This is a genomic window from Anaerolineales bacterium, assembly GCA_003105035.1.
Classification (GTDB): Bacteria; Chloroflexota; Anaerolineae; order Anaerolineales; family UBA4823; genus FEB-25.
Map to the genome: position 1 here is coordinate 115,344 of PQAL01000024.1, position 57,671 is coordinate 173,014.

Below are 57,671 nucleotides of genomic sequence, written 5' to 3' on the forward strand. Positions count from 1 at the left end.
GGACTGGTTCCAATCCATAATCTCGTCCTGGAGAATAGACTGGGCAGCCTGTTGCAAGCGGGTATCGATGGTGAGTACGACGCTGGAACCTGGGGTTGCAGGTTGAGGTGGGACGAGGTCATCGAGGATCTGGCCAGCGATATCCCACTCAACCACTCTGTGGCCATTCACACCGGCCAGCAAATTTTGAAAATACAGCTCAACACCGGCGTAACCTACCTTATCGCGGTTGGGTACGAAGCCTTGCGAACGATAGTACTCTTCTTCGGTGGCCGGTATTGGTCCTAGGAAACCGATGACAGAAGCAGTCAGCGAGCCGGTCGGATAATCACGCACCGGGACCACATCAACGCCTACGCCAGGCCAGTTTCCAGTATTCTCCTGGATCACCAGGGCAACTTCCTCTTTTACATCACAAGCAATTTTCACCGGTTCATACGGAGCAGTAGTTTCACCATATGTCACGATTTGGGTAATCCCATGGTCAGAAATGCATGGGACAAATGGATCATTTGGTGAAACCTCTCCACGATTTACCGGAACACTTGTGAGGTTGGATATTTCGCGGAAGATATTCTGGATCTCGCCGTCATCATCGGGTAAATTTGCTGGAGTGATCACCACGTTATAAGAGGGGATATTTCGGGCCAGGATGAACCCCTGGCGGTCATACACCATGCCGCGCGTTGCAGGCAAATTGATCTCGTGTGTGCGGTTCTCATTGGATTTAGCCAGCCAGGTTGAATACTCTACTACCTGTAAGCTGAATAAACGACCAACATAAATGAGGAAAAGGGCGATCAATATTGCACCAAAGAGGATGATGCGCCAGGGGGCAACCATATTTTGAAGGGCAGCAGAACTTTTCATACCTTTAACTCTTCCGGGTATAACCATCCGGCCAAATCATGGGTTATCGAAAAGATGGGCACGGACAGGATTAGATTTAATATCAAGCTAGGTAGGATGATCAAATTTAATACACTGATCAGCGGGAGATTCACACCGCTTACCAGTCGTGCAGCAAATGAAATAAACATTACCAACAAGGTGCTGATGAATGTAGCCGCCAGCATGGCTAATACGGGGGCTTTCCATACGCGCTGTTTTAAAAGGCGACCAATTCCCGCACAGATAAAGTAGGTGATTAGGTAGACTCCGAAGGGTAAAGCAGAATACAGGCTGGCGAAGATCCCCCCGATCAGGCACCACTGCCAAACGGATGTGACCCGATCCTGCAGAGCCCAGGCCAGGATAAAAAGCAGGATCAAGTCAGCCGTGCCATTCAACAAAGGCATGGCGCTGACAATTGTACTCTGGATAATAGCCAGTATGCCGAAAAGAATTAAGCCAGCAAGATTCGCCATTTTCGATAATCAGGGGTTGGTGGAAGACGGAACCAGAGGAGTAATATCAACGGGTTGGAAATTTGTGATAACCAAGACGATCGACAACTGTGAAAAATCGACCGCAGGTTGCACGCTGGCAGTTTGAAACAATGCGGAAGCTTCAGATTTAACCGTCAATACCTGGCCGATAAGCAAGTTGGCCGGGTAATTTCCTCCCAAACCAGACGTCATCACCAGCTCACCAGGGAGAACGGTGGCATTTTGGCTGATCATATTCAGCTCAATCTCACCTGTGATCTGCCCGTTGAGGACTGCCTCTTCACCGGATTCCTGCAGGATGACATTGACACTTGAGCCCGGATCATTGATCAGCTGGACACGTGCAGCTCCGGCCGTTACTGCGGCGATGTTGCCAATCAATCCTTGAGCGGTGATGACCGGCATACCTTTTCGCAGCCCGTCATCTGAGCCACGGTCAATAATCACATAATGCATGAAAGGGCTGATATCCCGGGCAATCACCGAAGCTGCCATATACTGGTTTTCAACATGCCGCCGTTCATAATCAACGAGTGTCGAGAGCAGCTGCGCTTCAGTAACCTGCTGCTGAAGTTCGACGATCTGGACCTGTAACTTGGAATTTTCCGCCTCAAGCTGGGCATTTTTTTGGCGGAGTGAGGTGACATCCTCGGGCTGGGCGATCAAGCTCTGAATTGCCTGGTAACGCTGAGCCAACCAACTTTGTGCTGATACAAATGGAGACAACACGATTCTGGATAACGGGGTCAGATATCCACCCAATGCCAGGCCGATGACGCCCAAGGCGACTAAAATGAGGATGATAAATTGCGTGCTACGCGGAGAATTAATTTTCATCATATGAGGCTCATTAATCTTTGGGACACACAACTAAAAATGACGAAGTTCCGCCTCGCCCCTTATGAGCCAAATTGAGCATGCCGACCATCACTCGAACGTTCCAGGCTGGTCAGCAGGTGATTTAAAATATCATAGTTCTCGAGCACTGAGCCTGCACCTCGTGCAACACAGCTCATTGGATCTTCAGCGACCCACACCCGGATTTTGAGCTCCTCACTCAACCGGCGGTCCAAACCCTGCAGCAACCCACCGCCGCCCGAAAGGCAGACCCCGGTCTCCATCAGGTCGGCGATGATCTCAGGAGGGGTCTCATCCATGGCGTCCTTGACGGTATCGATGATGGTGTTCACTGAGACTGATATCGCTTCACGGATTTCCACTGATGACACTTCCACGCTTTCCGGCAAGCCAGTCACCAGGTTCCTGCCGCGTAGGATGATGGTTTTTTCCTCTGGTAAATGGGTGGCAGATCCGATATTGATTTTAGCCTGTTCGGCAATCCGCTCACCGATCAGCAGGTTATATTTATTACGCATATACTGGACGATATCCTGATCCAACTCGTCACCGGCTACACGCAAAGAGCGCGAGACGACAATCCCGCCCATGGAAATCACCGCTACCTCGGAGGTCCCGCCACCGATATCGACGATCATGCTGCCGCGAATCTCATTGACCGGTAATCCGGCTCCCAGGGCAGCTGCCATGGGCTCTTCAATCAAACCAGCTTCACGCGCCCCAGCCGACATGGCCGCATCATACACGGCGCGTTTCTCGACTTCGGTAGCACCAGAAGGAATACCCACCACCACGCGTGGGCGTGGTACAGGAACGATGCTCTGGCGGTGAGCTTTTTCTATAAAATATTCAAGCATGGCCTGGGTGATCTCGAATTCTGAGATGACCCCGTCACGCAATGGTCGGATGGCAATCACATTGGGTGGGGTGCGTCCCATCATTTCCTTGGCTTCGGCACCGATCGCCAGGGGAATGCGCGTGCGTTTATCAATCGCGACCCATGAAGGCTCATTGATCACGATGCCTTTTCCACGAACATTGACCAAGGTGTTTGCGGTTCCCAGATCAATCCCAATATCAAGGGAGAAAAAGCCCAACAACCAATTAAGGGGGTTAAAAGCCAATCTCAGCTCCTGGTAATTATTGCCAAGGGGCACATGGCACTGCCATTATCGACTAAAAACATTATACCATCACGCATCTAGGTAATATGTATGGGAGGCATTGGCACAAGGGTTACCCCAGGCTATGTGCATGGCCCGCGCTGTCAGGTCGATGACCATGGAGTTGACTGTCTTCTCCCGATCGAGGAGATCCATATCATCCAAAGCATGGTTGCAAATGGAATTGGGAAAATTTATGTGGTCCCGCTGGATGGTCTGGAGTGTTTTTATCGTGTGCTGGTCTGATTCGCGCAGAAGCCGATTGGCTCGCAGGTACCGGACCCGGGTTGAAATGAGCTCATCGGGCTCGTATTCAATCACCTGCATATTGGGATCGAGATAGTGATTTGTGTGAACCATATAGCCATCATCAGCGTAAAGAATGGCAAACTTGCGAGCGGAAACTTCAACGCTGTAGATTTCACCACTTTCATGCGCTAACAGGTGGTTATAACCAGCCGCGCGGCGAGGAATTAAGCATTGACGGATAGCTTCGCTGGGAGTCTTGGCTGCCAGGATGGCTCGTGAGACTACCAAGCGGGGGATACCGATCCGACTATCATTGGGATAGACTGAATCACAGCATTGGGCAATGCCATAAGCATTGAAGCCGATGTTCGGCAGCAAGGCTCCGTACGTCATGGCCAGGAAGGGCGGGTCATCATCCGGTTCTGCATGGATCAGAAAGACATCCGGCTCATCTTCAGGTATCCAATCTTCATTATGGCCGATCAGAACATGTCCATCAGCTGTATTCGTCTCACTGATAGCCATGCTGGTGCACTTGCTTAGATGCAGGGCATCCATGGTGACTGCTTCAAGCGCATTCACCACGCCAACATCATCAAAATCCACATTAGCCCCCTCAGATAAGCCAAATAACTCATCTACATATTCGGGGTATCTCTCCTGGGCAAACGGCAGGTATTTACGTCCCTGCATGCGGGCACCGTCCCAATCCAGCTCAAGCGTTTCGTAGGTGCAGCGGATCAGATCACGCGTGTTCTCCAGGTGATGACGAATTTGCTCACGAAATGCCTCACCGACCTGCCTGCCGATCTCCTTATGCGTCCCCTTTACTTTAATGATGGGAATGGGATCGGGGTGAATAAAATTGTTGGGAATATTAATCTCTAAATTCATAGGAAAATAAATCCGCTCATAAATAGCTGCTATTTAATTACACGTCGACACGAGCAGCAGATATACTGTCTTTGATCCCGGACAATAAGATGGAAATCCCTTATACCCGGCCTGTTTGACGATATATTCGAGAATGTGAAAAGTATAGCATATAAATCCATGATTTTCTCGCATGGCATACGGGCATCACCATCATTAATCAGATACTTATATAACGATATGCTAGTTAACCGGCCTTATCGGAAGCGTCACCTGAATCGCACTATTCACGTACGCCAGGACGAAAGCACAACTTATCGAGCGAAGTGAAAAGTAATTGGGAATGATTACGGAGTGGAAAAATATTGCAAGGCTATGCGTAGACGTGTCTCCACGTCCTGAGGGGTATCGCGTGGGATATACTGCAAGGCTGCCTGAGCTTCAACCAGGCTATATCCAAGGGAGGTGAGAGCTGCCAGTACCTCGGTGTCCACCTCGCTGATTCTTGACAGGGGAGCCAATCCTTCCGTGGATGGCAGGCGGTCCTGCAAATGCAGCACGATCTTTTGGGCAGTCTTATTCCCGATGCCAGGCACTCGGCTAAAAACCTCCGCCTGGTCATTAAACACTGCCCGGCGGATTGTATCTGGTGTCAGGGTTGAGAGGATGCTCATTGCGAGGCGCGGTCCTACGCCATTAACGCTGAGTACCAGGTCAAACACTTCACGGCCCTCTTTGGTTTCAAAACCGCATAAAATCCAGGCGTCCTCCCGGACGATCATACGGGTAAATAAGTAAATATTCTCTCCCGGTTGAAGGCGATCACGCAAGGGCACAGGTACCAGTACATGGAAGCCAACCCCATTGACATCCACAATGATCCCATCGGATTCTTGAGAAATAACATTACCGTGCAAGATGGAAATCATGATCGCCTCCTTAAGTACTAGTTCCGCTTAATCCGCTGACCATCGTGAAGTTATCGCCATCGATAAGATTCGCCCAGCGCTGGTTTCATGGGTTACCAGCTCGCCTGTCGACAAGCTCCCCCGATAGGATTGCATCAATTCCTGGACAGCAAAATGCAGGGATAATGCAGATGCCCGAATGGCATAAGCGGTGATCACCAGGAAAAGTGGCTGGGGCGGGAACAAGGGCTTGATCTGTTGCAACAAGTAGGGCAGCATCTTGAAGAACTCCCACACCTCACCTTTTGGACCTCGGCCAAACTTAGGCGGATCCATGATAATGCCATCATAATGCACACCCCTGCGGGCCTCGCGTTGGACGAACTTCACTGCATCATCAATGATCCAACGAATTGGTTTATCTTGCAAGCCTGATAGCAGCTGATTTTCACGGGCGTACGAAATGGCCTTCTTAGAAGCATCCAGGTGGGTGACATGCGCTCCTGCCTGGGCGGCAGCCAGTGTAGCCAGACCGGTATAACCAAATAAGTTTAAAACATTGACCGATGACTTGGATGCAGTGATGGTCTTACTAAGCCAATCCCAATGCGTGGCTTGCTCGGGAAATACACCCAGGTGACGTGAATTGCTGGTACGGGCGATGAACTTTAGCTCGCGGTAGTGCATCTCCCACTGGAGATCAATCTTCTTTGTAAAATGCCAATTCCCACCGCTCTCGTCACTGGTGGGCTGGAATACAGCCACTGCTTTTTCCCATTCTTTCTGCTGTAAGGCAGGATTCCAGACCGCTTGATGCTCGGGGCGGATAAAGCGGTACGATCCATATCGCTCAAGCTTTAAGCCGTCACCACTATCTAATAGCTCATAATCCTTCCACGAGGTGGAAGTGAACAATTCGATCATTGGCGACTTGCTCGGATAATCAGTTTTCATCAACGACTCTGATCATAAAGCCTGAGGATTTTTTGGCTGTGAATGTGGCAGATGGCAACAGCCAGGGCATCCGCTGCATCATCAGGTTGGGGTATTGATTCCAGGCATAATAATGCCCTGACCATTTGCTGAACTTGAGATTTTTCAGCTGCCCCATAACCTGCCACCGCCTGCTTCACTTCCAGTGGAGTGTATTCACCAATAGGCAGATTCTGCTCTGCCATAGCCAGCAGGGCCACACCACGCGCCTCACCGACATGGATGGCAGTCCGTACATTCCGCTCAAAAAAAAGCTTCTCCACCGCACCTGTGATGGGGTGGTGGAGAAGGATGAGATTTTTAATTTTATGGTAAAGCTGGACCAAACGCTCAGCCTGTGATTCGTCAGACTTTGTGCGGATCACTCCATAATCAACAACCGTGAGGCTACCATCCTGCTCTTCATTGATCAGTCCATATCCGGTGATCGCCGTACCAGGATCAATCCCTAAGGTGATCATCCTTACCTTGACTGCTAATCTTGCTCAAGCCTTGCAATCGCCTCATCGGTGATGGTCAGGTTTGAGAACACCTCCTGGACATCATCCAGCTCTTCAAGCACTTCGATCGTACGCATGACCTGAACGGTAGCATCGGGTGCCAGTTCAATCTCATTCTTGGGAATCATGCGTAACCCGGCTTCCTCTGGCGTTATGCTGGCAGCATGCAAGCTATCGGAGATCGCCTTAAAGGAATCTACCGGACCAATGATCTCGATGGAATCCTTATCAAAAATGACGTCATCCGCACCGGCTTCTACGGCTAGCTCGAAGACCTTGTTTTGATCGACACCTTGTGCAGGAAAGGAGAAATAAGCAGATTTGTTGAACTGCCAGCCTACCGAGCCAGCTTCAGCCATGCTCCCGCCATTGCGAGTGAGGGCATGGCGAATCTCAGCTACGGCACGGTTCCGATTATCGGTCACCACGTTAATCATCAAAGCCACACCGTGATTGGCATATCCCTCGTAATATACCTGCTCGAGCTCTCCACCTTCTTTGCTTTCACCGGTACCCCGCTTGATTGCCCGCTCGATATTATCCTTGGGCATATTCTGCGCCCGGGCACGGTCGATGGCAAGTTCTAAGCCTACGTTGGTTGAGGGATCACCACCACCTTCACGAGCCGCCATGGCGATTTCACGCGCTAAGCGAGTAAAGATTTGACCACGTTTAGCGTCGGCGGCACCTTTCTTTCGCCGAATCGTAGCCCAATGCGAATGTCCTGACATAGATGAACTCCTACGAGAATGCTATTAAAAGAAAAGGGTTACTCTTTGAGAACGGAAATTATACCATGCCTACTCTTTGCCGCGGATGTACGCTTCCGTCATCTCACGGGCGATGTCATCTTTGAACTGCTTGGGTGGGGTTTTCATAAAATAGGAAGAAGGGCCGATGAGCGGACCAGCAATGTTCCGGTCGAGAGCGAGCTTGGCGCAACGGACAGCGTCTATGACCACACCTGCTGAATTGGGTGAATCCCAAACTTCTAATTTAACTTCCAGGTTCAATGGCACATTCCCGAATGTCGTGCCTTCCATCCTTACATAACACCACTTACGGTCAGACAGCCAGGGGACATAATCACTCGGACCGACGTGAACATCGGTCTCGGGCAGCGTGTAAGGGAGCATGCTGGTCACCGCGCCAGTCTTTGAAATTTTCTTGGATTCCAGCCGTTCACGCTCGAGCATATTGAGGAAATCAGTGTTACCACCAAAATTTAACTGGTAGGTACGGTCCAGTTTTACACCCCGGTCGACAAACAGGCTGGTGAGCACCCGGTGAAGGATGGTAGCACCCACCTGACTCTTGATGTCATCGCCAATGATGGGCAAATTACGCTCCTGAAAACGCTTAGACCAATATTCCGAGCTGGAGATAAAGACCGGGATGGCATTCACAAACGCACAACCGGCTTCCAGGATCTGCTCAACATACCATTTCGTTGCCATTTCCGAACCGACTGGCAGGTAGTTGATAACAACATCGGTTTTGGTGTCTTTCAGGATGTTGATGATATCGGCAGTCGGCCCAGGGGCTTTCTTGACAACCTGTGACAGATATTTCCCCAACCCATCATGGGTCATCCCTCGAGCGACGGGCACATTCAGCTTGGGTACCTCAATGAATTTATAGGTATTATTTGGAAAGGCGTAGATGGCTTCGGATAAATCCTTGCCAACCTTGGTATCCACCACATCAAATGCGGCGGAGAACTCGATATCTCGTATGTGATACCCGCCCAGGTTGACATGCATGATACCGGGGATCTTCTCATCTTTCTTAGCATTCTGATAGAAAGATACCCCCTGAACCAGCGAAGAGGCACAATTACCGACACCGATAATGGCTACACGAACTTTTTTATCACCGTTACTCACAGAAATCCTCCTGGTTTAAAAAAAAATTAACCGGTAGATGATATCATTTGATACCTAAAACTGTCCATAGTAAATGAACTGAATCAGGCAGTATGCAGGATCAGCCATTGTCCTTGCCAAAGCATCCAGGCTAGATTATAATCCCACCCGTTCGGGGCGTAGCGCAGTCCGGCTAGCGCGCACGGTTCGGGTCCGTGAGGTCCCGAGTTCAAATCTCGGCGCCCCGACCAGCTTGCTGACCGCGAAATCTCCTTCAGGTTTGAAAGGAGATTTCTATTTAAGCTCATTTTGCATAATGAGTGAACATCACTGATTGTTGGGAATGGATATTTAGAATAAAATTGGTGGATACCTATCCGTAATTGGTTTATGGAGGGGATTGCTTCCCCTGATTAACCAAATTTTGTAACCATACACACAGCGGACAGGCAAAAGGAACTTATCGAAATACCAGAAATGGCCATCTTACATAGCCCTCAATACTCCTCTGACCAAACCAGGATCATCAAGCTTCCAATTGGCTCAAAAACCTTCCTTGAAGGACCTGCGGGAGTCGGGAAAACCACGATTGGCGTGGAGCGTATGCTGCACCTGATGGATACAGGTGTTTCAGGCAACACGATCCTGGTACTGGTCCCGCAACGCACCCTGGGAACTCCTTATATCCAGGCAATGAATTTACCAGGGGTAGTGGCGGGGGGAATGGTGAGCGTCCTGACCCACAGCGGTCTTGCTCAGAGGATGGTGGATCTGTTCTGGCCGCTTGTGGCGGGACCAGCTGGCTTCGCAAGACCCGAAGAGCAGCCGGTCTTTTTGACCCTGGAGACCGCGCAATATTACATGGCCCACCTTGTCCGCCCCCTTCTTGGCCAGGGTTACTTTGCTTCTCTTACAATGGATCGCAACCGGTTGTACAGCCAGATCATTGACAACCTGAATAAAGCCGCAGTTGTCGGCTTTCCATGCCAAGAAATTGGTGATCGATTAAAGACAGCATGGTCGGGTGAGCCAGGTCAGTCCAAAGTGTATGAAGAAGCCCAAGCCTGCGCTGCCCTCTTCAGGGGTTACTGCTTGCAGAACAATCTACTGGATTTCTCCTTGCAGATCGAGCTATTTTGGCAGCATCTGTGGAAATCGGAGCTATGCCAGCAATTTCTCATTCGTTCGTTCCGCCACCTTATCGTTGACAATATCGAAGAAGATGTGCCCATTACCCATGACCTGCTGGCCGATTGGATTCCCCAAGCAGAGTCAAGCCTGGTGATTTACGATAGCCAGGCTGGTTACCGGCGCTTCCTGGGGGCAGATCCAGTTAGTGCATATCATATAAAAGAACTCTGTGACCAAAATTTTTCTTTAACGACGTCATTCGTTCCATCCCAGGAAATCCAATCCCTGTCTGTGTATTTGCGCGGTGCACTTGCACGGAATCCTGCTCCGAAACCAAAAATTGACCCCCGCCCGGCGATTGTGCATGAGACCCATACATATTATCCGCAAATGTTGGATTGGATTGCTGCGCAGATCAGCCAGTTGATTGATGATGAGGGCATTGCTCCTCAGAATATCGCTGTCCTGGCGCCATTTCTCTCCGATTCACTGCGGTTCTCGATCGTCAACCGACTGGCCAACAGGGGCATCCCGGTAAAAACACACCGACCTTCACGCAGCCTGCGTGAGGAACCTGCCACATTTTGCCTGGTGACCTTTGCAGTATTAGCCCATCCTGCCTGGGGTATCATCCCCACCAAATTTGATGTTGCGCACAGCCTGATGCAAGCCATCGCCGGGATGGACCTGATCCGGGCGAAGCTCCTGACGGATATCGTATTCCGAATCCGTGCAGGCATCCCGACGCTCTCACCCTTCGAACAGATCATCCCGACCACCCAAGAGCGTATCTCCTATGTCTTGGGAGAAAAGTATGAAAGGCTGAGGCTATGGCTAGCTGAATACCAGCAGGCCAGCCCCGGTGAGCTGGATCATTTTATCAGCCGGCTTTTTGGAGAGATATTATCCCAAGCAGGGTATGGCTTCCACACCGACTATGATAAAGGCCAGGTGGCAGCAAACCTGGTCGATTCGATCCGGAAATTCCGGCGCGTGGTGGGCAATACCCTGCTCGAAACAGGCGTGGATATGGGTAAGGAATATATCCAGATGTTGAACGATGGAGTGATTGCTGCCCAATACATGCCTGCCTGGAAGGCGCAGACCGAGCAGGCTGTGTTTATTGCACCTGCGTATACATTTTTAACAAATAATTACCCGGTCGATGTCCAATTCTGGCTGGATATCGGCAACCGCAGCTGGTCTGAGCGGCTATACCAGCCTCTCACCCACCCCTATGTGCTGAGCAGAAACTGGCCCGGTGATAAAACCTGGACGGATTCAGAAGAAGTAGAAACCGGGGAGCAGGTGTTGAGCTCCCTGGTGTACGGGTTGTTGAATCGCTGCCGTAAACGTATCTACCTGGGGTTGAGCGAGTACAACGAACAGGGCTACGAGCAGCGCGGGCCACTGCTCCAGGCTTTCCACCACATCCTGCAAGGACTGGCCGAGGGTTGATCGAAGAATGATGTTCAAACTTCGCCCCAAGCAGGAAGATATATTAAAGTACACCCATGGCAAGATGGGGATTTCTGCTGTACCCGGCAGTGGAAAGACCTGGACATTGTCCTTTCTAGCTGCAGATTTGCTTAAACGCGGTATTCTCTTGGATGACCAGGAAATCCTGGTGGTCACCCTTGTCAATTCAGCAGTGGACAATTTCTACAACCGGATCAGCTCGTTTATCGAAAAGCGAGGGTTGATCCCCAATATCGGCTACCGAGTTCGGACGTTGCATGGTTTGGCACACGATATCGTTCGAGAACGTCCGGAACTGCTCGGGTTGGATTCGAATTTTCAGATCCTCGATGAAAGGGAATCGGACAACATCAGGGATGGTGTGGCTCAGGCATGGCTAACGAGCCACCCAAGCGAATTGGATGCATTCCTCGACCCCAAGCTTGAAGAGAATAAAAAAGACTGGGTGGTACGAGAAAAACTTCCAGACCTGGTGAATGATGTCGCTCGTAGTTTTATTCGGTATGCCAAAGATCACCAATTTACACCAGAACACTTGCGCGAGCACATAAAACATTTGCCTGCCTCCCTTCCCCTTGCCGCGATGGGCGTGGAAATGTACGAAAATTATCAAAATGCGCTCATTTATCGCGGGGCGGTTGATTTTGATGACCTGATCCGCCTGGCTCTCACAGCCCTGGAATGGGATGCATCGCTGCTGGAACGCCTGCGCCACCGCTGGCCATATATCCTGGAAGATGAAGCCCAAGACAGCAGCTTGCTACAGGAGAAGATCCTCAACCTGCTGGCGGGAGAAACTGGCAATTGGGTGCGCGTGGGTGACCCGAACCAGGCGATTTACGAGACGTTTACCACTGCCAGCCCGGAGTATTTACGCGATTTTCTCCGGCGACCAGGCGTTCAGCAGAAGGAATTGCCCAATTCAGGGCGCTCAACGCCTGGAATCATCAGGTTGGCCAATGGGTTGGTGCAGTGGACGAACGGGGAACATCCAAACACAGCCGTACAGGATGCTCTGCAGGCTTCGCCTCTGATCGAACCTACTCCCATCGATGACCCCCAGCCCAATCCGCCAGATGAGCTAACCTGCATCCATATCTCAACAAAGAAATATAAGCCATCTGAAGAGATCCAGGCCGTGGCAGATAGCCTTGAACGGTGGTTGCCTGACCACCCGGAAGCGACGGTGGCAGTTCTGGTACCGCGCAACCTGAGGGCTTTCGATCTGGTTGACGAGCTACGCCATAGGCACATCCCTTACTATGACGATCTGCTGCGTAGCTCGAGCAGCACACGTTTTTCAGCTGGAAGCCTGGGAAACATCCTGCAGTACCTGGCAGATCCCGGCTCATCCAGCAAGTTAGCCAAGGTGTACCGGGTCTGGAAGCGCGATAGCCGCCAAAATGAAGATGAAAATGCGCAGGTCGAAAAACAAGCCGAGTTGCTCCACAAAATCAGCCATGTTGAAGATTATTTGTGGCCGACAAGCGGATTAGACTGGCTGGAGGATTCCGGGTTGGAGGAACGGGCACCTGAAAGCTACACGCAATTCACGCAGTTCCGTTTCTTGGTGCGACGCTGGCAGGAAGCCGTGCTGCTGCCTATCGATCAGATCGTTCTGATGCTGGCCCAGGACCTATTGACCGATGCGGGCGAGCTGGCTGTGGCGTATAAGCTTTCAGAGCTGCTTGCCCGCGCTCAAGATGCCCATCCAGACTGGCGATTGCACCAGCTCTCTGATGAGCTGGCCATGATCGCGAAAAATGAGCGCAGATTTATTGGCTTCAGTGAAAGTGATTCAGGGTTCGAGCCAGATAAACACAAGGGGAAGGTGATCATCTCCACAATGCATAAAGCCAAAGGGCTGGAGTGGGACAGGGTGTATTTGATGTCGGTGAATAACTACGATTTCCCTTCCGGCCAGGGGGGTGATCCATATATTTCAGAAAAATATTTCATCAGGGATTCCTTGAATATCGAAGCGGAAGCCCTTGCCCAGCTGAATGTATTGGTGTCAAGTGACGAATACCATTGGTACCAGGAAGGAAAAGCGACATTCGCGGCACGGAATGACTACGCACGCGAGCGGCTACGCTTACTTTATGTTGGCGTCACGCGTGCCAAGAAGGAGCTGATCATCACCTGGAATGATGGGCGGCGCGGAGAAGCCCGGCCAGCCATACCACTCGTAGCGCTAGCTGCGTTCCAGGAACGCTCAGGAGAAAACCAACATGAGCCTACCTAGGGGATTTATCTTCAGCCAAAGCAGCCTGCAGGATTACGTGGATTGCCAACGACGCTTCCAGCTGCGTTACCTCCTGCATCAAAAATGGCCAGCGGTGGAAGCTGAGCCATATCTAGAAAATGAGCGCAGGATCGACCAGGGATCGAAATTCCACCAGATTGTCCACCAGCATCTGGTGGGTGTGCCAGAGAACGAGATAAAGATCTCAATCGCGAATGATGAAGTGCTCGAAGCCTGGTGGAATAACTACTTGCATTCAATTCGTGATGGAGTGCTTGCATCTATTCAGCTAGATAACAATCCGCATTTCGAAGAGCTCACTCTGTCCGCCCCGGTGGGTGATTTCCGCGTTTTGGCTAAATATGACCTGCTATTGTGCCAAACTGATGGAAAATGGCTCATCTTTGACTGGAAGACCTCTGAAAACCACCCAAAACGAAAATGGCTGGCAAACCGCCTGCAGACTCATATCTACCCCTATATATTGAGCAAGGCAGGTGCATGCTTAGGCGGTGGGGAGGCAATTGATCCTGACCTGGTTGAAATGATCTACTGGTTCACCAATTTCCCGGAACAGCCGGAACGTTTCTCCTACAATCAGGCCAGCTATAACGATGATCTACGGACGATAAGCAGTCTGATTGCAGCGATCGATCAAAAAACTGAAGCCATCTTCCCGCTGACTCCCGATACCAGGCGTTGCCTGTACTGCACCTACCGCTCTTTGTGTAATCGGGGAGTGGAAGCTGGAGATATCCACCATCTCGAGGAATGGCTGGAACCGGATGCACCCGATGAATTACGCATCGATTTCGACCAGATCGGAGAAATCGAGTTTTAATGGGTATGCTGAGAACCTGGCTTGAACCTCATGAAGTAAGCGTGCCCGAAAGTTACTGGCGGGTAATCGGTGGCAACCGGCTGGTCAGCCAGGTTCTATATTCCCGCGGTCTGGTCGAAGTCAATACTGCCAAGGCGTTCTTATCGCCCGAAGAATACCAACCCGCGGCTCCGATCGAGCTTCCCAATCTCGACCAGGCAGTAAGGATCATCCAGGAAGCCATACATAACAACAAGCGTATTGGCATCTGGGGCGATTTCGATGTGGATGGGCAGACCTCGACGACCGTATTGGTTACCGCCCTGAAAGCACTGGGTGGAAACGTGATCTATCATATTCCAGTCCGGGCGGAAGAATCCCACGGCATCAGCCTGCCGGGATTGAAGAAATTCCTGAAGCATGGCTTGGATCTGATCATTACTTGCGACACAGGCATTTCTGCGCATGAAGCGATCGATTATGCCGTAGGGAAGCAGGTGTCAGTGGTGATCACTGACCACCATGACATTCAGGAAAGCCTGCCAAACGCCAGTGCGATTATTAACCCCAAGATGTTGCCACCTAGTCATCCTTTGAGCACCCTCCCGGGTGTGGGCGTGGCCTATAAGCTGCTGGAAGGATTATGGCACCACGAAGGAAAAGGCCTTCCACCTGCAGATCACCTGGACCTTGTGGCGTTGGGTATCATCGCTGACCTGGCATTATTAAAAGGCGATACGCGTTACCTGGCCCAAATTGGACTAGAGAGTTTGCGGCACACCAAACGGCCAGGATTGCAATCCATTTTTGAACTGACCGAGCTCACCCAGGCGAACATCACTGAAGAGCATGTTGGGTTTATCCTGGCACCCCGCATGAACGCTCTGGGAAGGCTGGATGATGCCAATAGCATGGTCGAGCTGCTGATGACTCAGGATAAGGGCCGGGCTGCGGTATTGGCCCTCGAGCTGGAGCGATTGAATGCCCAACGTAAACTGCTTACTGACCAGGTGTATGAAGCTGCCCAGGCTCAATTGTCAGCCGAGCCGAGGCTTTTAGATACACCGGTTCTGGTGTTATCCCATCCAAGCTGGCCAGCAGGGGTGATCGGGATCGTGGCTGCGCGCCTGGTGGAGCAGTATCATCGGCCGGTAATCATGCTATCCGCCCCGGTAGGTGAGATGGCGCGTGGCTCAGCCAGGTCTATCGAAGGGATCAATATCACCCAAGCTATCGCGGCTAACCAGAGGTTACTGCAAGGTTTTGGTGGTCACCCGATGGCAGCCGGATTATCCATCGACCCAGCCCTAATTCCTGAATTTCGCCAGGCTATCTCTACCACTATCCAGGGGCTGGGCATCGAAGTTCAAAAGGAAAAAGACCTGCAGATCGATGGTTACCTTAATTTATCGGAATTATCCCTGGGATTGGTGGAGGATTTTGAGCGCCTGGCACCCTTTGGAGCAGGAAATTCACCATTGGTATTCGCTACCCGCAATTTGAGCCTGACCGGTTATGCCGCAGTGGGTCGAAACGCTGATCACCTTCAGCTCACGGTTGAGGACGAATTAGGTTATAGCATGCGGTCCATCTGGTGGCACGGTGCAGGACTCCCCCTCCCAGAAACGAGATTCGACCTAGCATATGCAGTCCGAGCTAGTACATACAAGGGTCAACGTGATGTACAGATCGAATGGGTTGATTACCGTGTTCAAGAAGCCGAGGCGATATCGTTACAAGGTAAGAAACGACCCATAGAAGTGGTCGATATGAGGGATGAAGCTGATCCGATGTCGAAGCTGAACATACTGAGCAAGAATCAGGTGCTAAGTGTATGGGGAGAAGCAGGAGCCAGGTTGCAGGTGACATGCTTCGATAGATTTTCCATCCCAGGGGCTGAGAACCTGGTCATTTGGACCATTCCTCCTGGACCATCAGAAATCAGAGCCGTGCTTGATAAAGTTAAACCAACCAGGGTGTACTTGTTCGCGATTAATCCAGGGATGGATGAGCCGGATGAATTCCTGAAACGTTTGGTTGGGCTGATAAAATACCGTATCAAAAATTCTCTGGGGAGAGTCAATGTTATGGAATTAGCGGCTACAATGGCGCAGACTCCGCTGACCATTCGGGCAGGTCTTGACTGGCTAATTGAGCGGGGTATGATCGTTGTCGAGTCAAAAAAAGGGGAGGAGATCTGCCTGTCTGAAGGCACAAACAAGCCCAACGAAGGATTCGATCTGCAGGAAACCCCACTGGACGCACGGTTAAAGGAAAGCAAAGCATTTCGTAGCTATTACCTCAAGGCGGATAAGGATCGCCTGATAATATCCACGGAATAAACTTAAATAATCAAAGGAAGTAGTTAGGCAAACATCCTTGCCTACTTTGGATTGTTTCATTAAAATCATGCCTATGGTCAAACCCATCTCAAGAAAAGATTTCCTCAAGCTGGGTGTCCTGGCACTCACCTCCCTGGCTGCCAACTCCTTCCCGCCATCCGCAGATGATGCCTCCCGTCCAACTGGTGAGTTTGGGCGCATCACCAAGGATACAGTGAGTGTGTTCAAAGAGCCGACCTGGCCAAAGGGTGAGACGCTTGATTATCTTCACCGCGATACACTGGTAAATCTCTATTACTCGCTGACCCCGGAAGATGGACCTCCCTACAACCCAAACTGGTATCGGATTTGGGAAGGGTATATCCATAGCGCTTATGTTCAGAAGGTGAAATACCGCAACAACCAACCCGTTGATAGCTTACCGGAAAGTGGCCAGCTGTGTGAGGTGACCGTGCCTTACACACAAATTTACCAACGCAGCTTGAGTGAAGGATGGCGACCCCGTAGCCGGCTATATTATCAATCGACCCATTGGGGTGTGGGGGTGGATGAGGGACCGGATGGGAAGCTTTGGTACCGGCTTTATGACGAGTTGCGGGAGGACGAGTACCACGTGCCTGCCGAGCATATGCGAATCATCCCCGACAGCGAGCTTACCCCGATCTCACCTGAGGTCCCAGCCTCTAAAAAACGCATTGAAGTATCAATCCAGGGTCAGAGCCTGGCTGCCTATGAAGGTGATAAGCTGGTATTTTCAACCCGGATCTCATCCGGGCTGAATCAGCAACCAGATCCGGAAGGAATCCCCTGGGATACTCCACGCGGGTATTACAATATCCAATCCAAGATGCCCTCCAAGCACATGGGTGACGGTGACCTGGCCAGTGATGGAAGTGACTTACCGGGGGTGCCTTGGACGCAGTTTTTCCTGATCCCACCCGGGAACGCCTTCCATGGGACGTACTGGCACGACAATTTCGGCTTGCAAATGAGCCATGGGTGCGTGAATATGCGCACCGACGAAGCCAAGTGGCTGTTCCGCTGGACCACGCCGGTATTCAAGACACCGATCGAAAATCATCGCCAATGGGAGCAAAGGGGGATGGGGACCAGGGTGATCATCACCTGATCATCGCTGTCAGATAGAATAATACGGGTTGAATAAAAGCTGAGAAGGGCAGAACAACAGGCAAGGAAAATGAAACGGAAATATGTGATATTTCTCATCCTAGGATTATTACTTATCGCAATAACTGTATGGCAAATACCCACAGCTCAAAAGGGACTGGAAGTAATAAAACTACCGGATACCAACCCTCCCGTCACGATCATCGCGCCGTCAAATACCGCACCTGCTTCAAGACCGACGGTGCTGATCGCCCACGGATTTGCCGGGTCTTCAGTGCTTATGCGAGGCTTCGCCCTCACCCTGGCTCAAGCCGGTTACACCACGGTATCATGGGATTTTAAAGGGCACGGCGAAAATCCCACACCGCTTAGCCTCTCAAATGAATCTTCCGGTTTACTTGAGGATTCTGAAGCAGCACTTGCTCAGGCGGTAGCAGCTGAGGCAGCCAACCCAGATCAGGTGGCTATCCTCGGGCATTCCATGGGTAGCGGAGTGGCGCTGGAGTACGGCATCGTCCACCCGGATACCAACGCGACGATCGCCATCTCACCGGTCAGGCAGACAGTCACGCCTGAATTACCGCGCAACCTGCTATTGATGGCGGGTAGCCGAGAACAGCAATTCGTAGCTAATGCTAAAAAGCTACTCGAGACGGCGGGAGGAGAAAACAACAATTACTCGGCTGGTTCAGCCCGCAAGCTGGTAATTATCCCCAATGTCGAACACATCTCGATCCTGTTTTCACCGCTTGCCCACACAGCTGCACGTGCATGGCTGGATGCGACCTATGGCGCACAGGCCGGAGCGATCAATTATACCGACCGACGCATCCTGTGGTTCGGGATGGGCATTATCGGGTTCATCCTAGTGTCGAACGCAGTGGTGAATACCATCCAACCCACGAGCAATGAAAGCCTCGGGGTGAAACCCAGATGGCTCAGACTGGTGGCCCTGCTCGCAGGTAGCCTTGTAAGTTCTCTGCTCCTGTGGCTGGCCAGCCTGGGTGGGCTACAGATCTCTCAGCTGCTCGGGTTAGTGGTAGGTGGCTTTCTTATTGCCTGGTTTGGAACAGCCGGAGTGATCAACCTGCTGATTCTACGGCCGAAGTTTAGCTGGCCAAAGGGTAAGGAGATTACCAAGGGGTTGGTGGTCTTTGCGGCTTTATGGCTTGGCGTCGGATTGATTGGGAATTATGTGTGGCTGCCCTGGTTGCTCATTCCACAGCGGTTAATCCTATGGATCCCTGCTTTCATTGTATTATTGCCCTGGTTCTACGCAGTCGGTGAAGCTTCGAGACCTGCCAGACCAGCTGGGCAGCTCGGTTGGTGGCTATACCAGGTGATCGTTGTTCTGGCTGGTTTATTCCTGGCGTTGACACTTTACCCAGGGCTTGGGTTTATATTTATCATCCTGCCCCTGATCCCGGTGATCCTGGGATTGCATATGCTAGCCATATCCGCCAAGCATGGCAGCTGGGCGTTCGCCATACCGGGTGCGATGTTTACTGCCTGGCTACTGCTGGCTGTTTTTCCACTTCAATAATGACTGGAATGATTTATGAATGACCAACAAGTGATCTTCTCACTGAGCCGGGTTGGCAAGTTGTACCCACCCAACAAACAGGTGCTGCGCGATATATCCTTGGGTTTCTATTATGGGGCAAAGATCGGCGTACTTGGATTGAATGGAGCCGGAAAAAGCACACTGCTCAAGATCATCGCTGGGGTTGATCAGGAGTATATCGGCGACCTGGCATTTTCAAGGGGATATTCAGTGGGGATGCTGGAACAAGAACCACAGCTAGACGCCCAGAAGACCGTACGGCAAGTAGTGGAAGAGGCTGTCCAGCCAATCATTGCCATGCTGCAGAATTACGAGGCCATCAACGATAAATTCAGTGAGCCAGACGCTGATTTTGAGGCTCTGATCACCCAGCAGACCGCCGTCCAGGAGAAGTTGGATAAGTTGGATGCCTGGACACTGGATAACCGTCTGGAGATCGCCATGGACGCCCTGCGCTGCCCACCTGAAGACATGCCTGTCGCGGTCATCTCGGGAGGGGAGCGCCGCCGGGTAGCTTTGTGCCGATTGCTACTCACCGAACCCGATATCCTGTTACTCGACGAACCCACCAACCACCTGGATGCTGAATCGGTTGCCTGGCTCGAGCAGCATTTGAAGCAATACAAGGGGACCGTGATCGCCGTGACCCATGATCGGTACTTCCTGGATAATGTTGCCGAGTGGATCCTGGAGCTCGACCGGGGTTTCGGGATCCCGTGGCGGGGGAATTACTCCTCCTGGTTGGAACAGAAAAAGGACCGCCTGGAACACGAAGAGAAAAGCGAGAGCAAGCGGCAGAAGACCCTGGAACGCGAGTTGGAGTGGATCCACATGTCACCAAAAGCCCGCCAGGCAAAAGGCAAAGCTCGGGTAACAGCCTATGAAAACCTGCTGAGCCAGGAATACGAGCAACGTCGGGAGAACCTGGAAATTTACATACCACCCGGGCCAAGGCTTGGTAACCGGGTCATCGAGCTTACTGGCGTTTCCAAGGGGTACGGGGACAAACTCCTGCTCGACAATGTGAACCTGAGCATTCCACCGGGTAGCATTGTCGGCGTAATCGGTCCTAACGGAGCAGGAAAGACCACGCTGCTCAAGCTTATCACCGGGAGTGAAACAGCCGACGACGGGAAAATCAGCGTGGGTGAAACTGTCCAACTGGCCTATGTTGATCAGGCACGCGATATCCTGGACAACGAAAAGACTGTGTGGGAAGAGATATCCAACGGGGAAGAATCCCTGACGCTGGGAAACCGCAAGATGAACTCACGCGCTTATGTAGCAAGCTTCAACTTCCACGGGACCGACCAGCAAAAGAAGGTAGGCAACCTTTCAGGTGGTGAACGTAACCGTGTGCACCTGGCTAAGATGCTCACCCAAGGTGCTAACGTAATCCTGCTCGATGAGCCGACCAATGATCTGGATGTGAACACCCTGCGGGCGTTGGAGGAAGCCATCGAGAACTTTGCCGGTTGCGCCATCATCGTCAGCCACGACCGTTGGTTCCTGGACCGGGTCGCTACCCACATACTGGCATTTGAGGGCGAAAGCCAGGTCTTCTGGTTCGACGGTAATTACACCGATTACGATGTGGACCACAAGCGACGTTATGGGATTGCCACCGATATCCCCCACCGCATCCAATATAAGAGACTCAGCCGATAATCTATAAGGAAGTATTATGAGCGATCAAACTGAACAAACAACGAGCGGGACAACCAATCCCATCTCATTCAAAGCGGAGACACGGCAGCTCCTGGATATCCTGATCCATTCACTGTATACCGAACGGGAGATATTCCTGCGAGAGCTCATTTCAAACGCCTCAGATGCCCTAACACGCATGAATTATGTGATGCTTACCAACCGGGATGTGCTTGACCCGGATGCGGAACTATGCATCAGAATCAGCGCCGACCCGAACAACAACATCCTGACCATCAGCGACAGTGGAGTGGGGATGACAGCCGAAGAACTGGTCGAGAACCTGGGTACAATCGCCCATTCAGGTGCCAAGGCATTTATGATGGCAGCCCAGGAAGGGGCAAAGAATCTATCAGATATTATCGGCCAATTTGGGGTAGGTTTTTACTCAGCTTTCATGGTGGCAGAATGGATCAAGGTGACCTCCCGCTCTTACCAAGCAGAAACAAGTGCGGCATCCTGGTACTGCACCGGTAACGACACTTTTACTGTTGAACCAGCCCAAAAGATTGACCGAGGCACAAGGGTTGAGATCAAGCTCAAAGAGGATGCCAAGGAATTTACCCAGGAAAGCCAATTACGGGAAGTGATCCGCAAGCACTCTGACTTTATATCCTTCCCAATATATCTGGGAGAGAATAAAGAGCAGGTAAATAAACAAACTGCACTATGGCGCCAGCAACCGCGCAAGGTGGAGATAAAAGATTACGAGGAGTTTTATCACCAGCTGACCCTGGATTTTTCACCCCCTCTCACCCATCTCCACTTGTCGGTGGATGCCCCAGTGCAGATGTATGCCATCTTGTATGTTCCGGCCAAAGGCGAACGCAGCTTGTTTTCCATCCGCAAGGAAGATGGGCTCAAGCTCTACTCGTGCAATGTCTTGATCCAGGAGTACTGCAAGGAAGTACTCCCTGAGTATTACCGTTTTATCCAGGGCGTGGTGGACAGCGAAGATCTGCCTTTGAGTGTCTCGCGCGAAACCATCCAAGCCAACCGGATAATGGTTAATTTAAAATCGCTGATCACTTCCAAGGTCACTGGTGCACTGGAAAAAATGGCGAAGGAAAAGCCGGAAACATATATGAAATTTTGGGAAGAGTACGGTCGCTACATCAAGGAAGGTGTGGCGATTGAACAGACTGAACCTGACACCCTCTATCCATTGTTACGCTTCCATACATCTTCTGTTTTAGACAAGTGGTCCTCATTGGATAAATATATTGAGCGGATGAAAGCAGAGCAGAAGGAAATCTATTACATTTTGGGAGATGATGATCGGTCGGTGATCTACAGCCCGCACCTGGATATCATCAAAAAGCACAGCCTGGAAGTGCTTTTACTTACCGATCCGATCGATCCATTTATGTTAGTTCGGCTGACCAAGTATAAGGACCACCCGCTAGTAAACGTCTCATCACCTGACATCAAGCTGCCTCCCCTGGAAAAAGAGCAAGAAGACCAGGAAGCTCCTTCACTAAATCCCGACGACTGGCTTCAGCTGGTCGATCGCTTTAAACAATGCCTGGGAGAAAAAGTATCCGATGTGCGCATGACAGACCGGTTATCCAATTCACCGGCGCGACTGGTTGACCCAGAAGGAGCACCAAATCAGGAGATGCAACGCGTGTATCGGTTATTAAAAGAGGATATAGAAATCCCCAAGAAGGTGCTCGAGCTGAATCCACGCCATCCCATCCTGGTCAACTTAAATGCGATGCCAGCGGAAGATGATCTAAGCCAGATGATCATCGAGCAAGTCTTTGAGGATGCCCTACTGATCGAAGGATTGCACCCCGACCCAGCGGGGATGATTGAGCGTATCCAGAAAATCATCCAAGCAGCGATTAAATAAATACCAGGCAAGCGTTCGCTTGCCTGGATATCATATGCTTATTACAGCCAGCCCTTAGTGACTTCTTGGCAGCAACGCACAAAATCCAGCACGGTAGGGACATTGCGCATGATGAGGGTCATGCTGCCTCTCACACTTAACATCCTGGTCATTAAAGCTTGCATAACCCCCACCTCACCTGAAAGTATTTTGATGATATTGCTATAAGGCGCTTTTAAAACTAGGGCTGGATTGATGGTGGAGGTCTGTTCTTCGATAGTTGCAGCGCGACATTTGCCATGCCAGAGATCAAAATTGAGCCATGTGGTATCTTTATAAGAACCATCAGGCTCCAGGATAATACGCATGTCACCTTCCCAATTCTTTGCTACCTGGGCATAATGCTCATCGGTATTCAGCTTATCCATGAGGGCTTGCATCCATATTACGGAAGGGAAGGTCTCCATATTCTCTATTCCTATTTACATATGTTTGGGTGTGCGCTGGGGGGGACTTGAACCCCCACGCCTTGCGGCACATGGCCCTCAACCATGCCTGTCTGCCAATTCCAGCACCAGCGCAAAAGGTATTGGTATTATAATCGGCTAATTGTGATTGTCAAGCAAGCCTAGACGACGGAGTGTATCATGCGGATTGTATTGGATGGTATGGGAAGTGATAGCTGCCCCGAGCCAGAGATGCTTGCTGCTATTGAAGCGCAGCGCTTGTTCAAGGATGAATTGATCCTGGTTGGGCCTGCTGATGTACTGCAGCCTCGCCTACAATCCCTGGGCGCTCCTAAGGGGGCAATCCATCTGGTGGATGCCCAAGAAACCATCTCCATGGCTGATAAAGGCATGGCATTAGCATTAAAAGCCAAGCGTCGAAATTCGAAGACCTCCATGGCTGTTGGCATGGATCTGATTAAGACGGGTGAAGCCGATGCTTTCGTCACTGCGGGTAATACCGGTGGTGCGATGACTACAGCTTACTTCCGGTTGGACACTATCCCAGGCGTCGAACGCCCTGGGCTCACCGCTACTTTCCCAGTGAAAAATGGATTCTGCATCGTATTGGACATCGGAGCGAACCCCGATTGCAAGCCGGAACACCTGGTGCATTTTGCAATCATGGGCAGTGTCTACGCCAACAAAGCGCGGGGGATTGCCAACCCACGGGTTGCCATTCTTTCAAATGGTGAAGAAGCTGGCAAAGGCAATGAGCTGGTCAGAGCTGCCTTTCCATTGCTCGAAAACTGTGGGGTGAATTTCATCGGGAATGTCGAAGGCAAAGAGCTGTTCGCCGGTGAAGCGGATGTGGTGGTCACAGATGGTTTCACTGGAAATGTATTGTTGAAGTCAACGGAGGCCGTGGCAAAGCTGATCATGGATATCATGCGGCAACAGCTTAAGTCCAATATCATCTCCATGATTGGCGGAGCATTGGCCAAGCCGTCGTTGACCAAGATCCGGGCGATGCTTAACCCAGACGAATACGGTGCCGCTCCATTGCTGGGTGTCAATGGCCTGGTATTTATCGGGCATGGCCGTTCGAATGCCCATGCCCTGGTGAGTGCCATCAAGGGTGCCCGGGCGGCTGTCGAAGCTGATTTGCTTGGATCCATCCAATTGGCGATCCAGGAAAATATACAAAAATCATCACAAGAAGGATAGGTAATGAAAGTCCAACGCGCGGTTATTACTGGTATCGGGGCGATCACTCCCTTAGGCTCGACCGTAGAGTTATTTTGGAACGGATTGATCAATGGAAGGTCAGGGGTCCGAAAAATCACCCAATTTGATGCATCTGAGCTTCCCTGCCAGATTGCTGGAGAGATTCCAGATTTTGATCCACTACTTTACCTGGACCGAAAGGAAGCCCGCAGGCTACCTCGTTCAGCCCAGATCGCGGTTTCTTCTGCCATCCAGGCGGTGAACGATGCTGGATTACCTGCCACGATGCCCAATAAAGAGCGAACCGCCGTTGTCTATGGGACCGCCCTGGGCGGGATCGACGTGATGGTAGATGGGATATTCCAGCTACGCTCGGAGGGGCTCAGTCGGGGGAATCCCTTTTCCCTCCCGTTTGCGATCCCAAATCTCTCCACTTTTTTAATTGCCAAACAGTTTCAAGCTCTGGGTCCGAACAGTACCATCGTCACCGCCTGCGCCACCGGGACGCAGACAATCGGTGAAGCTGCTGAGCTGATCTGGAACGGTAAAGCCGATATCGTTATCACCGGTGGGACAGAAGCCCTTATTGAAGATTACTCTATCGCCGGCTTTTGTGCTATGCGGGCCTTACCCACCAGCTTTAACGATACCCCCGAGCTGGCCAGCCGTCCATTCGATGCCAAACGTGAAGGTTTCATTCTGTCTGAAGGATCTGGCTCACTCGTGGTAGAAAGCCTTGACTCGGCTATAGCCCGTGGTGCACATGTGTATGCAGAAATCATCGGTCAAGCCTGCACATCCGACGCGTTTAACATCGCCCAACCGGACCCGGATGCTGCTGGTGCGATCCGGGTGATGCGGTGGGTGCTGGAAAATGCCGGGATAGCACCCACCCAGATCGATTACATTAATGCCCATGGCACATCTACACCGCTCAATGATTTGACCGAAACGAAGGCGATCAAGGAAGTTTTCGGAAGCCATGCCTACTCTATACCCATTAGCTCCACTAAATCAATGATCGGGCATGCCATGGGGGCTTCCGGTGCCCTCGAGGCGATAGCCTGCATCCTGACGATCAATAATGGACTCATCCACCCGACGATCAATTATGCCAACCCCGACCCAGAGTGCGACCTGGATTACGTCCCCAACCAGGCGCGCAAAGCAACAGTTCGCCATGCCCTTTCGAATTCATTCGGTCTGGGTGGTCAAAATGCGAGCCTGGTGATCAAAGGATTCGAAGGATGATTAATACTTCGCGGCAGACGAGGATTTCCCATATATGAAGGTGATTACAAACGAAAAACTGGTAAAGCGATATGCGCGGTTCGGGCAGGTCGGTACGATAGGCGGACTGGTAGTATTGGCGGGTGGCATGTTCATCACATTCCGCAACCCCAATTACGCCTCGCTGGCCTGGCTGGCATTATTGTTGGGTTTCGGTCTCTCACAAATCGGGCTCTACTTTGGAAATCGCTGGGGGAGACATCCCAGACCTGATGAGCTACTTGATCAAGGTTTGAAGGGTTTAAACGACCAATATACCATCTATCATTATTCTACCCCAGCTGGGCATTTACTGGTCGGTCCAACCGGTTTATGGGTCATCATGACATATTTCCAGGCTGGGAAAATTGTATATCAGAAGGATCGCTGGAAGATTATCGGGGGCGGCTTCGTTCAGAAATACATGCGCCTGCTCGGTCAAGAAGGCCTGGGCAGGCCTGACAGAGAATCAGCCGCTGAGGTTGAATCACTCAAGAAGTTTATCAATAAAAAATTGCCGGATTTCGAAATCAGTGAACCAAGTGTCGTGTTGGCGTTCGTTAACCCCAAAGCTGAGCTAGAAGTGGACGGTGCACCCATTCCCACCCTGCTCGTTAAAGAATTAAAAAATACAATCCGCAAATCGGCAAAAGAAAAAGCCCTTCCACCAGAAAAGATCAAACAGATCAACGAGCTATTCCCTTAAAACCAAAACCGGTGCCCAACAAAATGAGCACCGGTTATTTTCTTTATGTCAGCTCTTTAAAAATTGGTCAAGAGCTTCCTTGCTGATGCGGAATGAGCTGCCGATCTTCTTTGCTTTGAGATCGCCCGAATTGATAGCAGCTAATACGTCTTCCTCAGAGACTTTCAGGAAAGTAGCGGCTTCCCCAGGTGTCATCACATCGGGCATCGCTGCTGGGGCTGCCCCAGCTGCTGGAGCTCCACTTGGAGTTGGCCCACCGGGAGGCGTCATCGCACCTGAACCGGTCATTCCTTGCAGGGCGGAGCCCATCACCTGGCCAATGCCTAAACCTGCACCAATACCGGCGGTAAGCCCGGCACCCCCACTGGGGTTTTGGGCAGCATCACGCAATGCATCAGCAGCCTGCAATTGGGTGTAGGTAGCCATGTCGAGCATACCCATGGCGCGCAGCTCCTCTGCTGACTTACTGGAAGGCTTAAGGTTCTCAATATAGAACGTCTTGAGCGTCAGGCCAATTGCTTCGAAGTCTTCCAGCGTCTTGGCGCGTACACCAGCACCAAGCTCCTCGGTCAGTCCGATCATCTTGGGAATGTCGTTCTTCGCCGCGGTTTCACCCAGCAAATCCTGAAGTTTGGATAATAACATTGCCCGTAAACGAGCCTCGATTTCTTCCATCCGGTATGCGCCCTGGGTACCAACCACCTGGGTCACAAACTGCTGGGCATCCTTAACCTGGAAGCTGTAGGTGCCGAATCCCTGCAGCAAGGCGACCCCAAGACCCATCCCTGGATTGCGAACGATGATCGGTTGGGGTGTGCCCCACTTCTGGTCGACAAACTCTTTCATGCTTACAAAATATACTTCCGCTGGGAAAGGTGTGGCTGTGTTAAACAGCGCTGGTCCGATCTTATCAATTAGCAAGGGGATATTGTACGTGGTAATGGTATGCCGTCCAGGGCCAAAGGTATCAAGCGCATTACCATCGCGGAAGAACACCGCTTCCTGAGCTTCACGCACAATCACCTGGCTGCCGATACGGAAATCACCCGGCCCTGTCTCAGGGAAACGGTGCACGATTTCATCCCGCATCTCATTCGGGTATTCGATTACATCAAATATTCTAGCCATCATTTACTCTCCTTTAGAATAAGAACTCAGATTGGTAGATTACTCGACAACTACCACTTCCTGGCGTCGTTCATAGGCTTTGACGCATTCCTTCGAAACTGTTTGAAGATTTCGAATCGCAGCAGGCAGTCCATCCGTTCCGACTGAGGACTGGACGTTGTCGATCGCGTGATTGACCTCCTCGGTCTTATCGAGTAAGGTTGCATCGTAAGCGTAAAGCTTGGCCAGCTCAGGCTCGTTGATCTTCACTGCTTCGAACAGGCTGGAATATCCACGTGGCGCTGTGCGTACCCGGTCTGCAAAAGTTCGTAATCTCAAGGTTGCTTTTTCCAGGTCGTCCGTATACTCAATTTGCCCCTGGTTGATAAATTCGACCTGCAGGTCCGAAATTCGGCTTTCCAGCTCACGAACTCGCCGATAGATCGTATCTCGTATCAGCTTATCAGAATCCCTGCGGTTCTGGCGCTCAACATACCCCTTGAATCCAGGTATCTTGCTGCCAATTTTCTTGAAAATATCCATGCTGTTCGTAATCTTTTGATAAACCTGATCTTCAATATCACTCATTTCTGCCTCCACAAGGGTTGACGCTTATGTTTAATAACAATGATTTTGATTATAGTCTTGGTTGATAATTAACACAACAGATTTTATTAGGTTTACGCAACATGCATCCGCAAGTTGCGATCGGAGGTTTTTTGAATATTCGGGGTTATAATCAGCCCCATGATTCTTCAAAAACAAGGGTACCTGGATTATGCAGCTACAACCCCGGTTGACCCCAGGGTAATGCAGGCTATGCTGCCTTTTTTTAATGAAACATTCGGAAATCCCTCCTCAATCCACCGCTTTGGCCAGGCAGCAGAAGCAAGCCTCGAAAATGCCCGTATGACCATTGCAGCAACCATGAACTGCATGCCGGAAGAGATCATCTTTACTTCGTGTGGGACGGAAAGTGATAACCTGGCATTGAGAGGTTCAGCGTTCTTGGCTCGTAATAACCAAGGAGCCAATCACATCCTGATCAGCCCGGTGGAGCATCATGCAGTCTCGCGAACTGCAGAGCAGCTTGCCAAGTTGCATGGTTTTCAAATTGAATATCTGCCAGTGGATAGCTACGGGAGGACCACAGCTGAAGATGTGGCCTCCTGCCTACGCCCTGATACGGCGGTCGTTTCGGTGATTTTCGCAAATAATGAAATCGGTACGTTGAATCCCATCGCAGAGATCGGCAATTTATGCCGGAGCAGGGGTGTCTTGTTCCATACCGATGCTGTGCAGGCTGCGGGATACTTCCGTCTGGATGTCAACGCATTATCGACTGACCTGATATCGATAGGAGCCCACAAGTTTTATGGCCCGAAAGGCGTAGGGGCATTGTATGTCCGCAAAGGGCTGAATCTTCCACCCGCACAAACGGGTGGAAGCCAGGAATATGGCTACCGGGCAGGCACTCAGAACATCCCATATATTGTTGGAATGGCAGAAGCATTGCTAATTGCTCAAACTGAAAAAGAAGAGCGGATCATTGCCTTAAAACCACTCAGGGATCACCTGATTGGAACCGTCTTGGAAGAGATCCCAGATGTTCAACTCACCGGTCATCCGGATCAACGCCTACCTAATCATGCGAGCTTCATATTTAAGGGTGTGGATGGAAACGCATTATTGATGATGCTGGACCTGGAGGGTTTTGCCTGCTCATCTGGCTCGGCGTGCAAGACGGGTAGCCCTGAGCCATCGGAGGTATTGACCAGTCTGGGATTTACACAAGATTGGTCCTTGGGTTCCCTACGGGTTACGCTTGGCATGTACACCACCTCAGCAGAGATTGAAGCTTTCCTTTCTGTACTACCCGGGGTGATCGATAAACTACGGCAGGTCAGGTGAGCTAATGACCACAAAACCTACAGTGGTAGTGGCCATGAGCGGTGGCGTGGATAGCTCCGTGGCAGCTGCACTGCTGGTCGAGCAGGGTTACCGCGTGATCGGTATGATGCTGCGCTTGTGGAGCGAGCCAGAAGCTGAATCGGCTAATCGTTGTTGTTCACCCGATGCGATGGCCATGGCGCGCAGGATAGCAGCGATCCTGTCCATTCCATTTTATGTCCTGGATGCCAGGGAGTATTTCTTCAAGGAGGTTGTACAACCTTTTATTGATGACTATGCGCATAACCTGACTCCGAATCCATGTATCAACTGCAATCGCCTTATTCGCTGGGAATTCCTCTTCAAGCATGCCCTGTCTGTCGGCGCAGATTTCTTGGCGACCGGCCATTATGCTCGGATTCACCAGCTGCCTGATCAAACCTACCAACTTTTACGTGGCGTCGACCTTAGCAAGGATCAATCCTATGTCCTGCATGTCCTCAGCCAAAACCACTTGCGGCATACCATGTTCCCCTTGGGAGAGATGGTCAAGTCGGAAGTAAGAAGCCTGGCACATCGTTTCAACTTGCCGGTCGCCGAGAAAGCTGACAGCCAGGATCTGTGCTTTCTGGGTGCAGACCGCAATTACCATGCCTTTCTTGCCCGGCATGCCCCCCAATCCTTGAATCCAGGATTGATCGTTGATCTTCAGGGAATAACACTTGGCTACCATCAGGGCCTGCCACTATATACAATTGGGCAGCGAAAAGGCTTGAAAATCGCCAATCCAACACCCCTGTATGTAATCAAAAAAGACGCGATCAAAAATGTCCTGTTCGTTGGCCGAGAAGATGCTTTGGGATGCCGTAGTTTGCGGACAATAAAGACAAATTGGATCAACGGGAACCCTCCTGATGCTCCATTGGAGTGCCAGGTTAAAGTACGTTATAAAGCCCGTGATGCTGCAGGCGTGGTCAATAAGACGGATGCAGACAGCTTTCAAATGGATTTTAATAATCCTATCCGGGATATCACACCCGGTCAGGCTGCTGTGTTATATAATGGAGAGGTCTGCCTTGGTGGTGGGATCATTGTAGACGAGAATAAAAACCAGCTGGTTGAAGAGTGAGAGCATGTCGACACCAACCCTGTTGCTTGGCCTGATTATATCCACCCTGTATGGAGCACTCTTTCACCTGTGGCGGGGAGGAAATGCTGGCCGCCTTCTGTTATATCTATTGCTCTCCTGGGTTGGATTTTGGGTCGGTCAAATCCTGGGGAATTTGATTAATCTATCATTTGATATTATCGGCCAACTGCACATTGGGATGGCCACCGTGGGGAGCCTGATTTTTCTGGGCATCGGTTACTGGCTAAGCCTGGTTCAATCCGAACCAAAGGTCCGCTAATAATAAAAATCCCCTCACCATGGTGAGGGGTATGAAGTTTTTATGGGGGGAAAAATTATTCAGCTAGTTTAATGACGTTCGCCGCCTGCAGACCTTTTGGGCCTTGCTCAATGGTGAATTCCACTTTTTGTCCTTCATTGAGGGTTTTGAATCCCTCAGATTGGATCGCCGAGAAGTGAACAAACACATCTGGGCCATCCTGGCGTTCAATGAAACCATAACCCTTGCTTGCATTGAACCATTTAACAGTACCTGTCACCCGCTCACTCATCTTTTCTACTCCTTACGTTGTATATATTATTTCTTCGGCTTCAGTGTGCCAGGAGCATCACGCAGGAAGCTTAATAAAACATCCGGTCTGAACTGCACTTACTGTTCAGACCGGCTCCTTATGAACTCCAGAAAGAACACATGTGCCACATGAACTTTCTGCAGTTTATCAGGCATGTTGTTTTTCGTCAAGGTTCTAACCTTGTACTCATCTTTGATAATACCAATTAAAATTCCCCACGGCAGGCGTTTGAAGGTACAATTGATAGCTAAAATAATCATAAAAAGGGAATATGATATGGCACAAATCGACTCTTTTCTTGCAGCTCGCTTGTTTCTTTCACCTCAATTGACTGATGACCGAATCTTCTTTATCAGCAACCTGAGTGGTCATATGAGTTTATATGTTATGGATTATGGCGGGAGTGTCCCTGAACCTTTGTTACCTCCGGGGATTGCCTTGCAGAACCCACATCTGATCGGCGGCGGTTCGTATTTTGTCTTTCCAAAAATTGGGAAGATCCTGGTTATGCTGGATAAAGATGGGGATGAGAATTATCAACCTATGGTCCTCCCTCTTGAAGGTGGCTATCCAGAACCGGTGCTTAATAACTTCTTTTCCAATTACCGTGTTCACCTGGGACATTGTGACCCAAAGGAACAAATCTGTTATTTCACAGCTGAATCACGCGCGGAAGCGATGAACGAATCTTACCGTTGGCATTTAGAAACAGGTGAATTGGTAAAAATTGCTCAAAGTCGCTGGGGTGCTTACGTCAGGGTCCACAACAAGGACCATTCAAAACTCATTTTAGTGGATGGTTATTCCGCCGGAGATGAAGTGATTTTCCTGTGGGAGAAGGATGGGGAAAAACCGGAAGTAATCCGCGGTGTCCCGATGGATCAACGAAAACCAGATCAGGTTGTACCCCTAGAAGCCCTGGATCCGATCCACTTTGTGAGGGGTGAGCGTGGATTGTTACTTTCCAGCGCCATCTTCGAAGATACCTTTAGCCTGGGATACCTCAGCTTTAAGCATCCTGAGGAAGTCAAGCCTGTTACCTTGAAAGGTGTCAAACACCATGGGAAAGGTGAATTGGTCAATTGCGATTTTATCAAGGGGAAGACTTATCTCCTTCATTACAATATCGACGGGACATCCTGGCTTTATGAAGGTAAATTCAATGAGGATGATCTGGTGATGAAGCTGGAGCACATCCTCGTGGGGAAAGGTGAAATTGCTAATGGTGTTTTGGAATCCGTCAGCTATGACAAAGGTAGCGATCGATATGTCCTCAGCCACTCCACCGCCACTTCACCAACCCAGATATTCACGGTGGAAGGGAAGAAGAGGGACAGCTATGTGCTCCATACCAGGGAAAAAGTTCTAGGAATTTCTGAAAAGCTGCTTTCACCGGGCGAAGATGCTTCATTTACATCTTATGACGGTCTGCGCATCTCTGCCAGGCTTTACTTGCCAGCGGAAAAACTTCTTATCAAGCCACCCTATCCCCTGGTCTATTACGTCCACGGCGGGCCTCAGAGCCAGGAACGCCCTGATTTTGCCTGGTTCTCGATGCCGCTGATCCAATTCCTTACTTTGAACGGGTTTGCGGTGTTCGTCCCGAACGTGCGTGGCAGCAGCGGATATGGATTGAGTTACATGAAACAGGTGGACCGCGACTGGGGTGGCCTTGACCGATTGGACCATGTGCATGCCATGAAAATCCTCAAAAAGGACGACCGGCTGGATGTTTCACGGGCAGCGGTAGTTGGAAGATCTTATGGAGGCTATATGACCCTCACCATGGCCTCCAGGCATCCAGAGCTGTGGTCGGCTGCTGTGGACATGTTTGGCCCGTACGACTTGCTGACATTCAGTGAGCGATTGCCTGAAACGTGGAAACCCTACTTTAAATTATCACTTGGTGATCCGGTGGATGACCGCAAGTTCCTGGTTGAACGCTCACCCCGCACATACATCGATCAGATTCAATGCCCGCTACTGGTCATCCAGGGCAAGAATGATCCACGCGTGATTGAACAAGAGTCGCACGATCTGGTGGAGCATTTACGAGAAACAGGTAAGCAGGTTGAGTACCTGATGTTCGAAAATGAAGGCCATGACGTGCTAAAGATGGAGAACCGGGTAATCTGCTACAATGCCATCACAGATTTCTTTAAAAAGCACTTGATGAAATGATTGACAATGAAACAAATGCCTGTGCACAGGCTGGCGACATTGCCGAGCTGATCAGCGCCCAAAATAAGCGTTTCATTTTCCGGTTGGTTCAAGATGGGAAATTTGAGACTCACCGGGGCTACCTGAGCCATAATGATCTGATCGGGCAGCAATGGGGCACACGCGTCTTTACCCACATGGGAAGCCCATTCGTGTTGCTACAACCGTCTCTATCTGATATCCTGGTTGAGACCCGGCGTAATACACAGATCATGTACCCGAAGGATATCGGTTTCATCCTGATCTCCATGGATATTGGACCTGGCCGGCATGTACTCGAAGCTGGAACTGGTTCGGGATCGTTCACCACCGCCCTGGCATATGCCGTCGGGCCACAGGGAAAGGTGATCAGCTATGAAGCACGCCCAGAATTCCAGCACCTGGCTCATAAGAATCTTGATCGCCTAGGTCTGGCAGACCGAGTTGAGTTCAAGTTGCGGGATGTGGTTGAGGGGTTTGACGAAACGAATGTCGATGCAGTGTTCCTCGATCTGCCCAACCCGCAGGATTACGTGCTTCAGGCCAAGCAGGCACTCAAACCTGGAGGTCACCTGGGGAGCATCCTGCCCACCACCAATCAGGTATCCACTTTTCTAATCTCCCTCCGACGGGCGAATTTTGCATTCATTGAAGTGTGCGAGATCCTGTTACGCTATTATAAAGCTGTGGCTGACCGGTTACGCCCGACAGACCGAATGGTAGCCCATACCGGTTACCTGATCTTTGCCCGTTCGGTGGTTACTGAAGCAGGTGAACAGGTAGAATCAAATGGCGAAGCCCTATCTGGTGAACAAATAAATATGGATCAGCCAGCAGGCTAGCATCTGACACTAATTTAATGGACGCACTAACGGAAGAATTTATCTCATCCAGGCTGGCAGAATCGTATGGAGCCTCGGGAGAAGATTCCTGTTACAAATATTTCCTCTCATCGAATCCCCGACCTGCAGCCGTATTGATCCCCCTGTTTTTTGCTAGCCCAGAAGATAAGCAGGAACATCGCTGGCAGGTCTTGCTCACCCGACGAACTGAAGGGGTAGCAGAACACCAAGGACAGGTAGCATTCCCCGGTGGAAGGGCCGACCCGACTGATCTGACCCCCGAATCAACTGCCTTGCGGGAAGCTTACGAGGAGATCGGCTTGGAACCGACGAGCGTACGGATTTTAGGCAAAATGAAGGAACTACCAACCATTTCCAATTACTGTATCACACCGGTGGTCGGTGTGATCCCCTGGCCATTTGAAATCAGGTTGGAAGAAACTGAAGTCAGCCGGGTGTTTTCTATCCCCTTGGATTGGTTATTTGACCCAACCCACCACGAAACCCGCTATCGAACGATTCCAGAGCCGTTTTCAAAATTATTGAAGATGAAAAGCCATCCGGTGATTTATTTTCAAACCTATCAGGAGGAGCTCCTATGGGGGGTGAGCGCTCAGATCACGGTGGATTTCATTGAAATATTGAGAAATAAAAAAAGGGCGGGTGCTTGAAACACCCGCCCGGGTCATCACGCTTCTTCCTCTTCTTCTTCCTTCTTTCCGTGCTCGATCACCTCAGGTTCTTCACCAACCACCTCTTCAATGGCGGGAGCGACCTCTTCTTCTGCTGCAGCCTGAGCGGTGATAAGGGCTACCATGGTTTCGGCATCGGTGAGGATCTTCACCCCTTCTGGCACCGCCAGGTCATGAACGTAGATGCCATCTCCAATATTAGCCAGCTCGGAGATATCCACAACGATACGTTCGGGCAGATCATTGGGGAGACATTCCACCTCAACCTCATCAAGGCCAGTCACCAACACACCATCAAAATCTTTGATCGCAGGCGAAACACCCACAATTTCCATATAAACTCTGGAGCGTAGTTTTTCTGTCATAGAAACAGCCAGGAAATCGATATGCAACAACGTGCCGGTGATCTTGTTGCGTTGCTTTTCCCTGACCAGGGTGCGATGTTTCTCGCCGTCCACGTCAACCGTTACCAGCGCAGAGGGCGCCAGTCCCATCAAGCTGCGGGAGGTGTCGTGCAGGTCCAGCACGATCGAAATCGGCTGGATGTGGTGACCATAAATAACTGCCGGGAGCTTGCCTTCCCTGCGAATCGCCTTGACCTGTTTGCCCAGGATATCACGGCGATTTGCCTTTAACAATGTTTCTTCCATCTTTACCTTCCTCGAGCGCCTCTCACCTCTCAGTAAGGCTTTTACTGAGGATTACCCTCGCTCTATTGTGAGTTCCGGTGATCACCGGTTTATATGGCACGAGACTCCCTGGCCCTATGATATTTGGATGGTTCCATGAATCTCTGTGCAAAAAAATCGCCTCCACCACGGAGACGGCTCGAAAGCAGGCTGAATTTTACAAGCAATATCCCCATTCGTCAATAGGCGGGGCGAAGTTATAATTCAGGCATGCAGGCTGTAAAGGACTTACCCGATCATTATACAACCCAGGATACACTGGACTTATCCAGCACACGTACTGCCTTGTGGTTAAACCTGGCGGCAATCCCGCTCTTGTTCGTGTTTGGGTGGATATTCAACAAGGTTTTTAATCTGATTATTGCAGATAATTCCGCTCAATTTGATATCTGGCAAACTATCAAATCCTTTTCATTTACCGAATGGATGATCGCCATCCTTGGCCTTGTTGTGATGCTTATATTGCATGAGCTAGTACACGGCATCTTTTTTTGGTTATTCACCCATGAAAGGCCAAAATTCGCCCTGCGGTCGGGATATGCCTTCGCGGCTGCACCTGATTGGTATTTACGGAAATATCCTTATATTGTCGTGGGGTTATCACCCCTGGTGATTATCTCCATATTGTGCAGTATCCTGGTCATCTTCGTTAATTCACAGCTGATTGGTTACTTGCTTTTGATCGCCACTTTCAATGCAGCTGGTGCTCTGGGCGATATGATCGTCGTTGCATGGGTCATCGGCCATAAAAGCCCCGTGTATGTGCGTGACCAGGGCGATAGTTTTTCAGTGTTCAGTACGTATGGCGAATAATCACAGCTCATGAGCCTGCCACAGGAGTTTCCGGTTGATCAGGTTGAAAAGATTCATGCAGTATTGGGTGATCAGCAAGTATATGTCATAAAACAGGACGGACTTGTTGGTTGGACGTCGGTTTATCCAGCCATCCGTTTGGCTGCTGAAAATGTAACAATAGAACCAGGCGATCGTATCTTGCTTTTCGGCTGCCACCAGGGTGCTTTGCCAGCCTACATGTCTTTAAAATACCCTCACAATCCCCTGGCGGTCATTTACCATGACTATAGTGCGCTCGAAGCCAGCAGGAAAACGCTCAAAATTAATAAAATCCCGATCGATTCGATTAGATATATCACCGATGCCGAAATGCCGGAGGTGGAGGATGACAAATTTGATGTTGTGATCATGCTGCTTCCCAAAGGCCGATCCCTGGCACGCAAATGGCTCATCCAGATATATTATGGACTGGCAAGCACTGGGCAACTGTACATTGCAGGAGCGAACCGGGAAGGAATTCAATCGGTGCTGAAGGATGCCAGTGATGTATTTGGTGGAGGACGGGTCCTTGCTTATGGAAAAGGCAATCGCATCTGCCAGTTCAGCGCAGCGAAGCGCAAGGCAGGCTTGCCGGGGTGGGCAAGCAACCCAGGCATATCCCCTGGCAGCTGGGTTGAGTTCACGGTGGAGATACAAGGTAACAGGATAAATATCCACAGCCTGCCGGGCATTTTTTCTTATGATCATCTCGATGAAGGCACTCGAATGCTGCTCAATGCGATCGAGATTCCTCCAGGAGCAAAGGTGCTGGATGCTGGTTGTGGATATGGGGTCATCGGAATCACTGCAGCCATGCTTGGGGCTGGGAAGGTAGACTTGATTGACAACAACCTGCTGGCCGTAGCCGCCAGCCATGAGACAATCCATGTCAACCAGGTTAATAGCTGTACAGCCCTGGCAGGCGACCTACTAGAACCTCTCACCCCGCTTCAATATGACCTGGTGCTTTCCAATCCACCCTTTCACGCTGGTCATGCAGTGGAATATCAGATGGCAAGGTCGATCATCGCCCAATCTTACCTGACGCTGGTGCCAGGTGGGCAGGTGGTGATTGTGGCAAACCGTTTTATCCGCTACGACCGACTGATCAAAGATATCTTTGGAAATTGCACAATATTAATGGAATCCAATAAATTTTATGTCCTTCGTGGATTAAAATTATAAGCACGAATTTTATTGGTATAGGGAGGCGACATGGAAAATCCAACCATCCACACGATCGATCTGAAATTTCGAGGCAGGGCAGGGACCATTGCAGCGTACTTGATTCCGACTGGGTCAGGAGGAATCCTGGTTGAGAGTGGCCCAGGCTCGACCATTCCGGCTCTACTCGAGGGTATCCGATCAAATGGATTTGACATTAGCGATATCCACGATGTGTTTCTCACCCACATTCACCTGGATCACGCCGGAGCAGCAGGTTGGCTAGCCCAGCAGGGATGCCGTATCCATGTTCACGAGAACGGCGCCCCGCACCTGATCAATCCAGAAAAGCTGCTGGCCAGTGCGAGCCGGCTGTATGGCACCATGATGAATCAATTATGGGGAACGATCATCCCGATTGATGAAGCTAAAATCCATATCTTCCACGATGATGAGGTGGTCACGGTTGGAAATATCTCCATCCACGCCCTGGACGTGCCAGGGCATGCCAACCATCACCTAGCGTATCTGATTGGGGAAACCTGCTTCACCGGAGATATTGGAGGTATCCGCTTAAACCCAATCCAATACCTCAGCCTGCCAATGCCACCACCTGACCTGAACCTCGAAAAATGGCGTGAGAGCATACTAAATATCCAGAGACATCACCCCCAGCGTATCGTCCCCACTCATTTCGGGATTTATCCGGACGTCACATGGCATCTGGAGGCTTTGCTTGAGGTACTGGATGATGTTGAAGCCTGGCTAGATGAGAAACTGCCTTATGATCCTCCCATCGAAGCTCTACGCCAGCAATACCTGGAATTTGAATACCAGCGCGCCTCGAAATCCCGTATCGACATGTCAATTGTTGATGCACAGCAGATTGCCAACCCGTTATTCCTGTCAGCAGATGGGATCTTGCGCTACTGGAATAAATACAGAAAATCAGACGCGGTGAATAAACAATAATTCACACTCGTTTACCTGACTCTTCTTGTTTGACAGTCAGGGTGATTCCCCATAGAATATCCCCTGATGTCTCCTGCTGATTCAAAACAAACCTGCTAAACACACTGGAGCGAACATGGACATAATTCATTATTACACGAATGAAGAGATTGCAAACCTGCTGGAGGATTGGTCTTTAAAGTATCCGGATCTTTTCCAGCTGAGTGTGATCGGGAAGAGTTATGAAGATCGCCCGATTTATCTGCTAACCATCACTAACCAGGCAACGGGTAAGGATACCGAAAAGCCAGCCATCTGGATCGATGCCAACCTGCACGCCACGGAGATCACCGGGACGACTACCGCATTGTATATTGCTCACCAGTTGTTGTCAGGTTATGGCAGTGATCCCCAGGTAAGGCGCCAGCTTGACCAGAGCGTATACTACATCGTGCCGCGCGCCAACCCAGACGGTGCGGAATGGGCGTTGGCCCTTAACCCGCGCTATGTACGCTCTGGAGTTCGGCCTTATCCGTGGGAGGAGAAGGATGAAGGTTTATTTGAGCAGGACATCAATGGGGATGGGAAGATCCTGCAGATGAGGCTTCAGGATCCAAACGGAGATTGGAAAATATCAAGCCTCGACCCACGCTTGATGGAAAAACGAGCTCCAGAGGAAACAGGCGGGATATACTACCGGGTTTTCCCCGAAGGTATTTTAAATGATTACGATGGATATACTATAAAATCCGCCCGGCCGCTGGAGGGGCTTGATTTTAACCGCAACTTCCCCTTTGAATGGCGTACAGAGGGCGAGCAATACGGTGCAGGACCCTATCCGACCTCTGAACCGGAGATCCGGGCACTTACGGATTTCGTCACCAGCCACCATAATATCAACCTGGCGATCACTTTTCACACCTATAGCCGGGTTATCCTGCGCCCCTACAGCACCAAAGCAGATGATGATATGAATACCGAAGACCTGTGGGTGTTTAAGAAGATTGGTGAAATTGGCACCAAGATCACTGGATACCGCTGTGTATCCACGTTCCATGATTTCAAGTATCATCCAAAGGAAGTCACCACTGGGGCTTTTGATGACTGGATGTACGACCATCACGGGGTGTTCACCTATACCATCGAGCTATGGGACCTGCCCACAGAGGCCGGAATCAAGGATCGAAAGTGGATGGACTGGTGGCGGGAACACCCCCACGAAGAAGACCTGCAAATCTTGAAGTGGGTGGATGAGCATGCCGCCCCAGACGCTTACCTGCCCTGGCAGCCGTATAATCACCCGCAACTTGGTAAAATTGAGCTGGGTGGCTGGGATAATTTCTACACCTGGCGTAACCCACCGGTGAGTCAGCTTGAACAAGAAGTCAGTAGACATTACCCATTTATCCTCACCCTCGGAGAGCTGCTACCTCACCTCTCCATCCACTCTTTGGAAGTTAAGAAACTCAATGATAATGATTATCACCTCAACCTGGTGGTTGAGAACAGCGGTTTCTTGCCAAGCTATACCAGCCAGCAAGGCAAAGCTCGTAAAGTCTGCCGGCCGGTGAGGGTTGAGCTGGAGCTCCCTGCAGGGGCATCTCTGGCCAATGGGAAGCGATTACAAGATCTGGGTCACCTGGAAGGGCGCAGCAATAAGATGGAGCATGCAGGGCATGCAGCCGAAAGTCCTACCGATAACCGGGCACGCCTTGAATGGGTCATCCATGCTGCGATAGGTACTAAGATCAATCTGAAGGTCATGAGCGAGCGCGCAGGTTCACTGCACCAAGAAATTTCCCTTCCATAAGAATACAGGAGAAATTGCGATGACCACCTCTCTCGTCCAGGAAAAAGTACAGCAGGCAGTGGGGATATTGCAAGAGTATAACATCGACCTTTGGCTGACCTTCATCAGGGAAACCAGCGGTGGGGGTGACCCAGTGCTGCCCCTGATATACGGCCTTGACCTGACGTGGCAAAGTGCGTTGATGATCACCAGATCAGGAGAATGCATCGCCATCGTTGGCCGGCTGGAAGCTGAAGCTGCAAAAAGGACAGGTGCATATAACACCGTTCTACACTACGACCAGTCAATCAAACCGGAGTTATTACGCGTGCTCGAGCAGCTTAACCCACTCCAGGTTGCCATCAATTATTCGACCAACGATGTCCATGCAGATGGACTCTCCTATGGGATGTACCAGCTTCTCTGCGAGTACCTTGACGGAACGCCATTCCGAAATAAACTCATCTCGGCGGAAAAACTACATAGTGCTTTACGGGGCAGGAAAACCCTTCAAGAAATCGAACGCATCCGGTCTGCAATCCGGACAACCTACGCAATTTTCCAAAATACCTTCAACTACCTGAAACCTGGCATGACCGAGATCGAGGTGAGTGACTTCATGCATGCCCAGCTAGACGCCTTTGGGGTGAAGCCAGCCTGGGAACCGATTAACTGCCCAACAGTAAACGCTGGGCCAGATTCAGCGATCGGTCATGTGGGACCTACTGAGCTAAAGATTGCACCTGGGCAGCTTGTACATTTTGATTATGGCGTGTTACAAGATGACTATTGCTCGGATATTCAGCGGGTAGTCTATTTCCGCTGTCCAGGGGAGACCACCGCACCCCCGGAAGTCCAGCGTGGCTTCGATACTGTTCGGCAAGCCATTGAGAAGTCCTTGATAGCGATGAAACCCGGTGTGACGGGGAAGGCCATTGATCAGATTGCACGAAAAACCATCACCGATGCTGGATACCCCGAATATCCGTATGCCACTGGTCACCAGGTTGGCCGGGTGGTGCATGATGGAGCGGGAATCCTTGGACCAGAATGGGAACGTTATGGAAACACCCCCAATTACCTGCTGGAAGCCGAGCAGGTATACACCCTTGAGCCTGGCTTAGCAGTCCCTGGGTATGGTTATCTCGGGCTCGAAGAAGATATCGTGGTCACCAGGAATGGCGCGGAGTATCTGGGTGACCCACAGAAAGAGCTGATATTAAAATAGGCGAAACCGAGATCAAAGCCCTATAGCAATGATACTGCTTGGGCTATTCTCTGGCGGAATTCAGGGCGATTAAACTTCTTCCACAGTTCGGGGAAGGAACGGGTCAGGCGGTAACGTTCTGCGTGCAAATACGCCAGGTAGATGACGATCGGTTCAGGATTAATCCGCTCAACGATCGGAACCTGTTGTTGGTTCTCATCCAATTTTTTAAGGAAAGCTCTGACCAATCCGCAGGCGACATCGGCATCATGCAATTCACCAAGATGATCTTGCATTCGTTTTAACTCATCAATACTTTTTGATATATCATCACCTAGAATTTCTTTAAAATATTCCAGGGTGTAGCGGAATTTCTTACAATCAATACGCAAAGCGTGGAGCTGAATAATTGAAGCTGTCGGTAGCAAGCTCTCGTATGCCCTCACCGCGGCGTACCGGCTGTAGACTAAAACCGGTACCATATCGCGAAGGTAAGGACTTTTCCCATCACTTGAAACGATGTGATAATTATCCTGCTCTGCCGATTGCAGAAACAAGTTGAAGTTGATCTTGAAGTGGTGGTATTCATCGCTCTGCAAGTGCTTGGTCAGTCTGAGCCTTTGGTGAGATATCGTTTGTTGCCATCCGTTAAGCAAAGGCTCCAAGCCCAAAGCTAGGTTTTCTTTCAATTTTTTCTGGTAAGAAACAGCATTTCCGAGGATCACATCCATATCGCGCACCCGGCCAAGCACTTGGCCGGCTATGCGCAACCCTTTCAGGTGGCGTCTCAACAATTTCGCATCATAGGCAGGGCCGAAAACGTCAAAAGCCGAACGCATGCGCCGCGTGGCTACACGCATGTCGTGTAATTCTTCGATATCCTCACCCAGAAGCGTACCTGCTTCATGACCGAGCATCTCCGCAAAATAAAAGGACCAAACTTTCCTGCCCGCTTCTGACAAAGTATCTTCCAGGGTAATGCCGATTTGCTGGCGAGGCTGCGGATATGGGACCTCTTCAACACCTTTAGGCGCGGTTTCATCTGCTTCAGCCACCATCGAATCAGTCAGCGTTTTATCGGTGACAATATGTACATCTTCTTGCTCACCCTCGTCATTGATAACTGGTATGGAAGGTATATCAAAAATCGCCATCCTTTTGGCGATAAACTGGCGCTTCCAAAAACGCGCCCTGCCTGTGGAAACCCCTGATGCTCTGGAGGCCTGGAGGGTTGGTTTACCCTCCGCATAAGCCAGGATCAAAGCAGCCCTGTGCCTAAGCAGTTCCGGAGCTTTCGCAGCAATGTCGTGTAACTGTGTTCTTTCTTCATCCTTGAGTGTGATTATGTGATCAGTCTCCATGGAGTAGCCCTATTTCCCATTTCTTGGAACATCTGCAACTTTGGTGAAACAGCGAACTTCTGCATCCACCATGATATGGACCAGTTCTTCAAAAGATGTCTGGGTGGACCAACCCAATTTTTCTTGAGCTTTTGCGGGATTTCCGACCAACAGCTCCACCTCGGCTGGACGCATATACCTGGGATCTTGAACGATATATTCCTCGTAATCTAAACCAAGGTAGCTAAATGCCAGCTCGGCAAACTGACGTACCGAATGGGTATGACCGGTAGCCAGTACGAAATCCTCAGGATGATCTTGTTGAAGCATCAGCCACATGCCACGCACATAATCAGGAGCGAAGCCCCAATCGCGTTGTGCATCGAGGTTGCCAAGGCGCAATTCATGTTCCAAATGATGCTTGATACGAGCGGCTGTTCGGGCGATCTTGCGGGTCACAAACTCATGACCCCGCCTGGGGCTTTCATGGTTGAAACAAATCCCCGAGCAGGCAAACAGGTTATAGCTTTCCCTATAGTTCACCGTGATCCAATGGCCATATAGTTTAGCGACTCCATATGGGCTACGTGGATAGAAAGGTGTACGCTCTGATTGGGGAGATTCATGCACCTTGCCAAACATTTCACTCGTGCTCGCCTGGTAAAAACGGATGTCCTGATCTACCAGCCTGATAGCATCCAGCACCCGCGTTACCCCAAGAGCTGTTACTTCACCGGTGAAAACCGGTTGTACCCAGGACGTCTGCACGAACGATTGAGCTGCCAGGTTATAGACTTCATTGGGTCGATAAGCTTTAATGATATCGATGATCGATATCTGATCCATCAGGTCACCAGAGACGATTGTGATCTTATCCTGGATGTGCTCAATACGCTCGAAGTTGATCGTACTCGAGCGGCGCACCATACCAATGACTGTGTAGCCTTTCTCGATCAGAAATTCCGCCAGGTACGATCCATCCTGGCCGGTGATCCCGGTGATCAATGCTGTCTTATTTGCCATGCCTCGCTCCCTTCTTTGGCTCAAGCTTTTCAGGGTTACCTCATTTATTTCTTAAAACAGGATATCCAGAATCGCGTGATGCTACATTGAGGAATCCAAAGAAACAATTACTTATAGCTAATTGTATAGGAAAAATGCATTTCCGTAATATGATAAGGGACACAAAACTCGTGGCTTCTCAAGAACCTTCGGGATTCGACAAAGCTGTCGATAAGTCCATGCCATTTTTCACCACCCGTAAAGGGACCCCTAAGAGCCGTACGCTTTCGACCAACTCAGCTGAGTCATTACTGCCCCCAAAGGTACCGGCATCCAGGATGACCATGATTGGTTTTAACCCACGCTGTAACAGGAAATCAACGATCAGCGCTTCATTCGACGAGGTTGACGAGGTGATTAACACCACGGTACTACCGCGTACCATGTGTTTAACCTGGGTTTCAATCAGGGTATGTAACGGAAGCTCACCTGCAGCCCGAGTAAGCGCCAAGGCTTCGAGGATCTTCCCAAGCTGACGGCCCCCCCGATCAGGTGAAATCAAGGTCAGGTGCTGACCAGCACATACGAAGCCCACTGCCCTACCCCTCCTTAAATAGTCTCGCACCAGTGAGGCAGCAGTTGAGACCCCATACTCCTCCGTGGAAGCAGGCAAGGGGATTTTCGATCCATGGGACCAAAAATCTCGCAGGTTCACCCCAGGCTCTGACTGAGGTAAAGAAGCTTGTATTTTCGCGGCAGCGTCCAAAAAGATCCAGACGTCAGCCAGAGGGTCAAGCTCGAATTCTTTGACGACGAGACGACCCCGCCGTGCAGTGCTCAACCAGTGTATGCGGTTGAGTGGGTCACCGGTGAAGTATTCACGCACACCCGCTGCATTAGGGGTAACCTGATGAGTACGCCTGCGCAAGGCTTCCCCTCCAGGCAGCAATCCAGGTGGGTTGGGAAAGCCGCGCACATCGACCATCATGGGATACACCAACAAGGCATCCTTTTCAGCAATAGCGCGCTCTACCGGGAACAATCCGAAAATGTCGCCCGAGGCAATTACCGTGGGGCCGAGAGGAAATACTCCCCGTCGGACGAGGCGGACGCGTGCCACATATGACCGGGCTTGCTTTCCGCGAAGTATGGTGATCACGCGCGAGCCATCCGATCCCGGAAGGGGTGATTGATCGCGGACCTCCAGCCACAGGCGAGGAAAGCGGTTAAGATTCTGGATCTCAAAGCGTTCCTCAAATATTTGTCCAACCTGGGCACGCATTGTTCGGCTCGACCGATTGAAGCTCAAGGCGCGAACAGCCATTATGGACCAAAGCCAGGAACCAAAGAACAACACCGCCCAAAAGGCTGATAAACGATAATAAAGCTTACCCCCTGTGGCAAGACCCGCGGTGACACTGAGAGCTAATAAGGCTAAGACAACTTTTTGACCAGTGGTCATGCTTGTGAATAGGCTTTCGGATCTCCCCCAGGCACAGGGACTGTGTTCAGGATTTCATCCAAAACCTGCTCACTGCTCAAGTCACGCAACCTGGCAGCCGGTCCCAGGATCACCCGGTGGGAAAGAGCTGGTTTGACCAGGGTTTTGATATCGTCTGGTAGGACAAAATCGCGCCCCTGCATGGCTGCCAGCGCTTGGGAGGTGCGGAACAATGCCAGGCTGCCACGCGGGCTGGCACCGAGGTAGACATCGCCATGTTGGCGGGTTTGGCGGGTTAGCTCCACGATGTAACGCTTGACAGCCGGAGAAACAAACACGGATTTAATCGCTTCCTGGGCAGAAAGCAGCTCTTCAGCAGGAGCAACTTGCTGGAGGTCAGTCACCGGGTGGTGATATTGCTGGCGCTCAAGGATATTTATCTCATCATTGATGTCCGGGTAACCCAATCGTAATCTTAGTAAAAACCGGTCCAGCTGAGCTTCTGGAAGTGGGAAGGTGCCTTCATATTCGATGGGATTCTGGGTCGCCAGCACCATAAAAGGTTTTGGCAGGGGATGGGTGACGCCATCCACTGTGATTTGTTGTTCTTCCATCGCCTCAAGCAAGGCTGCCTGGGTCTTGGGCGTGGCTCGATTGATCTCATCGGACAGCACGATCTGAGCCATAATTGGACCAGGCCGAAACTCGAATTGCGTACTCACCTGGTTATAGATTGACACGCCGGTAACATCGCTTGGCAGCATATCCGGGGTAAATTGAATCCGGCTAAAGGCACAACCTAATGATTTAGCCAGGCTGCGTGCCAGGACCGTCTTCCCTACCCCAGGGACATCCTCGATCAATAAATGCCCCTGGCATAGAAGACTGATGATAGCCAGCTCAACTGGCCGGCGCTTGCCAATGATTACTTTTTCGACATTTGCAACAATTTTCTCGGTAAAACTCTGGATATCTGTCATGAACTGCTCCCATGTACAGGTAAATACCAACTTTACATTAATTTTTTAAATATTATCACAGTTTACTCTTTGGGTATCATTACATCTACTCAGCGATGATATGACAGGTTCATACAGAATAGTGCAAATTTAGAATTATGCTAAAATTTCAGGCGGAGGCAGAGCAGAAATGACCACAAAAATCATCCTTAACCCTTATGCCGGGCGCTGGAAAGGCCGCGAAAAACGCCCTGATGTCGAAAGTACAATGAAGTCGGCGGGTATCGAATACGATCTGGTTGTGACTGATGCCCCAAACCACGGCACCGACCTGGCTTACCAGGCGGTTAAGGCGGGATACTCTCCAATCGTGTCTGCCGGCGGTGATGGAAGCGTCAGCGAAGTGATGAATGGAATCGTGGCAGCTGCCCAGGAGCTGGGTGTGACTCCCCCGCCTCTTGGGGTCCTTCCCCTGGGTTCTGCCAACGACCTGATGGTCAACCTTGGCTTGCCGATCAACATTCCAGAAGCAGTCAAAGTGATTGCTGCGGGGCAAACCCGCCGTATCGACCTGGGGGCAGTCACTGCCTGGGACATTCAAGGGAAAAATCCTAAAAAAAGATACTTCGATAACAACAGCGCAATCGGCCTGGAGCCCTGCATTACGTTGGTCCAGCAACGAATCTCCTGGCTGCGTGGGTCACTCCGCTACGTGGTGGCAACCCTGCTGGGTGTGCTGCAGAATCCCCAGTGGAAGATGCACATTGAGTGGGAAGGTGGATCCTATGATGGTCCTGCCACCCTGGTTACGGCGGGAAATAACCCGCTCACAGGGGGCGTTTTTTACATGGCTCCACACGCTGATCCTTTCGATGGTAAGTTGAGCTGTGTTTTCGGCTCAATTCCGTCCAGGTTGAAGATTCTCCAGGTGTTACCCAGAACGATGAAAGCTGGCCCGGGCAACTATGTGGAGCACCCAGCCATCAAGGAGATCAACGTCAGCTGGCTAAAAATCCATACTGATAAGCCCACCCCCTTGCATGCTGATGGTGAAATCCAATTCGAGCAAACCCAGGACATCGAATACCAAGTTCTGCCAGACTATTTGCCAATACTGATGCATGGAGATGCAAAAGCCTCCGAATAACATCACTAAGCTGCCATTAGCCAGGCGAGTCCTGGCGGCTATTTTACGTTCTTTCTTCAATCTCCTCTATCATCAAATGGCCTGGACGTATGACTGGGTGGCAGCGATCGTCTCTGTAGGGTCATGGAAAACCTGGGTTGAAGAAATCGCAAATTACGTAGAAGGCCCTCGAGCGCTCGAGATCGGGCATGGTCCTGGCTACCTCCAATATTTATTAATAAAGAAAGGTATTACCACTTTCGGCGTGGATGAAAGTGCCGAGATGAGCCGAATTGCACGCAAGCGGCTGTTCAGCCTTGGCTTAAACCTGAATCTGACGCGCGGAGATGCACTCAACCTGCCATTTGCTGAACAGAGCTTTAACCAGGTCGTGTTGACTTTCCCATCCGAATTTATCCTCAACCCAGAGGCACTTCAAGAAATTCACCGCGTGCTCGTGGATGCGGGCATAACCGTTATTCTACCCCTGGGGTGGGTCACCGGCCATAAACCAGCTGAGAGATTGGCAGCCTGGATAAACCACCTTACCAATGAAGCACCTGAATGGAACGAGAAAGCCCTGGATCCATGGAAGGGAGGTGGATTTGACATCAGCTGGGAGATGGTAGACTTTAACGCTTCAAAGATCCTGGTCATTAAAATGGTCAAATTATGATCTGCATAGCAGGAAAGGTATGCAGAGGGGTATGGATTGTTGTAAAATGTAAGCTATGGAAATTAAACTGGCTGTTGCAAAAATCAACAAGTATGCCACTTCTGAGAGCGGTGATTCAGTCGAAGTGGTCGAACGGCCAAATGGGGGCATTTCGGTCGTCATGGCCGATGGACAGAGTTCAGGCAAGGGTGCCAAGCAAGTATCATCGCTGGTGGTGAGGAAGGTTATTTTCCTGCTGTCGGAAGGGGTTCGCGATGGGGCCGCCGCCAGGGCTGCCTCTGATTACCTCTTCACCGAACGTAAGGGGAAAGTCTCCGCAACGCTCAACATCGTCTCCATCGACCTGCAGACTGTCACGATGGTGATCACCAGGAATAATCCATTGCCGGTTTTCATTGCGTCAAATGAAGAAATCTGTGCATTCGATGATGAATGCAATCCAATCGGAATTTATCGCGATACTCGTCCCTTGATCAATGAATTGCCGCTTGAACCCGGGTTGACGGTGGTCCTGTTTACCGACGGGTTGATCTATGCTGGGTCACGCAGTGGTGAAAGTCTGAATATCAAGGAGTTTTTAGAATCGCACATTGAGGAACAACCCAACCCACAGGAGTTGGCTGACCAGCTGCTGTCTGATGCGATGCAGCTCGACCGTGGCCGACCAGTGGATGACATCTCCGTGGTGGTCATCCAGGTCACCGGCCAGCATGTGGACGGGGTGCGACGCATGACCGTCCAGCTTCCCTTGCAAACCTGAATAACTGCCTAAGCGGGGTAATTCACCTTGTCGGACCACCGTAGACGAACTAAACTTCGCAAGCTGAGAGCCATGTGGCGAGATGTGTGGCTCCTGCTGAGTGAGTTTGGTACGCCGCTGCTTATCTTCGTGATCGCCATCTTCATCGGAGGCTTTGCGTATTATTTATTAGCGGCGGAAGCAGAAGAACCGTTGGAGAATTTCCTGGAAGCATTATATGTCGTCTTATCGATGACTTTTTTTCAGAACGCGGGAGAGTTCCCACATACCTGGTACCTGGGCATCTTTTATTTCATCATGCCCGTGCTTGGGCTTATTCTACTGGCACAAGGGATCACCGAGTTTAGCGTCATGTTATTCAACCGGCGGGCGCGTGGAAAGGAATGGGAGATTGCCGTGGCATCAACCTATAGCAACCATATAATCCTGGTCGGCCTGGGGCACCTGGGGTACCGTATTGCAGAAGAATTGATCAACATGGAACAGGATATCGTGGTGATTGAATCCAACCCGAAGGCAGACCTTACGGCAACGGTGAAGAAGATGGGCATCCCAGTCATCCAGGATGATGCCAGCCATGAGCTGACCCTGGAAGCTGCCGGAGTACAACATGCTCGGTCGATCATCCTGTGCATCCAAAATGACAGCCTTAACTTGAAAGTTGCCTTGAAAGCCCGGAGAATGAATCCCAACATTCAGGTCATCCTGCGAATATTTGATGATGATTTTGCCCAGGGATTACAGGAACAATTCGGCTTTTCAGCTTTCAGCGCCACCGGTATGGCAGCACCTGCCTTTGCTGCAGCTGCGTCCGGGGTCGATATGACCAGGCCAATCACCGTAGAAGGACAGTCTATGAGCCTGGCGCATATCAAAATCGACCCTGCGTCGGTGATCAACCATAAGACCATCAGTGAAGTTGAGCAGGAATACAAGCTCAACATTGTTTTTATTCGTAGAGACAGCACCTCCGATTTTCACCCACCTGCTGACTATCGTCTGGCAGCCAATGACGAGCTGGCAATTTTGGGTGGCTTGAATGAGATCAGAAGCCTGGCAAGCGCTAGCCGTCCATTAAGTTGAAAGCCGGGCAAAATGATAATTGGCGTGGTTGGTCCTTGTGGAGCTGGAAAGTCTTCACTCGTTTCAGGATTGGGAATCGAAGGATATCTGGTCAGGCATATCGCCCAGGAGCATTCATACGTCCCCGATATGTGGAAAAGGCTGACCAATCCCGATATCCTGATCTACCTGGATGTGTCATATGAGAACACCATCCTGAGGCGGAAACTTGATTGGACCTATGAAGAATATGCGGAGCAGCTGCGCCGGTTGCTACATGCCCGCCAGCATGCAGATATTTTCATTGATACCAACCCCTTGACCGTTGAAGAAGTGAAGGCTACCGCCCTCTCCATTATCAGTTTGAATTCCAAATAGACATTCCAATCGATAGGGGGTATAATTCTGGGTTGCCAGTCGATTATGGTACAGATCCAGCATTCGGCTGGCGTTTGTGTGTATCATGGAGGATATATTCACCTGATGAACCGCTCTTACCGTTTACTGATTCCCATTATCCTGATCTTAATTCTTGCGATCTTCATTGACCTTCCAAAAAGCCCGGGTATTCACATCGGTTCCTATAATCGAGACTTCAGCACCCATCTCGGGTTGGACCTGGTTGGTGGACTTCAAGCATTGCTGGAAGCCGACGTGCCTCCCACGACATCTGTAGACCCGAAGGACATGGCCGTGGCAGAGAAGATCGTTGAAAACCGGGTGAATGCCCTCGGAGTCTCGGAGCCAGTTGTGCAACAAGCCGGCTCCAAGCGCATCGTGATTGAGCTTCCCGGAGAAACCGACCCCGAAAAAGCTCTGGCTGTGATCAAACAGACCGGCTTATTAGAATTTGTGGATATGACTTCTCTGACCAACCAAGAAGCTTTCGCCCTCGTCCACACCAAGATCAACACTGACTGGGTGCCCGGAGTGAGCCAGCCCACCCAATCCATCACTTCCACGGTCACCACACCTGCCAGTACGCCCGAGCTCACGATCACTCCATCAGCTACAGCTACCTCCACTATCACCTCCACGATTCCAGCGGTTTTGGGGCCAACTTTTCACACGATCATGACCGGTGCAGACCTTAAAAATGTGGGCGTTCAAACCACCCAGGGGGGCGGGTACGTTGTTGCATTTGAATTAAACTCCGAAGGCTCGCAGATATTCAAAGATTTCACCAGCGCTCATGTCGGGCAGATCCTGGGGATTACGCTGGACAAGGAGGTAATCTCAGCTCCTTCTGTCAATACTCCCATTACAGGAGGTAAAGGGGTGATCGAAGGGAAGTTCACAGCCGATGAAGCTAACACCCTGGCATTACAACTCAAATATGGCTCGCTGCCAATCCCACTGAAAGTGATTACCAGTGAATCGGTTGGGCCAACGCTTGGGCAGGATTCGCTAAATAAAAGCCTGGTTGCTGGTGTTATCGGGCTGACTGTGGTGGTATTGTTCATGGCACTCTATTACCGCCTACCGGGGATTGTGGCTGATCTGGCATTGCTGTGTTATGCAACCATAACCTTTGCTCTTTTCCGACTTATCCCCGTTACGCTAACGCTGCCGGGTATTGCCGGTTTTATTTTGAGTGTTGGCGTAGCAGTGGATGCAAATGTGCTGATCTTTGAGCGTCTAAAAGAGGAATTACGGGCTGGCAAGTCACTCAGCCATGCCATTGACCTGGGCTGGAAAAATGCCTGGCCTTCCATCCGCGATTCGAACTTTTCAACCCTGATCACTTGCGGGATTTTGTTCTGGTTTGGGAACACCTTCGGGGCAAGCATTGTGAAAGGCTTTTCGTTGACCCTGGCGATCGGTGTGCTGGTGAGCATGTTCACTGCCATCGTGGTAACCCGCACCTTCCTGCACGTGGTACTGGATCGGATCAATTTCACCAGGCATGCCTCCTGGTTTGGTCTTTAGGAGCCTGCGATGATTGACATTGTAAAACGACGTTATCTCTATTTTGGCATCTCCTTGCTGGTCATCATCCCTGGCATGCTTGCCCTGGCAGTGTGGGGCTTGCCATTGGCGATCGATTTCAAAGGGGGAAGTTTGTTGGATATCAGCTTTGATTCGGGGACGGTACCGCCCCCTGCACAGGTGACAACTCTGTATGCGGAAAATGGCTTCAGGGATTCGATCGTGCAGACCTCGGGTCAGGACGGCATGATCATCCGCTCAACGGATATGACTGATGCACAGCGGAACCAGCTGGTAACGCTGATGGAAGCGCAGTTTAACAGCACCATCACTGTAAACCGTTTTGAATCCGTAGGACCATCGGTTGGGCAGGAAGTTGCGAAACGTGCAGCAGGTGCGGTAGGGCTAGCTGCGCTTGGCATTCTCCTTTACATTACCCTGGCATTCCGGGGTGTTTCGAACGCTTATCGCTTTGGGGTGGCAGCCATCATTGCTATGCTACACGATGTGCTCGTTGTCCTTGGTGTGGAAGCCATACTGGCGCACTTCCTCCATTGGGAGGTTGATTCCTTGTTCCTGACCGCCCTCTTGACCGTGATCGGTTTCTCGGTTCACGATACCATCGTGGTGTTTGACCGTATCCGTGAAAACCTATATATCTACCGCAAGCTCCCCTATGAAACCGTGGTCAACCACTCGATCGTACAGACCCTGGTTCGTTCGATCAACACCCAGTTGACCGTCATGCTGACACTTTTCGCACTGGCGCTGTTCGGTGGCATTACCATCCGCCATTTTGTAGTGATCCTGCTGGTGGGTGTCTTCAGCGGAACCTATTCGTCGATCTTTAACGCCTCGCCCATCCTGGTAGTATGGGAAAACAAGGAATGGAAGACCTGGTTCAGGCGTAAGCCCGCTGTGTAATGAGTATTTCAATCGGATTAGTATGAGTGGGGTTGCCTTTTATAAGATAAGGTCAACCCCACTGTATTTAATAATCTATTTGCTAAAGTGTATCTACCGAATCGAATTTAATATATGCGTTCAATCCTCCCCATAGCATAACCTCTTCATGGGGTGTACTTTCAATAAGTTCGATATGACTACCCACCTACCAGGGCAGCCACCAGGTTTTGAAGGAATACCAGTATAAATGCCCCAAGGATCAAGAATGGGCCATATGGCAAGGCCATGAAAGCCTGATATTTGTGCGTGAGCAGGGAATAAATAATATAGCCCAAGCTGACCAAGCCGCCGACAAATACTGCCACGACCAGACCTACCAGGATCAAAGGCCAGCCGAGCATCAATCCAAGCACACCGCTAAGATTGACATCACCAAACCCCAACGCCACGTCATTGACCGGCTGTCCACGCCTGCGACTGACAAGCTTCATGATCAGTGCCCCGAGCTGGTACAAAAGCCACATCACTGCAAACCCAGCAACACCGCCAAGTAATGTATACATCCAGCCAACGCGCAGATAACCAACGATGATGCCCAAGGCCGCACCGCATATGCTGACCGGGTGCATGATCAGGCGATATTCCAGGTCAATTAGGACCACCACACCAAAGTAAGCCAGGACGACCATCCCCAACCAGTACCCTATCTTCACCGGTGGGTAAATGCTGATCAGGACTGACGCCACAATGTAGACGATTTCCACCAACCAAACCCGGAGGTTGCGACGGGTGTGGCAGGTTGGGCATTGGCGCGGCCAGAGCAGGTAGTTCACCCAACCCTGGGTTGTGTCACAGGCGATGCAAAATGGACGAGTCAGCTTACGGCGCAGAGGCAGCACATCTGCCAGGTAATTCACCAATGCTCCAAGCAACCAACCGGGGATAACCGCCAGAATGTTGATGTATGTTATCATAGCGAAGATTATAGCAAGTATTTATCGATTACAATGCTTTTTGACGCCAACATTACTGTTCTGTAAGGAGGATGTGATGGAAAAGTTGATCATCCAGGGAGGCTACCCGCTGAGTGGTGAGGTCACCCCGTCGGGGAACAAAAACGCAGCCCTTCCCTTATTGGCTGCCTGCTTACTTACTGACGAGCCGGTGATTCTGCATAACGTCCCCAACATCCGCGATGTGAACGATATGATTGCCTTGCTGCAGAGCCTGGGGGTGGAGGCGGAGAAGCTCGAAAATCACACCTGGAAGATCCACGCAGCTAATCTTTGCCCAGCCGAGCTGAAACCGGATCTATGCCGGCGCATCCGGGCATCGATCTTACTTGCCGGTCCGATGGTGGCGCGCACAGGCGACCTGAGGCTACCTCCCCCGGGAGGCGACGTGATTGGCAGGCGCCGGGTGGATACACACATCCTGGCTATCCGGGCGCTTGGCGCGCAGGCAGACTTTGACCGGGCAAACCGCGTGTTCGTATTTTCAGCTGGGAAGCTGACAGGCGCGGATATCCTACTGGATGAAGCCAGTGTGACAGCCACTGAAAATGCCATCATGGCAGCGGTGACCGCAAAAGGTGAGACCATCCTACGTAATGCTACCTCTGAGCCACACATCCAGGAATTATGCCACTTTTTGAATACGCTTGGGGCGAAGATCGAAAATATCAGCTCAAATACGCTGCATATCCATGGTGTCAATAAACTACATGGGGGCGAATTTACGATCGGGCCTGATTACCTGGAAGTGGTGAGTTTTATCGGTGCAGCAGCCCTGACGAGGGGTACCATTACCATTAACAATGCCGGGGCACATTACCTGGGCATGATCCGCCTGGTTTTTGGCAGGCTGGGCGTGGAATGGCAGGTGGATGGAGATAAAATTCTGGTCGGTCCACCCCAGAAATTGGTGGTCGAGCCAGACCTGGGAGATGCCATCCCAGTGATCAACGTGATGCCCTGGCCTTCCTTCCCCACCGACCTGATGAGCATCGCCATTGTCATCGGTACACAATCCAAAGGCAGTGTGCTGTTTCACGACTGGATGTATCCCAGCCGGATGTTCTTCACCGATAAGCTGGTTTCGATGGGAGCGCAGATCGTGCTGTGCGATCCGCATCGCTGCATTGTTCAGGGACCAACCCAGCTATTTGGAGAGACGCTCGAGAGTCCGGATATCCGGGCTGGCATGGCCCTCGTGCTGGCTGCCCTGACCGCAGAGGGTCAATCAGTTATCCGTAATGTGGGGCAGATCGATCGCGGTTACGAGCGGATCGATGAAAAACTAAGCCTTCTCGGCGCACGGATAGAGCGAACCGCTGAATTGTAATAAAACCTTGGGTTAATTCTTGGCTGCCTGGCCAATCACATCCAGAAATTGGGTTACGATGGTACGCAGCATTGGTTCAGGCAAGGCACCTACCTGGCGGTGAATGATCTTCCCACTGGAAACGAAAAGTATCGTGGGAATCCCCTGGACACCATACTTCATCATCCATTCCTGATTTTCATCCGTATTAACCTTGGCAATGATGACCTTCCCGGCATTCTCCTTGGCGATCTTGTCGAGAACAGGTGCGATCATTTTACATGGGCTGCACCAGGGGGCCCAGAAATCGACGATGACCGGAATGGGTGAATTCAAAACGGTCTTTTCAAATGCTGCGTCGGTTACATGAATGGGTTCGTCAATCATTGAATCTTCTCCAGGAAAGGTTTCTAGGTTAGATGCAATCCCAATAAAATCGTTGCACTGGGCGCTATCCAAGTGAGTTACACATCGGGGTCAATGATCTGGTAAGTGCTACGGATATCGGCGGATGAGCGCAGCATGGCGCTAACCGAGCAATACTTCTCTTCTGATAACCGGATAGCGTGCTCAACTGCCTTGGGATCAATATCCTTGCCGAAAATTAGATATTCGACTTCAATCTCACGGTATACTTTGGGGAAATCTTCCGCTTTCTTCCCTCGCACTTTAACTTTTAAGCCTCTTAAAGGTTGGCGCTTTTTCACGAGAATATCGACGATATCCACGCCAGTACAACCTGCCAGACCAACCAGCACAAGCTCCATGGGTGAAATCCCTGGATTATCAGCCAGCGTACCCATCTGGACGATACCACCCGCTACATTACGCCCAATAAAGGCCCCGCCCGACTGCCATTCGGCTTCAATCTCTCGCCATTGCTCTGCCATTGTAAAATCCTTCTTTGAAGATGAAACAAGTATAGCATGACCGCTATCAATTGTCAGGTATAATTTTGCGTGATGTTCAGCCAAGCAACCCAAAACGTATCGAATTATTCTATCGCCACCCCGGTGTACGAAGGTCCTCTGGACCTGCTGCTGCAATTAATTGAGCGGGCAGAGCTGGACATCACCAAGTTATCCCTGGCTCTGATCACCGACCAGTATCTGGATTACATTCACCAGCTCACCGACCTGGCAGCCGATGAAGTCTCAGCTTTCTTGGTGATCGCAGCCAAACTACTGCAGATAAAATCTGAAGCGCTGCTGCCGCGCCCTCCCCAGCGTGATCCTGGTGAAGAAGACCCAGGCGAAGCACTGGCCAGGCAGCTGATCATATACAAACGGTACCGGGAGATTGCCATGATCCTCGGGGAGCGGGAAGCCAAGGGGTTACACACATACCTGCGGGTGGCACCTCCACCGAAGATCGAAGGCAGTTATGACCTGACAGGCATCACCATTGAAGATGTCGCGGCAGCCGCCCAGGAGATCTTCACGAATTTGAGTTTCCCAGATGCCCTATATTCGGTCGTGCCCCCCGCCCGAGTGACCATTCGCGAAAAGATCAGCTTGATAACCGATTCGCTGCGCCATCAGAAAAGCGTATCCTTCAGGTCATTGGTTAACCACGAAAACTCGAGGCTGGAGATCGTCGTGACATTCCTCGCCATGCTCGAGCTGATTAAACGCCACCTGGTGCGCGTATCGCAGGATGGCTTGTTTGGCGATATCTCGCTGGAAGTCTCAGAAGCCTGGGATGACCTGGAGGAGATCGAGATCGAGTTCGGCGAATAAAAACAGTTCAAGACCCAGGAACGGCTATGGTTGGAGAATCCAGGATCAAGGATACCGGACAGTGGTCAGAACCCATGATATCGGTGTGGATGATCACATCCTTGATCGATGGGACCAGCGCCTGAGAGACCAGGAAATAATCCAAGCGCCATCCAGTATTGTTCCTGCGAGCATTGGCTATATACGTCCACCAGGTGTATTGGACGCGGTCGGGATATAAGTAACGATAGATGTCCACAAATCCGTGCTCCAGATATTTATCGACCCAGGCGCGCTCTTCAGGCAAAAAACCGGATGTGTTCACATTGGCCTTGGGGTGACGCAGGTCGATCTCGGAATGGGCTGTATTGAAATCCCCGCAGATCACAATTCTCTCGCCGGCCACATGCATTGCATCGCAGATATCGAGGAGCTCAGCATAAAAGCGGAGCTTGAACTCCACGCGATCCAAGCCCCTTTGCCCGCTTGGAAAATAAACATTGAAGAGCCAGAAATCTGGGAATCTGAGACGGATCACCCGGCCTTCACGGTCGAATTCCGGGTTCCCGATTCCGAGATCAAACGATATTGGAGTGTACGAAGAGAAGGCCGCAACACCGCTGTAGCCTAGTTTTTCAGCCGGGTTCCAATATACTGAATGCTGGTTAAA

The 57,671-nt window shown here is 50.8% G+C and carries 55 protein-coding genes and 2 tRNA genes (2 of these 57 cut by a window edge); 32 read left to right on the top strand and 25 right to left on the bottom strand.

What is annotated here, in order from left to right:
- The 10 genes from C3F13_10495 to C3F13_10540 form a co-directional block, all read right to left on the bottom strand.
- A protein-coding gene (locus C3F13_10495; GenBank protein PWB53039.1) for a hypothetical protein crosses the window boundary here: on the bottom strand, positions 1-897 show its 5' end (the start). 1,251 nt of this gene lie to the left of the window's left edge; only the first 897 of its 2,148 coding nucleotides appear in the window; the start codon lies at positions 895-897; its stop codon lies beyond the left edge, outside the window.
- The gene (locus C3F13_10500; protein ID PWB53040.1) at positions 867-1,367 is read right to left on the bottom strand and encodes a hypothetical protein; all 501 of its coding nucleotides are present in this window, start codon (positions 1,365-1,367) and stop codon (positions 867-869) included. Before C3F13_10500 ends, C3F13_10495 begins: the two co-directional genes overlap by 31 nt.
- Positions 1,368-1,376: 9 nt before the next feature.
- Positions 1,377-2,228 carry a rod shape-determining protein MreC gene (mreC, locus tag C3F13_10505; GenBank protein PWB53041.1) on the bottom strand — a complete coding sequence of 284 codons (852 nt, stop codon included), beginning with the start codon at positions 2,226-2,228 and terminating at the stop codon, positions 1,377-1,379.
- A 59-nt stretch (positions 2,229-2,287) separates the two neighbouring features.
- Positions 2,288-3,370 carry a rod shape-determining protein gene (locus C3F13_10510; GenBank protein PWB53042.1) on the bottom strand — a complete coding sequence of 361 codons (1,083 nt, stop codon included), beginning with the start codon at positions 3,368-3,370 and terminating at the stop codon, positions 2,288-2,290.
- A 69-nt stretch (positions 3,371-3,439) separates the two neighbouring features.
- Complete coding sequence (locus tag C3F13_10515; GenBank protein ID PWB53043.1) at positions 3,440-4,552, bottom strand: hypothetical protein; 1,113 nt, start codon at positions 4,550-4,552, stop codon at positions 3,440-3,442.
- Between the two features lie 326 nt (positions 4,553-4,878).
- Complete coding sequence (gene ruvA, locus C3F13_10520) at positions 4,879-5,460, bottom strand: Holliday junction branch migration protein RuvA (GenBank protein PWB53044.1); 582 nt, start codon at positions 5,458-5,460, stop codon at positions 4,879-4,881.
- A gap of 27 nt (positions 5,461-5,487) precedes the next feature.
- Positions 5,488-6,393 (bottom strand): SAM-dependent methyltransferase, encoded by a 906-nt coding sequence (locus C3F13_10525; protein PWB53045.1) that lies wholly within the window; start codon positions 6,391-6,393, stop codon positions 5,488-5,490.
- Positions 6,393-6,893: a crossover junction endodeoxyribonuclease RuvC gene (locus C3F13_10530; protein PWB53046.1), complete on the bottom strand. Its 501-nt coding sequence runs from the start codon at positions 6,891-6,893 to the stop codon at positions 6,393-6,395. The genes C3F13_10525 and C3F13_10530 overlap by 1 nt, the downstream gene beginning before the upstream one ends.
- A 14-nt stretch (positions 6,894-6,907) precedes the next feature.
- Complete coding sequence (locus C3F13_10535; GenBank protein PWB53047.1) at positions 6,908-7,663, bottom strand: YebC/PmpR family DNA-binding transcriptional regulator; 756 nt, start codon at positions 7,661-7,663, stop codon at positions 6,908-6,910.
- 69 nt (positions 7,664-7,732) lie between these two features.
- On the bottom strand, positions 7,733-8,818 hold the full coding sequence (locus tag C3F13_10540; protein ID PWB53048.1) for an inositol-3-phosphate synthase: 1,086 nt from the start codon (positions 8,816-8,818) through the stop codon (positions 7,733-7,735).
- A 152-nt stretch (positions 8,819-8,970) separates the two neighbouring features.
- Between C3F13_10540 and C3F13_10545 the strand changes: the two genes are divergently transcribed.
- The 9 genes from C3F13_10545 (at position 8,971) to C3F13_10585 (ending at position 23,068) form a co-directional block, all read left to right on the top strand.
- A tRNA-Pro gene (locus C3F13_10545) sits at positions 8,971-9,048 on the top strand.
- Between the two features lie 226 nt (positions 9,049-9,274).
- Positions 9,275-11,386 (top strand): hypothetical protein, encoded by a 2,112-nt coding sequence (locus C3F13_10550; GenBank protein ID PWB53049.1) that lies wholly within the window; start codon positions 9,275-9,277, stop codon positions 11,384-11,386.
- Between the two features lie 7 nt (positions 11,387-11,393).
- Positions 11,394-13,652 carry an ATP-dependent helicase gene (locus C3F13_10555; GenBank protein ID PWB53050.1) on the top strand — a complete coding sequence of 753 codons (2,259 nt, stop codon included), beginning with the start codon at positions 11,394-11,396 and terminating at the stop codon, positions 13,650-13,652.
- Positions 13,639-14,493 carry a PD-(D/E)XK nuclease family protein gene (locus C3F13_10560; protein ID PWB53051.1) on the top strand — a complete coding sequence of 285 codons (855 nt, stop codon included), beginning with the start codon at positions 13,639-13,641 and terminating at the stop codon, positions 14,491-14,493. The genes C3F13_10555 and C3F13_10560 overlap by 14 nt, the downstream gene beginning before the upstream one ends.
- The gene (recJ, locus tag C3F13_10565) at positions 14,493-16,814 is read left to right on the top strand and encodes a single-stranded-DNA-specific exonuclease RecJ (protein PWB53052.1); all 2,322 of its coding nucleotides are present in this window, start codon (positions 14,493-14,495) and stop codon (positions 16,812-16,814) included. The genes C3F13_10560 and recJ overlap by 1 nt, the downstream gene beginning before the upstream one ends.
- Positions 16,815-16,860: 46 nt before the next feature.
- The gene (locus C3F13_10570; GenBank protein ID PWB53053.1) at positions 16,861-17,943 is read left to right on the top strand and encodes a hypothetical protein; all 1,083 of its coding nucleotides are present in this window, start codon (positions 16,861-16,863) and stop codon (positions 17,941-17,943) included.
- 69 nt (positions 17,944-18,012) lie between these two features.
- A complete protein-coding gene (locus C3F13_10575) occupies positions 18,013-19,485 on the top strand; it encodes an alpha/beta hydrolase (protein ID PWB53054.1) in 1,473 nt (490 codons plus the stop codon).
- A gap of 15 nt (positions 19,486-19,500) precedes the next feature.
- On the top strand, positions 19,501-21,174 hold the full coding sequence (locus C3F13_10580; protein ID PWB53055.1) for an energy-dependent translational throttle protein EttA: 1,674 nt from the start codon (positions 19,501-19,503) through the stop codon (positions 21,172-21,174).
- 16 nt (positions 21,175-21,190) lie between these two features.
- Positions 21,191-23,068, top strand: a complete 1,878-nt coding sequence (locus tag C3F13_10585; protein PWB53056.1) for a molecular chaperone HtpG — start codon at positions 21,191-21,193, stop codon at positions 23,066-23,068.
- 41 nt (positions 23,069-23,109) lie between these two features.
- Here the strand turns inward: C3F13_10585 and C3F13_10590 are convergent, their stop codons facing one another.
- Entirely contained in the window at positions 23,110-23,514 is a 405-nt protein-coding gene (locus C3F13_10590) for a hypothetical protein (protein PWB53057.1), read from the bottom strand.
- A 32-nt stretch (positions 23,515-23,546) separates the two neighbouring features.
- Positions 23,547-23,628 (bottom strand) — tRNA-Leu (locus C3F13_10595).
- A 66-nt stretch (positions 23,629-23,694) separates the two neighbouring features.
- Between C3F13_10595 and C3F13_10600 the strand changes: the two genes are divergently transcribed.
- From C3F13_10600 to C3F13_10610, 3 genes are read left to right on the top strand one after another with little or no spacing between them, the layout of a single operon-like run.
- Entirely contained in the window at positions 23,695-24,720 is a 1,026-nt protein-coding gene (locus C3F13_10600) for a phosphate acyltransferase PlsX (protein ID PWB53058.1), read from the top strand.
- Between the two features lie 3 nt (positions 24,721-24,723).
- Positions 24,724-25,971, top strand: a complete 1,248-nt coding sequence (gene fabF, locus C3F13_10605) for a beta-ketoacyl-[acyl-carrier-protein] synthase II (protein PWB53059.1) — start codon at positions 24,724-24,726, stop codon at positions 25,969-25,971.
- A 34-nt stretch (positions 25,972-26,005) separates the two neighbouring features.
- Positions 26,006-26,695, top strand: coding sequence for a hypothetical protein (locus C3F13_10610; GenBank protein PWB53060.1), 690 nt, complete (start codon positions 26,006-26,008; stop codon positions 26,693-26,695).
- Positions 26,696-26,743: 48 nt separating this feature from the next.
- Here C3F13_10610 and C3F13_10615 read toward each other — a convergent pair whose 3' ends face one another.
- Positions 26,744-27,826, bottom strand: coding sequence for a hypothetical protein (locus C3F13_10615; GenBank protein PWB53061.1), 1,083 nt, complete (start codon positions 27,824-27,826; stop codon positions 26,744-26,746).
- Positions 27,827-27,862: 36 nt separating this feature from the next.
- Positions 27,863-28,390, bottom strand: coding sequence for a hypothetical protein (locus C3F13_10620; GenBank protein ID PWB53062.1), 528 nt, complete (start codon positions 28,388-28,390; stop codon positions 27,863-27,865).
- Between the two features lie 162 nt (positions 28,391-28,552).
- Between C3F13_10620 and C3F13_10625 the strand changes: the two genes are divergently transcribed.
- The 3 genes from C3F13_10625 to C3F13_10635 are packed head-to-tail and all read left to right on the top strand — an operon-like array spanning position 28,553 to position 31,101.
- Positions 28,553-29,713 carry a cysteine desulfurase NifS gene (locus C3F13_10625; protein ID PWB53103.1) on the top strand — a complete coding sequence of 387 codons (1,161 nt, stop codon included), beginning with the start codon at positions 28,553-28,555 and terminating at the stop codon, positions 29,711-29,713.
- 4 nt (positions 29,714-29,717) lie between these two features.
- Complete coding sequence (locus tag C3F13_10630) at positions 29,718-30,821, top strand: tRNA 2-thiouridine(34) synthase MnmA (protein ID PWB53063.1); 1,104 nt, start codon at positions 29,718-29,720, stop codon at positions 30,819-30,821.
- 4 nt (positions 30,822-30,825) lie between these two features.
- Positions 30,826-31,101, top strand: coding sequence for a hypothetical protein (locus C3F13_10635; protein PWB53064.1), 276 nt, complete (start codon positions 30,826-30,828; stop codon positions 31,099-31,101).
- 55 nt (positions 31,102-31,156) lie between these two features.
- Here C3F13_10635 and C3F13_10640 read toward each other — a convergent pair whose 3' ends face one another.
- Both C3F13_10640 and C3F13_10645 read right to left on the bottom strand, forming a co-directional pair.
- Positions 31,157-31,372, bottom strand: coding sequence for a cold-shock protein (locus C3F13_10640; protein PWB53065.1), 216 nt, complete (start codon positions 31,370-31,372; stop codon positions 31,157-31,159).
- A 98-nt stretch (positions 31,373-31,470) separates the two neighbouring features.
- Positions 31,471-31,653, bottom strand: a complete 183-nt coding sequence (locus tag C3F13_10645) for a hypothetical protein (GenBank protein ID PWB53066.1) — start codon at positions 31,651-31,653, stop codon at positions 31,471-31,473.
- A gap of 16 nt (positions 31,654-31,669) precedes the next feature.
- Between C3F13_10645 and C3F13_10650 the strand changes: the two genes are divergently transcribed.
- The 3 genes from C3F13_10650 to C3F13_10660 are packed head-to-tail and all read left to right on the top strand — an operon-like array spanning position 31,670 to position 35,105.
- Complete coding sequence (locus C3F13_10650; protein PWB53067.1) at positions 31,670-33,574, top strand: S9 family peptidase; 1,905 nt, start codon at positions 31,670-31,672, stop codon at positions 33,572-33,574.
- The gene (locus tag C3F13_10655) at positions 33,571-34,434 is read left to right on the top strand and encodes a tRNA (adenine-N1)-methyltransferase (protein ID PWB53068.1); all 864 of its coding nucleotides are present in this window, start codon (positions 33,571-33,573) and stop codon (positions 34,432-34,434) included. Before C3F13_10650 ends, C3F13_10655 begins: the two co-directional genes overlap by 4 nt.
- A gap of 17 nt (positions 34,435-34,451) precedes the next feature.
- Positions 34,452-35,105 (top strand): CoA pyrophosphatase, encoded by a 654-nt coding sequence (locus tag C3F13_10660; protein ID PWB53069.1) that lies wholly within the window; start codon positions 34,452-34,454, stop codon positions 35,103-35,105.
- Between the two features lie 17 nt (positions 35,106-35,122).
- Here the strand turns inward: C3F13_10660 and C3F13_10665 are convergent, their stop codons facing one another.
- Entirely contained in the window at positions 35,123-35,776 is a 654-nt protein-coding gene (locus C3F13_10665; protein PWB53070.1) for a 50S ribosomal protein L25, read from the bottom strand.
- 249 nt (positions 35,777-36,025) lie between these two features.
- Between C3F13_10665 and C3F13_10670 the strand changes: the two genes are divergently transcribed.
- The 5 genes from C3F13_10670 (at position 36,026) to C3F13_10690 (ending at position 41,781) form a co-directional block, all read left to right on the top strand.
- Positions 36,026-36,628 (top strand): hypothetical protein, encoded by a 603-nt coding sequence (locus C3F13_10670; GenBank protein ID PWB53071.1) that lies wholly within the window; start codon positions 36,026-36,028, stop codon positions 36,626-36,628.
- A gap of 9 nt (positions 36,629-36,637) precedes the next feature.
- On the top strand, positions 36,638-37,834 hold the full coding sequence (locus tag C3F13_10675) for a hypothetical protein (protein ID PWB53072.1): 1,197 nt from the start codon (positions 36,638-36,640) through the stop codon (positions 37,832-37,834).
- A 30-nt stretch (positions 37,835-37,864) separates the two neighbouring features.
- Positions 37,865-38,785, top strand: coding sequence for a hypothetical protein (locus C3F13_10680; protein PWB53073.1), 921 nt, complete (start codon positions 37,865-37,867; stop codon positions 38,783-38,785).
- A 115-nt stretch (positions 38,786-38,900) separates the two neighbouring features.
- Positions 38,901-40,574: a carboxypeptidase gene (locus C3F13_10685; GenBank protein PWB53074.1), complete on the top strand. Its 1,674-nt coding sequence runs from the start codon at positions 38,901-38,903 to the stop codon at positions 40,572-40,574.
- Positions 40,575-40,593: 19 nt separating this feature from the next.
- Complete coding sequence (locus C3F13_10690) at positions 40,594-41,781, top strand: aminopeptidase P family protein (GenBank protein PWB53075.1); 1,188 nt, start codon at positions 40,594-40,596, stop codon at positions 41,779-41,781.
- A 20-nt stretch (positions 41,782-41,801) separates the two neighbouring features.
- Here the strand turns inward: C3F13_10690 and C3F13_10695 are convergent, their stop codons facing one another.
- The 4 genes from C3F13_10695 to C3F13_10710 all read right to left on the bottom strand — a co-directional run bounded on the left by C3F13_10695 (position 41,802) and on the right by C3F13_10710 (position 46,523).
- On the bottom strand, positions 41,802-43,121 hold the full coding sequence (locus tag C3F13_10695) for a hypothetical protein (protein ID PWB53076.1): 1,320 nt from the start codon (positions 43,119-43,121) through the stop codon (positions 41,802-41,804).
- A gap of 9 nt (positions 43,122-43,130) precedes the next feature.
- Complete coding sequence (gene gmd, locus C3F13_10700; protein ID PWB53077.1) at positions 43,131-44,123, bottom strand: GDP-mannose 4,6-dehydratase; 993 nt, start codon at positions 44,121-44,123, stop codon at positions 43,131-43,133.
- 178 nt (positions 44,124-44,301) lie between these two features.
- The gene (locus C3F13_10705; protein ID PWB53078.1) at positions 44,302-45,564 is read right to left on the bottom strand and encodes a DUF58 domain-containing protein; all 1,263 of its coding nucleotides are present in this window, start codon (positions 45,562-45,564) and stop codon (positions 44,302-44,304) included.
- Positions 45,561-46,523 (bottom strand): AAA family ATPase, encoded by a 963-nt coding sequence (locus C3F13_10710; GenBank protein PWB53079.1) that lies wholly within the window; start codon positions 46,521-46,523, stop codon positions 45,561-45,563. The genes C3F13_10705 and C3F13_10710 overlap by 4 nt, the downstream gene beginning before the upstream one ends.
- A gap of 169 nt (positions 46,524-46,692) precedes the next feature.
- On the opposite strand from C3F13_10710, the gene C3F13_10715 reads away from it, so the two are divergent.
- The 7 genes from C3F13_10715 (at position 46,693) to secF (ending at position 52,979) form a co-directional block, all read left to right on the top strand.
- Complete coding sequence (locus C3F13_10715; GenBank protein PWB53080.1) at positions 46,693-47,649, top strand: hypothetical protein; 957 nt, start codon at positions 46,693-46,695, stop codon at positions 47,647-47,649.
- On the top strand, positions 47,624-48,304 hold the full coding sequence (locus C3F13_10720) for a hypothetical protein (GenBank protein PWB53081.1): 681 nt from the start codon (positions 47,624-47,626) through the stop codon (positions 48,302-48,304). Before C3F13_10715 ends, C3F13_10720 begins: the two co-directional genes overlap by 26 nt.
- A gap of 55 nt (positions 48,305-48,359) precedes the next feature.
- Positions 48,360-49,064 (top strand): stage II sporulation protein E, encoded by a 705-nt coding sequence (locus C3F13_10725; protein PWB53082.1) that lies wholly within the window; start codon positions 48,360-48,362, stop codon positions 49,062-49,064.
- Positions 49,065-49,136: 72 nt separating this feature from the next.
- Positions 49,137-50,147: a hypothetical protein gene (locus C3F13_10730; GenBank protein PWB53083.1), complete on the top strand. Its 1,011-nt coding sequence runs from the start codon at positions 49,137-49,139 to the stop codon at positions 50,145-50,147.
- A gap of 12 nt (positions 50,148-50,159) precedes the next feature.
- Positions 50,160-50,504 (top strand): hypothetical protein, encoded by a 345-nt coding sequence (locus C3F13_10735; protein PWB53084.1) that lies wholly within the window; start codon positions 50,160-50,162, stop codon positions 50,502-50,504.
- Between the two features lie 105 nt (positions 50,505-50,609).
- Positions 50,610-52,055, top strand: a complete 1,446-nt coding sequence (gene secD, locus C3F13_10740) for a protein translocase subunit SecD (GenBank protein PWB53085.1) — start codon at positions 50,610-50,612, stop codon at positions 52,053-52,055.
- 9 nt (positions 52,056-52,064) lie between these two features.
- Positions 52,065-52,979 (top strand): protein translocase subunit SecF, encoded by a 915-nt coding sequence (gene secF, locus C3F13_10745; GenBank protein PWB53086.1) that lies wholly within the window; start codon positions 52,065-52,067, stop codon positions 52,977-52,979.
- A gap of 179 nt (positions 52,980-53,158) precedes the next feature.
- On the opposite strand, the gene C3F13_10750 is transcribed toward secF, so the two are convergent.
- Positions 53,159-53,935 (bottom strand): hypothetical protein, encoded by a 777-nt coding sequence (locus C3F13_10750; GenBank protein PWB53087.1) that lies wholly within the window; start codon positions 53,933-53,935, stop codon positions 53,159-53,161.
- Between the two features lie 76 nt (positions 53,936-54,011).
- Here C3F13_10750 and murA point away from each other — a divergent pair, with 76 nt between their 5' ends.
- Positions 54,012-55,304: a UDP-N-acetylglucosamine 1-carboxyvinyltransferase gene (gene murA / locus C3F13_10755; protein PWB53088.1), complete on the top strand. Its 1,293-nt coding sequence runs from the start codon at positions 54,012-54,014 to the stop codon at positions 55,302-55,304.
- Positions 55,305-55,316: 12 nt separating this feature from the next.
- Here the strand turns inward: murA and trxA are convergent, their stop codons facing one another.
- Positions 55,317-55,670: a thioredoxin gene (gene trxA / locus C3F13_10760; protein ID PWB53089.1), complete on the bottom strand. Its 354-nt coding sequence runs from the start codon at positions 55,668-55,670 to the stop codon at positions 55,317-55,319.
- Between the two features lie 77 nt (positions 55,671-55,747).
- Complete coding sequence (locus C3F13_10765) at positions 55,748-56,173, bottom strand: osmotically inducible protein OsmC (GenBank protein ID PWB53090.1); 426 nt, start codon at positions 56,171-56,173, stop codon at positions 55,748-55,750.
- Positions 56,174-56,245: 72 nt separating this feature from the next.
- On the opposite strand from C3F13_10765, the gene C3F13_10770 reads away from it, so the two are divergent.
- Complete coding sequence (locus C3F13_10770; protein ID PWB53091.1) at positions 56,246-57,022, top strand: chromosome segregation protein ScpA; 777 nt, start codon at positions 56,246-56,248, stop codon at positions 57,020-57,022.
- Between the two features lie 7 nt (positions 57,023-57,029).
- On the opposite strand, the gene xth is transcribed toward C3F13_10770, so the two are convergent.
- A protein-coding gene (gene xth, locus C3F13_10775) for an exodeoxyribonuclease III (GenBank protein ID PWB53092.1) crosses the window boundary here: on the bottom strand, positions 57,030-57,671 show its 3' portion. It continues 150 nt past the right edge of the window; only the last 642 of its 792 coding nucleotides appear in the window; the start codon falls outside the window, past its right edge — the gene reads right to left on this strand; it ends in the stop codon at positions 57,030-57,032.

What these genes read in the sequence shown, in the direction of transcription:
- C3F13_10555 (PWB53050.1), top strand. Translation starts at nt 11,394, where the DNA reads ATGATGTTCAAACTTCGCCCCAAGCAGGAAGATATATTAAAGTACACC.
- C3F13_10690 (PWB53075.1), top strand. Translation starts at nt 40,594, where the DNA reads ATGACCACCTCTCTCGTCCAGGAAAAAGTACAGCAGGCAGTGGGGATA.
- C3F13_10610 (PWB53060.1), top strand. Translation starts at nt 26,006, where the DNA reads ATGAAGGTGATTACAAACGAAAAACTGGTAAAGCGATATGCGCGGTTC.
- trxA (PWB53089.1), bottom strand. Translation starts at nt 55,670, where the DNA reads ATGATTGACGAACCCATTCATGTAACCGACGCAGCATTTGAAAAGACC.
- mreC (PWB53041.1), bottom strand. Translation starts at nt 2,228, where the DNA reads ATGATGAAAATTAATTCTCCGCGTAGCACGCAATTTATCATCCTCATT.
- murA (PWB53088.1), top strand. Translation starts at nt 54,012, where the DNA reads ATGGAAAAGTTGATCATCCAGGGAGGCTACCCGCTGAGTGGTGAGGTC.
- C3F13_10710 (PWB53079.1), bottom strand. Translation starts at nt 46,523, where the DNA reads ATGACAGATATCCAGAGTTTTACCGAGAAAATTGTTGCAAATGTCGAA.
- C3F13_10535 (PWB53047.1), bottom strand. Translation starts at nt 7,663, where the DNA reads ATGTCAGGACATTCGCATTGGGCTACGATTCGGCGAAAGAAAGGTGCC.
- C3F13_10550 (PWB53049.1), top strand. Translation starts at nt 9,275, where the DNA reads ATGGCCATCTTACATAGCCCTCAATACTCCTCTGACCAAACCAGGATC.
- C3F13_10650 (PWB53067.1), top strand. Translation starts at nt 31,670, where the DNA reads ATGGCACAAATCGACTCTTTTCTTGCAGCTCGCTTGTTTCTTTCACCT.
- C3F13_10725 (PWB53082.1), top strand. Translation starts at nt 48,360, where the DNA reads ATGGAAATTAAACTGGCTGTTGCAAAAATCAACAAGTATGCCACTTCT.
- C3F13_10715 (PWB53080.1), top strand. Translation starts at nt 46,693, where the DNA reads ATGACCACAAAAATCATCCTTAACCCTTATGCCGGGCGCTGGAAAGGC.
- C3F13_10765 (PWB53090.1), bottom strand. Translation starts at nt 56,173, where the DNA reads ATGGCAGAGCAATGGCGAGAGATTGAAGCCGAATGGCAGTCGGGCGGG.
- C3F13_10655 (PWB53068.1), top strand. Translation starts at nt 33,571, where the DNA reads ATGATTGACAATGAAACAAATGCCTGTGCACAGGCTGGCGACATTGCC.
- C3F13_10680 (PWB53073.1), top strand. Translation starts at nt 37,865, where the DNA reads ATGGAAAATCCAACCATCCACACGATCGATCTGAAATTTCGAGGCAGG.
- secD (PWB53085.1), top strand. Translation starts at nt 50,610, where the DNA reads ATGAACCGCTCTTACCGTTTACTGATTCCCATTATCCTGATCTTAATT.
- recJ (PWB53052.1), top strand. Translation starts at nt 14,493, where the DNA reads ATGGGTATGCTGAGAACCTGGCTTGAACCTCATGAAGTAAGCGTGCCC.
- C3F13_10615 (PWB53061.1), bottom strand. Translation starts at nt 27,826, where the DNA reads ATGATGGCTAGAATATTTGATGTAATCGAATACCCGAATGAGATGCGG.
- C3F13_10580 (PWB53055.1), top strand. Translation starts at nt 19,501, where the DNA reads ATGAATGACCAACAAGTGATCTTCTCACTGAGCCGGGTTGGCAAGTTG.
- C3F13_10530 (PWB53046.1), bottom strand. Translation starts at nt 6,893, where the DNA reads ATGATCACCTTAGGGATTGATCCTGGTACGGCGATCACCGGATATGGA.
- C3F13_10675 (PWB53072.1), top strand. Translation starts at nt 36,638, where the DNA reads ATGAGCCTGCCACAGGAGTTTCCGGTTGATCAGGTTGAAAAGATTCAT.
- gmd (PWB53077.1), bottom strand. Translation starts at nt 44,123, where the DNA reads ATGGCAAATAAGACAGCATTGATCACCGGGATCACCGGCCAGGATGGA.
- C3F13_10660 (PWB53069.1), top strand. Translation starts at nt 34,452, where the DNA reads ATGGACGCACTAACGGAAGAATTTATCTCATCCAGGCTGGCAGAATCG.
- C3F13_10720 (PWB53081.1), top strand. Translation starts at nt 47,624, where the DNA reads ATGGAGATGCAAAAGCCTCCGAATAACATCACTAAGCTGCCATTAGCC.
- C3F13_10685 (PWB53074.1), top strand. Translation starts at nt 38,901, where the DNA reads ATGGACATAATTCATTATTACACGAATGAAGAGATTGCAAACCTGCTG.
- C3F13_10560 (PWB53051.1), top strand. Translation starts at nt 13,639, where the DNA reads ATGAGCCTACCTAGGGGATTTATCTTCAGCCAAAGCAGCCTGCAGGAT.
- C3F13_10645 (PWB53066.1), bottom strand. Translation starts at nt 31,653, where the DNA reads ATGATTATTTTAGCTATCAATTGTACCTTCAAACGCCTGCCGTGGGGA.
- C3F13_10735 (PWB53084.1), top strand. Translation starts at nt 50,160, where the DNA reads ATGATAATTGGCGTGGTTGGTCCTTGTGGAGCTGGAAAGTCTTCACTC.
- C3F13_10575 (PWB53054.1), top strand. Translation starts at nt 18,013, where the DNA reads ATGAAACGGAAATATGTGATATTTCTCATCCTAGGATTATTACTTATC.
- C3F13_10600 (PWB53058.1), top strand. Translation starts at nt 23,695, where the DNA reads ATGCGGATTGTATTGGATGGTATGGGAAGTGATAGCTGCCCCGAGCCA.
- C3F13_10515 (PWB53043.1), bottom strand. Translation starts at nt 4,552, where the DNA reads ATGAATTTAGAGATTAATATTCCCAACAATTTTATTCACCCCGATCCC.
- C3F13_10635 (PWB53064.1), top strand. Translation starts at nt 30,826, where the DNA reads ATGTCGACACCAACCCTGTTGCTTGGCCTGATTATATCCACCCTGTAT.
- secF (PWB53086.1), top strand. Translation starts at nt 52,065, where the DNA reads ATGATTGACATTGTAAAACGACGTTATCTCTATTTTGGCATCTCCTTG.
- C3F13_10670 (PWB53071.1), top strand. Translation starts at nt 36,026, where the DNA reads ATGCAGGCTGTAAAGGACTTACCCGATCATTATACAACCCAGGATACA.
- ruvA (PWB53044.1), bottom strand. Translation starts at nt 5,460, where the DNA reads ATGATTTCCATCTTGCACGGTAATGTTATTTCTCAAGAATCCGATGGG.
- C3F13_10585 (PWB53056.1), top strand. Translation starts at nt 21,191, where the DNA reads ATGAGCGATCAAACTGAACAAACAACGAGCGGGACAACCAATCCCATC.
- C3F13_10525 (PWB53045.1), bottom strand. Translation starts at nt 6,393, where the DNA reads ATGAAAACTGATTATCCGAGCAAGTCGCCAATGATCGAATTGTTCACT.
- fabF (PWB53059.1), top strand. Translation starts at nt 24,724, where the DNA reads ATGAAAGTCCAACGCGCGGTTATTACTGGTATCGGGGCGATCACTCCC.
- C3F13_10665 (PWB53070.1), bottom strand. Translation starts at nt 35,776, where the DNA reads ATGGAAGAAACATTGTTAAAGGCAAATCGCCGTGATATCCTGGGCAAA.
- C3F13_10630 (PWB53063.1), top strand. Translation starts at nt 29,718, where the DNA reads ATGACCACAAAACCTACAGTGGTAGTGGCCATGAGCGGTGGCGTGGAT.
- C3F13_10620 (PWB53062.1), bottom strand. Translation starts at nt 28,390, where the DNA reads ATGAGTGATATTGAAGATCAGGTTTATCAAAAGATTACGAACAGCATG.
- C3F13_10695 (PWB53076.1), bottom strand. Translation starts at nt 43,121, where the DNA reads ATGGAGACTGATCACATAATCACACTCAAGGATGAAGAAAGAACACAG.
- C3F13_10590 (PWB53057.1), bottom strand. Translation starts at nt 23,514, where the DNA reads ATGGAGACCTTCCCTTCCGTAATATGGATGCAAGCCCTCATGGATAAG.
- C3F13_10770 (PWB53091.1), top strand. Translation starts at nt 56,246, where the DNA reads ATGTTCAGCCAAGCAACCCAAAACGTATCGAATTATTCTATCGCCACC.
- C3F13_10705 (PWB53078.1), bottom strand. Translation starts at nt 45,564, where the DNA reads ATGACCACTGGTCAAAAAGTTGTCTTAGCCTTATTAGCTCTCAGTGTC.
- C3F13_10730 (PWB53083.1), top strand. Translation starts at nt 49,137, where the DNA reads ATGTGGCGAGATGTGTGGCTCCTGCTGAGTGAGTTTGGTACGCCGCTG.
- C3F13_10750 (PWB53087.1), bottom strand. Translation starts at nt 53,935, where the DNA reads ATGATAACATACATCAACATTCTGGCGGTTATCCCCGGTTGGTTGCTT.
- C3F13_10500 (PWB53040.1), bottom strand. Translation starts at nt 1,367, where the DNA reads ATGGCGAATCTTGCTGGCTTAATTCTTTTCGGCATACTGGCTATTATC.
- C3F13_10640 (PWB53065.1), bottom strand. Translation starts at nt 31,372, where the DNA reads ATGAGTGAGCGGGTGACAGGTACTGTTAAATGGTTCAATGCAAGCAAG.